The organism is Bradyrhizobium sp. MOS002 (assembly GCF_003020115.1).
GTDB lineage: Bacteria > Pseudomonadota > Alphaproteobacteria > Rhizobiales > Xanthobacteraceae > Bradyrhizobium.
Genome location: NZ_PYFX01000024.1, coordinates 1 through 55,025 on the forward strand (window position 1 = coordinate 1; position 55,025 = coordinate 55,025).

Genomic DNA, 55,025 nt, shown 5'->3' on the forward strand with positions numbered 1-55,025 from the left:
GCATTCGGGCAGCAGCGTCGACTGCCCACGATCCGCCTCTTCAATGAAGCGCCTCATTAATTCTCTCCCGAGAATCATCGAGAGAATCATAGCAGCGCAATGGCATTTTCACACAGCCAGGGTCACAAGCGGTCCTGGACCGGCTGCGCGCCCCAGGTCAGCAATGGGCCATGAGCAGATGAAGAAGAGGCTGCCCTGTTATTAAATCTGACTGCTCCTATTCGCATTGAATCATCGGCTCACCCGCCGTACTGAGCGAGACTTCTGTATTTGGCTTTGTATAGACCCGACGAAGCCGAAGGAAAGGCGCTTCCACGTAAGTGAAACTGATGACCGCGACGGGTATCATCAGGGTGAAACATGCGAATGACCACGCCAGCGCAACGTAGAAGTTCGAGATGTCCATCACGTTGCGTTGAATGAATTCCGCTATTTGAAACACGAAGAAGGTATGGAGCAGGTAGATGGAATAGCTATACTCACCGATCTTCGAAAATGCCCATGAAATGCCAGCGCCTCCCATCCTGAAGCTGGTGTCATAGTAGGCGATAAGCGACGAATAGGCCACGGCTTCGGCGGTCGGGAGGATTATCCAGAGCGGATTGCGCTCTGTTCCGTAATAGCCGCCGGCAAAGTCGAACGTCCAGAACCCAACAGTAAACGCTGCGAGTATTCCGACGATGAAAAGATGCCTTCCGGCGAAAATGCGACGATAGCTGAATGCGGTGATGCCCAAAGCGAACTGATCTATGCGGCCAATGATGGTGTAGTACGCGAAATATTCGACTTCCCCGGTCATCAGGAAGATGATGGAGCGCAGGGCAATCGCTGCCGCCACGAAGACGACTGGTGCCCACTTCTGGCGCCTGCTCAGGTAGATCAGCAGGGGCAACGCGATGTAGAAATGCATTTCGACGGTGATGGACATGCGCCATTGAGCCAAGCCGGGACGACGAATCCCGTGGCCATATTTGCGACGTATCCACCCAGGCTCTCGCCCGCCGCATGCCTGCTGATCCCGACTAGGACGAGGACGAGGACGAGGAGGGGTGCGAGCCGGATCAAACGATTCCAGAAAAATGCAGCATAGCTTATCGATTTTCCGTCAAGCAATTTTGCGAAAAGATATCCGCTGAGCACCATGAAAAGGGCCACTCCGGTGTGACCTTCATCGAACAGAGCCAGCGGAAACACAGCAGGGGCGCCCTCGAACGTCCCGGGATAACCGCCAGTGGCATGCGTGAAGTGCCAAGCGAATACCATAAGCACCGCCAATGCCCGAACGTGGTCAAGCCCGATGAAGTGCAAGCCGGATGATGACCTCAATTGTGATCCTCAGCTATCGAAAGTTTGGCGCCCGGAACCCAAACGATTCGGGTCTTAGAGATAGATGAGCAAAGCAACTAACGTTTAAGGCCGGGTTCTCACCAAAGCTGTTTCGGTTCTCGAAGTGGTCAACTGAAAGTCTAACGGTTCGTTACTCGGCTGCTAAAAATTTCCGCAATGGGGTCAAAAGCTGCCTTGGCAGCTCGAATTGCGCGCTTCAGCTTGCCTCCCAAAGGCAGACCTCGCGGCACGCTGAGCTAACGTCGGCTACGGGCCAATAAGCGACGAGATACCCGCTTCGTGTGATATGAAAGAGGCCGCCAACTGAGGCGGGTTTGCAGGCGCGTGGATAGGCCGTCATGTTTGCTTTGTTCGTAATTGTAGTTCTCGTCGCTGTGCTATGGGCACCCTCGTGGATTGTCTTGCGTCGCAATCGTGCTGCCTTTGGCGGAGGGTTGAGAGCAGTGTGGCGCATTTGGATAGCGCAAGTGGTTGCGGCAATCGCGATGATTTATCTGGCAGATAGGGCAGGCTTGCTTAATCCAGCAGGCTACACCCTCGGAATCTGTTTCCTGCTCGGGATGACAGGCGCTTTTGTCCTTCGCCGCTCCAAGCAAACCAGGCCACTGCCAAAATCAAATTAGGCCACTGAGGGTTGAAACAGGCCAGTACCCGTCCCGCATGGGAACAGTTTAGCAACTGTAGAACCTTTCCTGAAAACATGCCGACCGAATGTCTGTCAGGGTCACAAGCGGTCATCAACACGGCGAGCCGGTCGAGGAAGAACCGACGCAGCACTGAGGCCGCCGGCGTTTTCCACAGCCACGACAGGCAGTAGCAGGTTGCCCCTTCCGCCCACTAGGAATCGACAATTTGCCATCACGTTCACAAGTCGCTTTGGTGCCAGCATGGGGACCAAATCACGCGAAGTTATCTAGGGCGGCCAGATCTTGGGGGCAAACGTTCACGCCAAGCACGCCCGCGAAGAAGCCAACAAAGCAATTCGCGATGCCGATCGTGCCGAAGCTCGAGCCTGGTCGATCCGAATGGAGGGTTATGGCGGCCCCTCCCAGCCGTCTCCGACGATCGAGCAATGCTTGAACGGTGGCATGGGCTGGCTCGAGGTGGAGTGCAACAGATGCAAGACGCGCTCTAGTCTGCGTTGAGTTCGATCCGCCGGCCGCGAGATACACCGATCTGGAAGCTCGAAGCTTCCCTCAAGTGTCGATCCTGTCGGAAAGGACGCTATGCGCCTCCCGTCCACATGATCAAGCTGACCGAAACGCAAAGCATCACGCCATACAAGTGGGTCCACCCAAACGAAGAGCGTTAGAGTCCACAAGTCCAAGAGCTTCCAAATAGGCTGATATGTGCAATCTCTATTCGATCACGACTAATCAGGCGGCCATTGCCGAACTCTTTCGGGTCGTCCGCCGCTATGAAGGCAATCTGGCGCCGATGCCCGGCGTGTTTCCGGATTACCCCGCGCCAGTCATTCGCGACGCAGCTGGTGAGCGAGAGATGGTGCTGATGCGCTGGGGCATGCCGCCGCCGCCGCGCACCGGCGGCCCGCCCGTGACGAACATTCGCAACACCTCGTCGCCGCACTGGCGTGCGTGGCTCAAGCCGGATCACCGCTGCCTCGTCCCGGTCAACAGTTTTGCCGAATACGCGCCGGAGCCCAACCCGGAGACGAAGAAGAAAGACATCGTGTGGTTTGCGCTTGCGGACGCTCGTCCGCTGTTCGCGTTCGCCGGGATCTGGACGACTTTCAACGGCGATCGTGGCACGAAGTCGAAGCCGATCCCCGGACCGCATCAGGTGTACGGTTTTCTTACCACGACGCCGAATGCGGTCGTGGAGCCGATCCATCCGAAAGCAATGCCGGTGATCCTGACCACGAATGAAGAGCGGGACGTGTGGCTCCGAGCGCCTTGGGATGAAGCCAAGGCGCTACAACGGCCGCTGCCTGACGAATGCTTGAAGATCGTCGCACGCGGCATCGAGAAGGAAGACGCGTTCGCCGCTGCTACGGTTGCTCGTTAATACCCGTTGGACTGGGGAGTTCATCTTGAATCTGTACGCAGCTGTCCGCTCCAGAGCCGGATACACGCAAGTGTCAGCATTCCAACCGACGCGCCTAGCACGCCCATATCGCCGCTCATCGGTGAGTTGAAAACCGACCCGGCAATTCCGCCTATGATGGCGCTGGCGTCCAAAGAGCCAGATTCCCTTGCGAAGCTTATCTCTAAGCATTAGCTCACAAGCTCGCATCAATGGGAGAGACTTGTCTTGAAATTCGAGTGCGACTTTGTTGTGCGCCACGACAACGGCGGTTTGGAAGTCGAAGAGATCAGGGCGTTCGAAGCTCCGGACTTGCCGACTGCGATCGAGAGGGTCGAAACCATGCTCACGGATGAGCCCTCGGTTGTTCATAAGGCCAATACGGTGCAAATTCGTCAAGGCAACATTGTGAAGTGGTCGAGAGCCGTCTGATTGAGCGAGCGAGGATCTTCCTCAGTTCGGATGGTCAAACGCGATTACGCTTCATCAAGTGCGTCAAGGCCCAGGCCGAATAACTTGTAGAGCGCGCGTGAATGTCGTCGGCTTTGCCGCGCCGAGCGTCGGCAGCGCTCGGTCGGCGCAGACGTCTCACGTCACGCGCGGATCATCCGACACATCCCGGCCGCCGGCTCAGCTCGCTTCTGTCCAAAAGTGAACATTTCCTCAAGTTGAGTAACCCGCTCAAACCACTGAACCTGCTCACGCAATTTAATCCGCCGACATATCATATGATGTGTCTTCGCCGCAGACGACGGGCGTAAGCTTTATCCATCACCGCAAGGCAATTGGCATCGACCGGTGACGAGAACGCCGAACCAGCGCTCCCGCCCCGGACGAACGAGGGAGACGAGCATGCCGACGCGACGACGTTTCAAGCAGACCAGGACACTCGACGAACGGCTCGCCGAGGAGGCCGCGCGGCTTCGCGAGGAAGCGCGCGCGCTCGCGCCGGGGCGCCGCCGCGAGATGCTGCTGCGCAAGGCGCGGCAGGACGAGACCGCCATGCATATTTCCGCCTGGCTGCATTCGCCCGGGCTGAGGCCGCCGACATGAGCCAGCAATATCGCGCATATCTCGTCGGCGACAACGGCGTGTTCCGCTCCGCCGAAGCGTTCGAGGCGGCGTCGGATGCGAACGCCCTCACCTTCGCGCAGCAGTTCACGCGGCACGGCAAGGTCGAGGTCTGGCAGCTCGGCCGCAAGATCGCCGTGCTCGAGCCCGAGCAATCCCCGCCGGAATTTCTCACGCGTCAATGATCGCGTGATGTCGAGGGCGTCCTGAAGGTCTCGATCGCGAACGAGAACTTGACCTGCATCACGGGACCCCCGGCATCGCGAACGTCGATCGCCATCGACTGCCTGCCGCCCGCGGGCGGAGCGGAGAGGATGGCATCGCGCGCCATGTCCGCGACCGACTTGGCGGCCTCCGCCTGAACGGCGCGCGAGCTGGCCAGCTCCAGCCCTTCCTCGTCGAGCGCTACACCGGTGTCGTCGCGCAGGTCGAAATAATATCGGGGCATTGCAGCATCCTTTGCCGTAATAGGTCCGAAACGGGCAAAGGTTTCCCAAGCCAGCGAAAAAATCTGTTGGGGTTCAACGGGTTCCGGGAACCCCAGGCGTCGCTTGCCGCAGATCCCGCGCCCGCCCTTCGCCGGCGTGCGCCCGGTGCCAGCGTCGATCCCGTCGGCGCATGAGCGCCCGCCGCGCCGCGCTTCGTACGTCATGTCTCATTCCATCGAAGGAGGATTTCGCCCGCTGTGTGCGCGGCGTCACGGATACGCGCGCCAGGTCGGCCTATCACTCATCCCACGACGACGGCTTGGAACAAAACAAACAACCAGACAGGTGGACCATGACGAAGACCTTGATGATCACGAAGATGGCGGCAGCGATCGTGTTGGCCAGTGTTGCGGCCGGTGTTGCGAGCAGCTCGGCGCAGGCCGGCTGGGGCGAGAACGGACAGTACGGCAATGCGCCGCAGGCGCGGCCCCAATTCGGTCCCCATTTCAACGGCTATGGCGGCAACGGCGGCCAGCGCCCGGTGGTGGTGGTCCCCGGCCCCCGGCCGATGCCCCAGGTCAATGTCTATCCGCGGCCCGCGCCGCCGGTCTATATCCCGCCGCAGGTCGTGGTTCGGCCGGTCCAGTATCCGGTTGTCGTGAACAGGCCGGTGTACATTCCCACCCCGCAGGTGGTGGAGAAGACGGTCGTCGTGCAGCGGCCCGCCACCGTGGTTGCGGCACCGGCCGTGGCGGCTGCGCCCGCTCCGGTGGTCAACAACAACTGCAACTGCCTCGTGAAGGAATATCCGCAGGCCGGCGTGGTGGTGTTCAGGGATATCTGCACCAAGGAAAGTGCGACCTACACCAATTTGCCGCAGCAGACCACGCAGGCCGTGCTGCCGCCGACCCAGTAATCGTGCGGAAGCCCAGCACTGGATACGATGACAAATCGAACGCGGCAGCATCGCTTGCCGCGTTCGTGCCTTTTCACGACGCGAAAGCGCAGGGGCGAGACGAGATGCGAAACGACATTCGTCCCCCTCACTCCTCCGCAAGCTTCCCGACGATATAGGCATCCACCGTCTCGGCGAACGAGCGCTGCACGCCGACCGCGGTGCCATGCTGGTCGAGCGCATCGCGCTGGAGCACGCGCAGGCCGCGGCCGCGCATGCAGGCCGGCGCCGTGTTCAGATATTGATCGATGGCGCCTGTCGCGAGCGGGATGGCCTTCGGGTCGCCCCTTGCGATCAGAAGCCGCAAGAGGCTCTGGCATTCGGCCAAACCTGGCATGGGATCAGCGCCTCACGCCTGACGCGATTTCGCCGGCCGCTTGACCGGCTGGGTGTGACAGCCGAACAGCGCCAGCAGAAACGCGACTTCTTCCTTCGAACCGACCTGGATCATGATGATCTCCTTTTCGCTTGATTGGTCGGACGCAGCCGGCGGGGCGTTCGAGACTATCTGGTTTCAGCACTGTTTCAGGCGTGTTTCGTCGCGACGCGCCAAGCCCAAATCCAAGTCCGAATCCAAGCCCAAGTCCAAATCCAAGCCCGCCTGAACACCCTGGTTTTTAGGTCTGATCTCGCGTGGGCTTCTCCCAGGACAGCTTGCGGCACCCGGGGCAGCGGAAGATGGACATCGCCCCCTCCGGTGAACTCACCGCGTCGACGAAGGTCATGGGTTTGTTGCAAACAGCACACATCGGCCGCGGCCTGATCTCTTGATTCACCATTCGGCGCAACGCGCGCATGGCGGAATAGGTTGCTATTGCCCCGCTCTTCGCTGTTCTTTAACGCCTGCGACCTAGTTTTCTCCGGCATTTGAAAGGGGGTTGCGATGGCTGTGAAGTGTGCGGGATGTGCCGACGGGAGCGAGCTCCCGTTCCAGTTCAAGATGGCCTTTCAGCCGATCGTCAACGTCGTCGAACACCGCATCTGGGGCTATGAGGCCCTGGTGCGCGGTCCGCACGGCGAAAGCGCGCACAGCGTCCTCAGCCAGCTCACCGACGATCAGCTCTACCGCTTCGACCAGGCCGCACGCGTGATGGCGATCGAAACCGCGGGCGCGCTGTTCGACGACCCGGAGGCGCGGCTGTCGATCAACTTCATGCCGAATGCGGTGTACGAGCCGCGCGCATGCATCCAGAAATCGCTCGAGGCCGCGCGGCGCGCGCGCTTTCCGACATCGAATTTGATGTTCGAGTTCACCGAGAACGAGCGGATCACCGATCCCGCGCATATCGAAAACATCGTGCGCGCCTACAAGGCGTTCGGGTTCTGGACCGCGCTGGACGATTTCGGCGCGGGCTATGCCGGCCTCAGCCTGCTTGCGCGGTTGCAGCCGAACCTGATCAAGATCGACATGGAGCTGGTGAGAGACATCCAGCTCAGCCACCCCAAGCAGGTGATCGTCTCCGCGGTGGCCGCGATCGCGCGCGAGCTCGATATCACCGTGCTGGCCGAAGGCGTCGAGAGCGAGGCCGAGCTCACGTCCTTGCGGGCCGCAGGCATCGCGCTGTTCCAGGGCTACTATTTCGCAAAGCCGGGCTTCATGTCGCTGCCGCAGGTCCGCGGATTTCAGCCGATGGATGTCTCCATCGCCGGCTGACAATGAGGGTGGCGGAAGCCGCCCTGCGCTGGGTGCTCCGGAACAGACCCTCGTTTTTCGGCGCGCTCAATGCGGTCCCGGCGTATCGTCCTTCTTCGTCGGCGGAAGGCCGGGCGAACTGAGCCAATCATCCATATGTGCGGCGGCTTCAACCTGCCGGGCCTTTTTCAAGGCGGCGTCGCGAAGCGGCCCATAGGGCAGCAGCTTCGCCTCATCGCGCAGATTTTGCGCTTCTTCGAGAAGGCGCTGTTTCAACGGTTTGTCTTGCTTGATAACACGCCTCATGGCGCGCTCCTTTCCATGGGAGGAAGGCGGGAGCGCAAGGAGGCGTTCTCATCACCGGTCGTAGCCAGGGTCAATTCGGTGTTGCGCGGATGATGCGCCCGATCAGCACGTTGGGGTGAGTCTTTTATTTCCTTCGAAGTTAGGAACCTATCCGGTCGTCTGTGTCGCTGGCCCCGGCAAGTCTTCTTTCACCCTTCCGCCGAATTCATGAACCAGCACCTGCCAAGGCCTTCACTGCCCATTCATGACCCCGCCTCTAAAGCACGGCCAGCAAAAACGGCACGTAGGCAGGATCATGTCCTTTGACCCGATGGCCGCTGCGGTCGACTGGCTCGATGCCTACCGCGACGGCGATCTCGAAACCATTCTGGCAATGTATGCTGACGACGCGGTGGTCCATTGCGGCTGCGGCGGCATGAAGACGATCGCGGGCCGGGACGGCCTGAGGGCCTATTGGGTCGATCGTCTGAAGACCTATCCCGCGTCCGGCCTGGACAATCTGCTCCCGACCAGTGACGGCGCGGTCATCTCATATGGCGTGGGCGCGCGGGGCGTCGTGAGCGCGACGCTCGCCTTCGATGCCTCCGGGAGAATCGCGGAATTGACGTGCGGCCCTTCCGGGCCTTCAAACTAGCTGTTTTTCAGGATCCGCGCTTCTGCGTGACGAGGCGCAACGAAATGCCGTGCTGCCAGGCTCGCACCCTCACGGCCGCTTCGCTGCGACCAAGTTCGCCGGCGATCTCGTCCGGCCGCCAGCCGGCTTCGGCCAAGGCCTTCAACCGCTCGTGCTCTTCCGCTGTCCACTTCTTCAACAACGGGTAGCGTGATTGCATGGTGGGAAGCTGTCTCGCCTGCGTGGTCGATGCAGGCGATAATCAGCAAAAACAGGCGGAGTTCCTATGCGACATTCTCATGCAACCTGCAGCGCAGCCGTCCGGCAATCGACCGACGCAGTCGACAGGCCTCGCTCACATCCAGACTTCCTCGCGGCACGCATCGCAGCGGAAGATCTGGACCGAACGATCGCGCTTCACGTCCAAAATCGACGTCAGGCGGCGCGTGTCCCTCTCGCATTTGGGGCACGCCGGCGCCGGCTGATAGTGCTGACCCGGCCGCGTTGAGGGGCCCGCCTGCTGTTCACTGCTCATCGCATCGCTCACACTGGAGGACTGAGTTCCTAAGCATCAAAGTGGACATTTGTTCCAATCACGCCCGGTACTTATCCATTGTTCGTTGATGGAGAGCGCGGCCAGGAGGTCCCACGCAACCGACCCCGATCACACATCCAGATCGCGCAACCCCGCGGCCGCGGCGGCAGCGGGCCGCCCGACAGGTCGACTTTAGTTCAAATGCAGCAGGGCGGATTCGGCAGGATGCAATGGGTTCGCGCCATGCTGGAACATCTCCCTTGCGACAGACGCAATCGGGAAAACCTCGGAGAGATCGTCGATGTATGTCGTCGCCGCCGCATTGCTGGTGCTGTCGGGACTGTTCTACTCCGCGAGCCACCACGAGATCGGCTCGTTCGGCGTCACCATGTGCACCTATGGCAGTGCGTTCTGCGACAACCCGCTGATCGTCTTTTCCGGCGCGGCGCTGGCCGGCGCCTGGGGCATGTTCGTCAGCATCAAATAATTCGGACGACACTTGCTCGGGGGACCAACGCCTCGCCGGTGACCATGCGCGGGTTGCGGACTGCGCGACAGCCGTCCCTGGCCGCCCGGTTGCACTCGGGATGCGCGCCAAAGCGGGCACCGGGTATTCTCCGATGATGCCCTTATACAGGTGTTTTGCCCGACGAGTCAAAAGCGATTAGCTTTATCAGAAATGAGCCGGCTCATCCCTATCGGGAACCTTGTTCCCTCATTGGCATTTGTGAAGGACGCGCCCGACCGAGGTCCCTCCTGCCATGACCGACAGTGCCCTCACCCCCACGAAATCCGCGCCGACATTGTTGCAGCGGCTGGGGCCGGGACTCGTCACCGGGGCGGCCGACGACGATCCGTCGGGCATCGCCACCTATTCGCAGGCCGGCGCGCAATTCGGTTACGGATTGCTCTGGACGGTGTTTCTGACCACGCCGTTCATGATCGCCATCCAGCTCGTCAGCGCCCGGATCGGCCGCGTCACCGGCAAGGGGCTGGCCGCCAACGTCATGCAGGTCGCGCCGCGCTGGGCGGTGCTGTCGCTCGTCGCCATGCTCGTTGCCGCCAACACCTTCAACATCGCCGCCGACATCGCCGCGATGGCGGAGGCGCTCTCGCTCGTGATCGGCGGCCTCAACCACGAGCACGCGCTGATCTTCGCGGCGGGCTCGACCCTGCTGCAGGTGTTTCTGCCCTATCGGCGCTATTCGCCGGTGCTGAAATTTCTCACCTTGGCGCTGTTCGCCTATGTCGCGACCGCCTTCACCGTCAAGATCCCGTGGAGCACGGCGCTGCTCGCGGCGGTGTGGCCGCAGACGAATGTCAGCGCCGACTATTTCATGATGGTCGTCGCCGTGCTCGGCACCACGATCAGCCCGTATCTGTTCTTCTGGCAGGCCTCGCAGGAGGTCGAAGAGATGAACCAGGGCAAGCGCGACAAGCCGCTGCGCGAGCTGAAGCGCGGCGGCGATCCGGAGCTCGCGCGTATCAGGACCGACACCATCGCCGGCATGCTGCTCTCCAACGGCATCGCCTTCTTCATCATCCTCACCACCGCCTCGGTGCTGCACGCGAATGGCGTCACCAACATCAATTCGGCGACGGAGGCCGCCGAAGCGCTGCGGCCGCTCGCCGGCGACTTCACGTTCGCGCTGTTCGCGACCGGCATCATCGGCACCGGCCTGCTCGCAATTCCGGTGCTGGCGGGCTCGGCCGCGTACGGCGTGGCGGAGATCTTCGGCTGGCACGCGACGCTGGAAGCGAAGCCCGACGAGGCGGTGGGCTTCTACACCATCATCGCCGCGGCCACCATCATGGGCTTCGGACTCGGTTTCACCGGGATCGATTCGATCCACATGCTGGTCTGGAGCGCCGTGCTCAACGGCATCGTCGCCGTTCCGATCATGGCCATGATGATGCTGATCGTCTCGAGCAAGACGATCATGGGTCGCTTCAAGGGCCGGTCATGGCTCGTCGCGCTGGGCTGGCTCGGCACCGCGTTGATGGCGCTGGCCGTGCTCGCTTTGCTCGGCTCCTCCGCGATCGGCTGACTAGCTAGCCGTTCGAAAAGGCTGCCGATATCTGCGAGGCGATGATGAAGGCCGCGAACAGGGCGGGCACGCTCACGAAGCGCAGGAATTGATCGATCGAAAGCATCGCTGTCTCCCCCAAGACAAAGAACGTCCACGCCCGCCGCGCTATTCCACCCCGTGCGCGGCGTGCTGATCGGCCGTCAGAAACTGATCGGAAATGGCAGCCCCACCCATCGTGAGCAGCGCCAGGAGCGAAATCACAGCCAGAAATTTCATGGCCGGAGGGTCGATCCCGATTGTGGCCAAAAACGTCAAAGCATGGTCCCTTTTCAGGACGATCCCGGGAAAGATCATGGCTGTCCCCACCGGACTCTACGGAGTATTCCGCCGCAGCAAGGCGGCAAAGCGCCCCCGGCGCAGCTCGCCGGGCTTCACTGCGCAGGGCCATTAGCTTAACAGTTGCGGCTGGAGCGGGGCTTGCGAGCCGGCCAAAGAAAAAAGCCCAGCCGGGCGACAGGGAGCGACATGACTAAATCGTCGAAAGCGACAAGTCTCGAAATTCTCGCCTGCGATGCCGGCTGGAGAAACTACCACTTCGTCAAGCTGACGACCGAGGACGGCATCGTCGGCTGGAGCGAATTCGACGAGGGCTTCGGCTCGCCCGGCGTCGGCGCTGCGATCCAGCGCCTGTCGGCCCGGGTCATCGGGCAGAACGTTTTCCGGCACGAGCGCATCTACGCCGAACTGTTCGCGGCCACACGTCCTGCCGCCGGCGGCGTGGTGGCGCAGGCGCTCGGCGCGATCGAGAACGCACTGCTCGATGCCAAGGCGAAGTGTCTCGGTGTGCCCTGCTACGAACTGCTCGGCGGCAAGATCCGCGACCGTGTCAGGGTCTATTGGTCACATTGCGCGACGTGGCGGATCAATCACCCGTCCTGGTACAAGCCGCCGATCGAGAACCTCGACGGCGTCAAGGCGATGGGACGCGAGGTGCGCGAGAAGAAGTTCACCGCGCTCAAGACCAACATCTTCTCCTACGACGACGGCAAGCCAACCGGTTGGCGACCGGGCTTCGGCTCTCCCTTCGCCCCCGAGATCAACGTCGATCGCAAAATCCTGCGCGACCTACGCATGCATCTGGAAGCGATCCGCGACGGTGCGGGCCCCGACGTCGACATCCTGCTCGACTGCAACTTCAACGCCAAGACCGAGGGCTACCTGAAAATCCTGCGCACCATCGCGGACCTCGACATGTTCTGGGTCGAGATCGACAGCTTCAATCCGGAAGCGCTCGGTTACATCCGCAGGCAAAGCCCGCATCCCATCTCGTCCTGCGAGACGCTATTGGGCTTGCGGGAATTCCTGCCTTATTTCCGCGAGCAGGCCATGGACGTCGCGATCATCGACACGCCCTGGAACGGCGTCTGGCAGTCGATGAAGATCGCTGCCGCTGCGGAAGCGTGCGAAGTCAACGTTGCGCCGCATAATTTCTACGGCCATCTTTGCTCGATGATGAACGCGCATTTCTGCGCCGCCGTGCCGAACCTGCGCATCATGGAGATCGACATCGATCGCCTGGCGTGGGACCGCGAGTTGTTCACGCATGAGCCCGAAATTCAGGACGGCCATCTGGTCATTCCGGACCGGCCCGGCTGGGGCACCGATCCAAACGAGGAAGCCCTTCGGGCGCACCCGCCAAAGACCAGCGGCGGATTGCTCAACTACGGCCGCAAGGGCTAGAGCATCCTACGGCGTCACGGGATTGACGGTCGGGGATGTCTTCGGCCCCGGCCGCTCCGGCTCGACCGGCGACTTCTGTTCGGTCGGGAGCACTGCGGCGCCTGCGGCGCGGGCGGCCTCGCCCGTGGTCGCATGCATCGCAACGTGGGCGGGCTGCGTCTTGGCGCGATTCCATGGCCCATGATCGACGACGAGCATCGCAGCAATCGTCACCGCGGCCACAATCAACGCGATCACGCCGGGATGGCGAAGCGCTGAGGACATGGAATTTGCGAACCGATCCGTTGCCATCGTAGAAGCCATACGTTTTCCTCTCGCATGTTAATGCAATCGCGTCCTGCGAGTTCCGCCCTCGGCCCAGGCAAGTTCCCGGCCAATGGCGGGAACTTGACGGCCACGGGGCATTCACTGTTTCACATCCGGCCGCGTATCGCCGACGAACCGGTCGCGGTTCGGCATTTTGACAGCCGCAAGCGATTTGGCATCGAGCGTCGCATCCGCTCCCACCAGCCCGTTCAGGTTCAGGATGTACGCCGACACCGCGTAAACCTCCTCATCGCTCAGCGATTGCGGCGCGTTCTGCGGCATCGCACGGCGGATGTAGTCGAACAGCGTCGGCGCATATGGCCAATAGCTGCCGACGGTCCGGATGGGCTTTGGCGTTGCGATCGTGCCCTGCCCACCGACGAGCCGATCACCCAGCCCGCCCTCGCCCTTGTCGCCATGGCATGATGCACATTGCAGGGCGAACACCTCGCGCCCATGGCTGACCGAGCCGCTTCCCTTCGGCAGATTGCTGCCGTCGCGTCCGATGTCGATATTCCAGCCCGCAATCTCCGCAGCGGTCGCGGGGCGTCCGACGCCGTACAGGCTTTGTGCTTGCGCTCCGCTCGCGAACGCACACAGCACGATGACGACAGCAATGCCGCAAGTCTCACGCCAGCGCATTGGTCACCTCGCCGTCAGCCGCGATGCGCCAGGGCCATATTGCGTTGTTGTGGTAGAAATAGTTCTCGCCGCGTACCGCGAGCAACTCGGAGAGCGTCGGCTGCACATAGCCGGTCTCGTCGATGGCACGGCTCTGGATCACGGCAGGCTTGCCGTCCCACCGCCACGGCAAACGGAAGCGCGTGAGAGCACGCGTCAGCACCGGCTTCTGCAATTGCGCGCTTTGCCAACTCTTTCCCTCGTCCACGGACACTTCGACGCGCGCGATCTTGCCATGCCCGCTCCAGGCGATGCCGGTGATCTCGTGGAAACCGGGTGCGTTCAGGCGCTGGCCTCCCGAGGGCCGTGTGATGATCGACTTCGCCTCCATGTAGAACGAAAATTCACGCGCGGTGCCGTCCGGCAGGAGGTCGGTGTATTTCGAGGTTTCCTCGCGCGAATAAACCGGCTCCGCCGCCACATGCAGACGGCGCAGCCACTTCACGCTCATATTGCCCTCGAAGCCCGGCAGGAAGAGCCGCAGCGGATAGCCCTGCTGCGGGCGAAGCCGCTCCCCGTTCTGGCTGTAGACCAGCATGGCGTCCTCGAGGCATTTCTCGATCGGGATGCTGCGGGTCAGCGCAGCCGCATCGGCGCCCTCGGCGACGACCCATTTGGCGTCCGGCTTCAACCCGGCCTCCTGGAGCACCAGCTTGAGGCTGACGCCGGTCCATTCTGCACAACTCACCAGGCCCACGAGGTCCGACGCTGTCCTGCCGTAAGGCTTGCTGTAGCCGGGATTGCCGGAGCATTCGAGAAAGTGGACGCGCGATTCAGACGGGAAACGCCTGAGATCATCCATTGTGAAGATCAGCGGGCGCTCGACCAGCCCGTGCAGCATCAACCGGTGTTGGGCCGGATCGATGGTCGGAACGCCGCCATGATGCCGCTCGTAGAACAGGCCGTTCGGCGTGATGATGCCATCGAGCTCCTGCAACGGAGTCCGGCTGGAGGCCGAGATGTACTGCTTGAGCGTCTTCGAGATGTTCTTGACGACGCCCTTCTCGAACGGCGATGGCACGCCATAGGGCTGGCCGCCCGTCGGCTCGCCCGGCGCCTTCATCCATTCGGGAATGTTGGGTGGAAGGTTGTCGACCCCGGCGGCAACCGATGCGCCGGCGCCCAGGACGGTCCCACCTGCTACCGCAGCGCTTCCGCGTAGAAAGCGGCGGCGAGTCGTGCCCGCGGATTTGTCGTCGGCGTCGAAGGTGCGGCTCATTGGCGGATCCTCGGCTGTAGCGCGATCCGCATGAAACATTCTGCGACGAGCATTTGCAATTCGCAGCCATTTCAAAAACAGGCGATTTCCATCTGGACTGATCTAAATCCGGCGGCTACGACGGCAGTTCTCTTCTTCGCAGCGCACAAACAGCTCGTCCGTCACTCGCCCGGCGCGATCGCATTGCTCGGGGTCGGCCGGTCGGCGATCTGCTGGCCGAACAGGCTGCCGATCAGTTCGACCGCGGTGCGCGCGGTGCGGCCACGCTCGTCGAGGAACGGATTGAGCTCGACGATGTCGACCGAACCGACCACTCCGGAATCGTGCAAGAGCTCCATGATCAGATGCGCCTCGCGATAGGTCGCTCCGCCCGGCACCGTCGTACCCACTCCGGGTGCGACGCCGGGGTCGAGAAAATCGACATCGAAGCTGACATGCAGGACGCCGTTGTTGGCCTTGACGCGCTCGATGACGCGACGGATCAGCACGGCGACGCCGAATTCGTCGATCTGGCGCATGTCGACAACCCTGATCCGGCGCGTCCGCATCAACTCCTTTTCGAGCTTGTCGATCGAGCGCGCGCCGAACAGGTCGAGCCGGTCGGGATCGATCGAGGCGCGCGGATCATCGCCGAGCAATCCGTCGAGGCCGGGTTCGCCGCACAGGAATGCCGCCGACATGCCGTGCATGTTGGCAGTGATCGTCGTCTCCGGCGTGTTGTAATCGGCATGGGCATCGAGCCAGAGCACGAACAACTCCCGCCCGCGCTCCTGCCAGTGACGGGCCATGGCATTCACCGATCCCATCGACAGCGTGTGATCGCCACCGAGAAAAATCGGCAGCGCGCCGGTTTTCGCGATCTCGTAGCCTCTCCGGCTCAGCACCCGCGTCCAGCGCTGGATTTCGCGGTAGTGATTGGCTTTGTCGGGGGGCTTGTCTGCGAGGTCCCGGAGCTCGGCCACCGAGAGATCGCCGTAATCGACGACTTCGAAATCCAGGCTCTCGAGCAGTGTCGCAAGGCCGGCGGTGCGGAGCGCCGCAGGGCCCATCAGGGTACCGCGCTGCGAAGCCCCCATGTCGATGGGAGCGCCGAGCAAGGCGATGCGCCGGGCTCGATCCGTCGTGGTCCGGTCGGTCACAGCTGTCTCCTGAGATCAGCAAGATTGAGCCAGCCTAACAGAGATTCGCATCCGTCGTTTCACGGAGAAGGTCTGCGCAAGGGTGCATGGAGTCGGAACAAAACCCCTGGCGCCGAATTGCTCTTCCAAGGCCGGTACCCGCCGTAAAAACCACGGCGCCTGTCGCGGATAGCCAAAGGTCATCTGACCCGCTGTTCAGAACGAGCGCTCGCGCGGATAGCCAAAGGTACCGGCCTCGCCACACATGATCAGCCTGGAGGTTGCGCACTTGAACACGGAGATCCCGCAGTCCACCTCACATCCCGGCATGGCCGAGCGCGCCATCGATGCCGCGTCGGACGTATCTCGCACCATCGGTGAAGTCGCAGGTGGCCTGCATGCGGCTGTCGACCGCATGACCTCCGCTATCGACGAAGCGCGAAAGCCGGGCCGGCCCCTCGCGACCGTCGCTGCGATCACGCGCGAAGCGCCGCTCGCCAGCCTGTTCGTTGCTTTCCTGTTCGGCGTCGCGGTCGCGCGTCGGCGCTAGATCGTAACGGTGTTCAGGCGGCAGTGACGGCCGCGCACTCGGACGCGAGGAATTGCCGCTCGAATGCTTCCGCCGGCATCGGACGGCCGAAGAAATAGCCCTGGCCTTCCTCGCATCCCATGCTCACGAGGAAGTCAGCCGTAGCGCGGTTCTCGATGCCTTCGGCCACCACCGTAAGACCGAGCTGCTTGCTGAGACCGATGGTCGACCCGACGATCGCGGCATCGTCGGAGTTCGCGAGCAGACCGAGCACGAACGACCGGTCGATCTTGAGCCCATCGAGCGGAAATTTCTTCAAATAGCTCAAGCTCGCATAGCCCGTGCCGAAATCGTCAAACAGGACGCGGACGCCGAGCTGCTGGATGCGCTTGAACATGTCGAGCACGCGGGCCTCGTCGTGGAGCAGGATGTCCTCGGTGACTTCGAGCTCGAGCAGTGACGGCGTGAGCCGCGTCGCTTCGAGCAGTCCCGCAACCGAATGCGCGAGGTCGCCGGAGTGGATCTGCGAGGGCGACAGGTTGACCGCGACGCGCACGCCCTCGCCGGACAATTCCCAGGCGCGTGCCTGCCGGCAGGCAGTTTCCATCACCCAGTTTCCGATCCGCTCAGACAAGGCCGAGCTATTGACCACCGGCATGAACTCCCCGGGCGAAACGTAGCCGCGCACGGGGTGCCGCCAACGGATCAGCGCTTCGGCTCCGACCAGGCTGGCGTCGACCAGGCGAACCTGGGGCTGGTAGAACAGCTCGAACTCGCCTCGGTCCGCGGCAAGCGCCAATTCGCTCTCCAGCGTCAGCCGGTTTTCCAGCTCTTGCCTGATCGCGCTCTCGAAGATCACATGGCCGCCGCGCCGCGTCAGCTTTGCCTTGGTCAACGCAAGATGGCCGTTGCTCAGGAGATCGTCGGCGTTGTGTCCGCCTTCCGGATGGACCGCGACGCCGATGCTGATCCTTACGCGATGCTGCCGCGTGCCGGTCGCAAGCGGCGCTTCGAACGCGCGCGCGATGCGCTCGGCGAACTCTGCGATCGGCTCGTCGCCATCGGCGCCTTTGCGCGCAATGGCGAATTCGTCTCCGCTCAGCCGGGCAACGACAGCGCCGTCGCGCGCCTCAGCTTTCAGGCGAATAGCGACCGCCTGCAGCACGAGATCTCCGGCGGAATGACCCAGCATGTCGTTGATGCTCTGGAAGCCGTCGAGCCCGATTACGAGCAGCGCGACCTCGCAAGGACGCTGCGCTGCATCCGCGATCATGCCGACCAGTGCGGCATGCAGCGTGTTGCGGTTGACCAGACCGGTCAGCGCGTCGTACTCGGCGAGATATCTGACGCGTTCGGCCTCGCGCTTGCGAACCGAAATGTCGCGCAGAATAGCTCCGTACTGGAAGCCGTCCGTTCCCTGCCAGCCCGAGAAGCTCGCCTCGACCGGGAAAGTTTCACCGTTCTTGCGCCGCCCTTCGAACTCGATGACGACCGCTCCGCCGGGTGCGAGGAGTGCCTGGCGCGCGGCGTCGCGCGTGGACGGCCTCGCCTCACCGTCCACTGGAACGGCACATAGCGTTTCGAACGGGCGGCCGATGATCTCGGCGGGCATATAGCCGAAGATCGCACTGGAGCCGGGATTCCACACGGTGATCAGCTGATCTTCGTCGGTGCAGACGAGGCCATCGCCGAGCGACATCGCGATGCGATGAAAGCGGCTTTCGGCAATGCGCCCCAGGAGACCACGAAAATCGATTTCGTCGAGTGCGATCGCCGTCAGATAAGCCACAATCGCGATATGGAACAGCGATGTGTCGATAATGAAAGGCCATCTTGCCTGCACGAGGACGGCGACCAGCTCGAAGGCCGCCCCGGCTGAGATCAGGACTGCAACGCGAATTCCCGGTGCGAAGCGGCGCCACGAATAAATCATCAGCAGGCAGATCACACCGAGGCCCAGAATCATGCCGGTATCGGAGGTCCATCGCAGCATTCGGTTCTGGAGGATCGATTCTGCTGCCAGTGCCTGGAGGATGGGTCCGGAGATGATGCGACCATTTGGAACGCTGAAGCGGTCGCCGAGTTCAAGCGCCGTCGCTCCAATGATGATCTTCTTGTCTTTCAGCTTGTCGAGAGTGGCCGTGTTGCCGCGGAGAACGTCGACGTAGGAGACACTCGGAACGGAGGTTGTCCGAATGCTGAAATCGATCAGGAAAGGCGGCCGCCGGTTGGCGTCCTGCCCGGCCAGCACGACGGCCATCGACGGCATCAAGGCATCGCCGAGCTTCTCGCCGAACGGATAGCGGCGAACGAGCCCGTCGGATTCGATCGCGACATTGACCAGCGCCGGCCACGACTGGTTGCTGAACGGCTTCAGGGGTCGATTGATATGAGCTGCGCCGCCATTCGGCGCCGGCTGCTTGAAGGACGGTAGGATGGTCGAGCCGCCGACCTCACGCAGCGCCGTGACGAAGGCCTCGTCGGAGGCCGGGTCCGAAGGCGAGCTGAAGTCGACGTCGAAGGCGACGTCCTGCGCCCCCGCGGCCTCTAATTTGTGCAACAATTCCGCATGCAGGCGGCGCGGCCAGGGCCATACCCCGATCTGCTCGATCGAGGGCGCGTCGATGGCAACGACGACGACATTGCCGCTTGCGGCACGCGATTGCCAGGCGAACCGCAAATCGGTCAGCGTGTTGCGAAGCGCACCATGCCACCCCGTGGACAGCACGATCGCCAGCGCGGTCACGACTAGAATATGCGGACGATAGCGCTTCACTCCGGTCCTCCCGCGCACCTGCTTATGCAGGTACGCCCCCTCATCCCCAGGAAATCGCCTCAGTGCTTGTTGTGGCCAAAGGCATTGCCGTGGCCATTGCTGCCGTTGCCGCCGCCATTGCCGTTGCCGTTACCATTGTTGCCCTTGCCGTTACCGGTGGCGCCGTTGTTACCGTTGCCGTTGCCGGAATTCCCATTGCCGGAATTGCCGTTACCGGAGTTGCCCTTGCCGGTGTTGGTCTTGCCACCGGAATTTTCGCTGCCGCCGCCGGAGCCGTCGCTGGACGCACCGGCCGTGGTCGCGGCTATTGTCGTGCTCGCCGCCGACGAGCTGGTGCTGCCAGCCGTCACGCCGCTGCTCGTGGTAACCGCAGTCTGGACTGTGCTGTTGGATGCCGTTGCGCTCGCTTTCGAGTCGCTCCAGACCGTCTCGGTGCTCGCGTGCGCGTTGCGCACCTGTCCGGGGGCTCCGCCGCCGTGGGCGAGCCCGTGCGTAACCTTGTGGACGTTCAGCTTGACCTCGCCGAGCGGGCTCGAGATGCGCACGACGCCGGGCTTGGCGGCACCGCCCTTGGGAGCATGACCGCTGGCCGCCTGTTGCGATGGCTTGGGCGCGGTGGCCGCCTTGGTGCCCTTGTCGGTCGGACCGAGCGCATGGATCGCATGGCCGTTCGCCGCGTTGCGCGGGGCGGACAGGCCGGATTTCGGCACGGGGACGCGCTCGATGCTCGAGGCGCGCGGCTTACCGTGCTCGATCGGATTGAAGGTCCCGGAGCCGCTCAGGGAGAGGCCGGGCTTGCCATGCTCGAAGACGGTGGCGGCCTGCCCAGGCAGGACCTGGGCGATCTGTCCCGTCTTGAAGTCCGAGACCTCGACCTGACCGCGGAGCACGCCGACCTTGGTGCTGCCCGCGTTCACGGTGACGCTGAATTGGGTGCCCTTGACCACGGCGGCGAGATAGGGCGTCTCGACCTCGAAATGCTTGACGTTGCGCTTCTCGACCTCGAGCAGAATCGAACCTGCCTGCTGGATGATGGTGGTCGAAAGGCCCTCCTTGCTCTCGGTCGGCAAGCCGACCACCGAGTTGGGAGAGATCAGGATCGTTTCCTCGCCGCGGACGAGCAGCACGCGGCCATTTCGTCCGGTGCGAATGGTATCGCCGGGCTTGAGTGCCTCCTGCTGATTCAACGAAACCTGCTGCGCGCCACTGGTGGCGACCCAGACCTCGCCGGTGGCTTTGCCGACCGACCAGACACCATCGTCCGCGGCGGATGCAGCGGAGGCCGTTCCCAGGATCAGCGCAGCCGCGAAGGCGCACCGCATTCCAATTTTGCTCAGCATGACGATCCTCAGTCCGCGTGACAGCCAGTCCTGAGGGGTATCCGAAATCACTCAACATAGGATTAGCGGGAAGCGGCCAGCGGAGCAGTCGCGTTAACCGTTCATTGACCATAAAAAACTATGAAAAATCATGTGGCTAACGACCTCTTACCGCAGCAGGGGCACATCTCCGTCAAACTACGGGGACAGGCGCATTGCGCGCGTCGGGAAGCGGCATCTCCTTACCACAATGGCGCTGTTGGCGCCTTTTTTCGCCGAAGTTCCTCAAACTTTCGCACAACAGGCGAACCAGCCAGGTTTCGATCCGCGCCAAACTGAAAAATATTTTGAAAACCAAACCGAGCGGGAATCGCTGAGCCGCCCTCCGGTCCGACTACCAACAATCGACCGGCCCAACACCGGCGGCGATACCAAGCCTCAGTTCGTGCTGCGCGGCATCAACGTCAGCGGAGCCCGGGCCATTTCCCCCGATCGCATCGCTGCGGTCTACCAGCCCTATGTCGGCAGGAAGGTATCGCAGGCGGATCTCGCCGCGATCGCCGGCGCGATCAGCGATCTCTACCGCGCCGATGGTTTTCACTTGAGCCGTGCGATTGTGCCGCCGCAGGACATCGCCGACGGCCTGCTCCGGATCCGGGTGGTCGAAGGCGCTATCGTGCAGGCCGAGCTGAAAGGCGACGGCGCCGAGCAGTTCGGCGTGCGACCGATGCTCGGGCCGGTTCTGGCCGAGCAACCGTCGCGCCTGGAAACGCTGGAACGCCAGCTCTTTCTCATCAACGGCAGACCCGGTGTCCGGATCACCGATACCGCACTGGAGGAGATCGGCGGTGCAACCGGCCGCTTCCGCCTCATCGTCTATTTGAAGACCTGGCACGTCTTCTCCTCATTCGGCCTGGACAATCTCGGCTCATCATCAGTCGGTCCGTGGCAGACCTACGCGACCGGCGCGTTCAACTCCTATCTCACGCCCGGCGACACGCTGGCGGTCAACCTGTCGACCATCGCCAACGACCCCCGCCAGCTTGGCTTCGCACGGCTGTCCTACGATGCACCCGTCGGCGTCGACGGCGTGCGTCTCGGCGGATCCGTCCTGTACAGCGCGGTCAGGCCGGGCGATGCCCGCCGCCTCGACAGCGACATCACTACGACCGAGGCGTTCGAGCTGCGTGCCAGCATCGTCCCATTGCAGTCGCAATTGTCCTCGCTGACCCTGACTGCGGCGACGACGTTCAGCAACGTGTCCGAGCATGACCTCTACGGCGCCTGGTACAACGACCACATCAGGACCGCGAGCCTGACCGCCGACTACCGGCTCCAGGATCATTTCGGCGGCACCAATTTCGCGACGCTGACCTTCCGCCAGGGCCTCGACATCTTCGGTGCCTCGCATTTCGACGATGATCTTTTGTCGCGCGATGGCGCGTCATCGAACTTCTCGGTGCTGAACCTCTGGTTCACGCGCTACCAGACGCTCAACGACGTCTGGTCGCTCAAGCTCTCCGCTGCGAGCCAGACGGCTTCACGGCCGCTGTTCACCTCGCAGCAATTCTATCTCGGCGGCGCTGCCTTCGGGCGCGGCTATGGCGCTGCCGAAATCAGCGGGGACAACGGTCTTGCCGGTTCCCTCGAACTGCGCTTCGACCAGAAGCTCAATTTCCGCTACTGGACCGGCTATCAGCTCTACGCCTTCGGCGACGCCGGCGCCGTCTGGAACGACGGTTACCGCCTGAGCGAGGGTCTGTCGCTGACCTCGGCCGGAGCCGGCGTGCGGTTCTTCCTGCCGGACGATTTCCAGGCTGATCTCGGCGTGGCTGTCCCCCTGAGCTACCGGGCACCCGACAACGAGCGCCGCAGCCCGCGCTTCCTGTTTACTCTGTCAAGCGCGCTGCGACTCTGCTCCGAACGCGGCAAGGGCGGCCGTCTGTAAACCCCTTATCCTTCGCGCTGTGGCCCCCGGCGTGCGGCCCTTCTGGGGCGTGGCTCACAGACTTGCCTAAATTTAATCCCGTAACCTGCTCACGATCGCTCGATCCGGCAGTTCCCAATGGCCATGTTCAGTCAAAAGTGATTTGAGACGGAACCATGAAAAGGGTGTTTGCAGTCTTGGCGTTTCTCTGCGTCCTCGGCGTCGGCCAGTATTTCGTCGTCAGCCGGTTCGCGATCCGTCATGAGGTTTTGACCCTGTTCGACGCCACGCGCCAGCGGCCGATTGCGGTCGAAATCGCTGTCCGGCGCGATTACGAGACCAAGGCCAATCTCGGCCTCTGGAAGCTCCCGCTCGCCATCATCAGCAACGGCAATACCGTCAAGGCCACCGAATATTCCTTCCTCGCCAACGCGCTCGCTGCACGCGGTTATCTCGTCGCCAGCATCCAGCAGGATCTGCCGAGCGATCCGCCGCTGATGACCAAGGCCGGCCAGCAATATGTCGGCCGGCGCGAGGTCTATATCCGCTGCGAGGCCAACATCCTCTTCACCTTGGGCGAGTTGAAGCGGCGGCAGGAGAACGCCGACTACGACCACATCACGCTCGTCGGACATTCCAACGGTGGCGACGTTTCGATGTATGTCGCCCATCAGCACCCGGAGCTGGTGTCGAAAGTGATCACGCTCGACAATCTGCGGGTGCCTTTCGTGCTTAGCGACAACATGAAGATCCTGTCGTTCCGCTCGAAGGATCCGCATTTCGTAACCGATCCCGGCGTGCTGCCGACGCCGGAAGAGGCCAAGGCGCGCGGCATCGACATTATCCACACTGGCGCACAGCATACCGAGATGAGCGATCGCGGTCCCGATGCTGTCAAGGAGAAGATCCAGGCGACACTCGACCGCTTCCTGCGCGACAGCGCCAGCAGCGCGCTCGCCCCGGCCGATACACGAAGCCCGATGATCATGAACCCCGGCGACTATTAGTCCGGCCCCTTTGCGGCAGATCAAGGCTGCCGCGAGCCGGCCACGGTAGAAAGGGCCTCGCCATCCCGGAGAGGCACGTGTCGCACTCCATCGAAAGCCTTGATACGAAAAGACTCGATACGACAAGCTTTGTCCTGCCTGCGGCAAGGACGCCGAGATTCGCCCGGCATCTCTATCGTTCGGCCCGCAAGCTGCTGCGGTCGATCGTCGCCCGCATCGACCTCTCGCAGTTTCCGGGTTCGTGTTGCGGATGAGCACGGCGTTGCGAGCCAACACACAGGGTTGCCCTATGCACCGGCATTTGAGACGAATTTGCCTGCTGGTAGCAGTGGCCTCGAGCGTGGGCACGTCGTCCGCTATCGCCGCCGATGCCGATCACGGCTCCGACCTTGCGAGGCGCTGGTGCGCCAGCTGCCATGTCGTGGCGAATGGCCAGACCCAGGCGAGCGCCGACGTCCCCTCCTTCGCGTCCGTTGCGCGCAGGCCTGACTTCAGTTCGGAAAGGCTCGCCTTTTTCCTGCTAGAGCCGCACCCGAAGATGCCGAATTTCCCCTTGAGCCGGACCGAAGCCGGCGACATCGCGGCCTACATCGCATCGCTGCGTTAGCAGAGCGGCCGGCCGGGCAAGACACCTGCGACAAATGCAAATCCCTGCCTGAGAACCGACAGGGATCAGCAGAAAGGATGATGGGCGGCGAATGAGGTCCATTCAACGCCCATCATGGGTCGGTACCAGCATCGATGTGCGGATATTCACACCGCGCAAGTCCAATCTGTGGCCGCGCCGTGAACACACCGAGAATCAGGACTTGCCCTTCCCCGGTTGCATGAGACTGCCGGTCATCTGGCGCATGTGGTCTCCGGCACTGGTGAACTGACTGCGCAGGAAATCCGATTGGATTCGCATCGCCTCCTGAATGTCGGTGGCATGGACGAGCTTTCGAGCATGCTCGAACGCCGACTTCATGTTCTGCTCGGTGAAAGCGAGCGCCTGCTTCGACACGTCCGCCCCCGCGCCCGGAACGGTGGTCATCGATTTGGTGGCGGCTTCGAAAAACATTCCGAACGCCTTTTCCGCCTGGTCAATCGTCTTCTCGGCCAGGTCGCGCAGTTCGGCCGGAACTTCGAGCTTCGGTTCGATCATGGTCGCACTCCTCCCGTTTTAAGAACTGAATACCACACTTGCCAGATCGGCTGCCAGCGTCCAGCCCCGGGGAAGACATCGCCCGGCGGCCGGCTCTGGCAGGAAAACTAAGGCCGGCGCGCAGGCCGGCTCAGGACAGGGGGTGTTCGGGAAGGGTTTCTTCGGTGGCGAGGTCTTCGACGAGCTTGATGACCTCAAAACGCTGCCGGGGCGCGAGTTTCAGAAACGCGCGGAGCAGGCGCAGGCTTTCGACAGTGCCGCTTGCAGGCGCGCCGAGCTTGAGGTGCAGCTCAGCTGCGAAATTGAGGTTCTTCATCTCGCACCTATGACAAGCATCGGACTTCGTGATCCAACATCGAAGTCCCAACTGAGAACCGAACGCCATAACCGGATGCCACAACCGGCTGCTATGGCGACGGCGCGCCTTCGGCCTGCGGGAAGCCCAGTATTCGCACGCCAAGTTCCATGTGCAAGCGGGCACACCTGAATAGGTTGCAACTATGCCAAGAAACAACCCCTCCGGCAAGCCTAACAGTTGGCGCAGCGATGCTTCGTCTGCATCGCACCACGGCAATTCCGGATAACAGGAATATGGCCCGCCGTCACCCACCTGCGTCAAGAAGCGTCATCGATCAGGCATACAGCCTCGACCGCCGTCAATCGACGCTGCGTTTCGTCTTGTTTCGGATGTGAATGGACATTGGTGGACGCGAACGAGTGCTTCGTCAGCGTATGCACGTAATTGTTGAGTCCGGCGTCGGCGGTTGTAACGTCGACGGAATAAACCTTGATCTCGCGCCCATGAATCGGCAGCCACAGCGCGGCCTTTTGGACCAAGAGACAAACTATGGCGTTTAGATTTCATCTAAGCCTGTCCCTTGGGCTCTTGGACTTGGACTCCCCTCTTTCGCATCAGAATCCATCGGGCCGCATTTGTTTCCGGCCGTGAACCGTTTGTGAGGAGCAGACGACAAAGCGGTGGCGAAACAGTCACACAGATCACGGGCGCCTTGGCCGATTCATTGATCGATTCGGGGCTCCAGCACCAAAGGACGACGGCATGCTTTCTCGCTGCGATCTCATCAAGGGCGCCGCAGTCGCGCTTCTCACCTTCTCGATACAAGGCGCATGGGCGCAGGAGACCAGGATGAACCTGTTCAAGATCGTCACCATCAAGGACGAAATCGTCGTCGGATTGTCGACGGAGGAGCTTCAGGCGCTCGGCGGCAATGATGCCAGCGCCGTTGCACATGCTCTGGCGCAGAAGGGCGATCTCACCGTCTGGCAATACAACGTGCATCGCGGTCCGAGCGGCGAATTGCAGCAGGCGCCGACCGCCAGAATCGGGCTTTTGGCCAACGCCTCGCTGCGGGTCGAGCCCTATACCACGACCTACCAGATCCTACCGCATCCCTAAGCAGCAGACCGGCGCGCCCGCGACCGGGGTCGCGGGCGCGCCGTTGTCATCTGCGTTGCCCTGCACGCTGTGTCCCCGTTTCCGTCGCAAAGCCATAGATCAGTGCCAACCGGTCCAGGCATTCACGAAAACGTCGGGAAAAGTAGTCGTTCCAGCGCTGGGTACGGACGGCGCGACGCTGGCCGATCTCGTCCATGGTCAGACCCAGCACCAACACATCGTGCACCAGCGCGGCACCGTCGGTGCCGAGTTCGCGCTCGACCCGGTTCAGCCGCAGCACCGCCTGGCGCTGGCTCTCGGTAACAGGCTCGCGGGCGCGCGCGCCATCGACATATTCGCGGGTCGGATCCATCGCCTGAGGGCCTCGTTCGGCCCTTTCCCAATCGTTCTGGAAGGCGCGTCCGCCGCGATACTGCGCCTCGTCGATCTGATGGTGCGCGTGCAGCCGGCCGAGCGGATCGCTGCGGATCGACCGCACGGCCATGATCTTCTCGCCGGGGTCGAGCGCCAGCGGATTGTCCACCTCGACTTCTGCCACCTCCGCATTGAACGGTATCTCGCGTGAGCGTCGGTCGTAGACATTCGCCAATTTATAGGACCTGTTGCGTCGGACACGTGCCACTCGGATACTCCTTGCGAAATTTACGATTGAACGGGCGGTCATCAGGTCAGGCGGCAGAGACCAGCCTCAGCACGACGGGGCCGGCGACGCGGGCGGAGCCAGCTCCGGCGCGGCGCGTCAGGCGCGCATGCGGCGTGCAATAGCTCGAGCCCGGCTCACGCGGATGGCCGCAGAAGGTGATTTCCTCCCCGTCCTTGTCGCCGCCATAGGGATAGCGACAGTCCTCGCCGGCGAGTTCGACCAACGGGACCAGGCGCGGCCGGACGCCGACGCAGCGCAATTTGACCTGCGCTGCAGGCTTCATCGCAGATTTCGGCGGCAGGTTCAGTAACGCGGGACGGTGCGGGAGGAAAAGACAGGCTCCAGACGGCAGCAGCGGCACGATCGACGGGCTCGCCGTCCGCACCGGCACGATCAGCCCGAGCCGCTTGGCGCGGCCGACCACCGCGTTGCGCGTGTAAGCCGTTCCAAACCTTGCGTTAATCTGTCTTCCGATCTCCGCATAAGACATTCCCCTGCGAAAATAGTCGCGAAGTGCGTCGGAGTGCTCCGACGGCCAATGGCCCGGTTCCATGCTGCTGTCCTGTGATGCGCCTCCTCCGATCGCACGATCGCGAGGCGAGGTGCACATTCCGGTATTCCGAAGTCAGAGTCAAGCGATAATTCTGATATTCATAATTGCATCAATTCCGAATTTCGGATTACAAGAGGCGGAACGATGGACAATCGAGGGAATCACGATGTTGGACGCTGCAATGATCGAACGGGGCCTGGAAAAGACAGGCAAGAGCAAGGGCGGCCTGGCGGCTGCCATGGGCGTACGCCCCGGCGCGGTCTCGGAGATCCTCGGCGGCGAACGCCTGGTGAAGGCTTCGGAAATTATCCCGATCATGGAATATCTCGAGCTCAATCTCGCGCCGATCATGGGCCGCGTCGGCGCCGGTGCCGTGATCGAGCCGGATTATGAGCAGGTTCCCCCGGAAGGCCTTGGCGACATCGCGCTGCCCTTTCCGATCATGGAGGAGACCATCGCATTCGAGATCGTGGGCGATTCGATGCTGCCCAAATACGAGAGCGGCGACGTCATCGTGGTCTACAAGGACCAGCGCCATCCCCTGTCGAGCTTCTACGGCGAGGAGGCCGTTGTCCGGCTCAAGACCGGCGAGCGCTATCTGAAGACCATCGAGCGGGGCAAATCCCCCTCCGTCGTCAATCTCAGCAGCTTCAATGCCAAGCAGATCGTCGGGGTGAAACTGGAGTGGGTCGGCGAGATCTGCCTGTCCATGCCCAAGGGCCAGCTGGAGCGGCTGCGCGCCAAATCGGCGCGCCCTCGCAAGAGGAGCAAATAGGCAGAAGTTTCTGTTTTTTCGAAATCAGCCTTGACTTGATTCCGTTTTTCGGAAATACTCTGCCGTGCCCGACCATGGGGCACGGCAGGATCGTTTCATGCAGTATTTCGTCGTGATGATCGACTATGGGCGCCGCGGCCGCGAGGCGGTCGTCGACCCTGAAATCACCAGGCGCGAGGTCATTTCCCGCGTCGCCTCAGGTGAATATCGGAACATCTCGTTCATCCAGGAAATCGTGGAGAATTCGGTCGAAGACGTGACCGAGGCGATCCTTGCTGAGGCTGCCCTGCCCCGGATCCCGCCGGAAGAAGTCGACCTCCAGGCTCTCCGCCTCGATCACGCCCGCGATCTGCGCAAGCACGAGCGGACGTGACGCAAGGCCAGGGCCGACCTTTTCCGGTCCGATCGAAGCGGAACGGGCCCTGGATTCTTATTTTGACGCGTTTTCTTTAGCGAACCGGAATCCGCTTCGCTCGAAAACGCTCTGCCGGCTTGCGCCACGGCCCGGCCGGAGATCACACCGTGAGGACGGTCGATCCCGTGGTCTTGCGCGCGGCGAGATCGGCATGCGCCTTGGCGGCGTCCTTCAGTGGATAGGTCTGATGCACCTCGATCTTGACCGCGCCGGACTTGACGACGTCGAACAACTCGCCTGCCATCGCGACCAGGCTCTCACGCTTGGCGGCGTAGGTGAACAGCGTCGGCCGGGTGACGTAGAGCGAGCCCTTCTGCGCCAGCAATCCGAGATTGAGCGGCTCGACAGCGCCGGAGGACGCACCGAACAGCGCGGCGACGCCGAGCGGCGCGAGGCAGTCGAGCGACTTCAGGAACGTATCCTTGCCGACGGAGTCGTAGACCACCGGCACCTTCTTCCCGCCAGTGATCTCGTCCACGCGCTTCACGAAATCCTCGCGGCTGTAGATGATGACATGATCGCAGCCATGCGCCTTGGCGAGCTTGGCCTTCTCGTCGCTGCTGACGGTGCCGATCACGGTCGCGCCGAGATGCTTGGCCCACTGGCTCAGGATCAGGCCGACGCCACCGGCGGCCGCATGCAGCAGGATGGTGTCGCCGGCCTTCACGCGATAGGTCTGCCGGATCAGATATTGCGTGGTGAGCCCCTTCAGCATCATCGCCGCCGCGGTCTTGTCGTCGACACCGTCCGGCAGCTTCAGCAGTCGGTCGGCCGGGATCAGCCGCGCCTCGGAATAGGCCCCGAGCGGCGAGGCGCCATAGGCGACGCGATCGCCCGGCTTCAGATCGGTGACACCGGGCCCGACCTCCTCGACGACGCCGGCAGCCTCGCTACCAATCCCGCTCGGCAGTTGCGCCGGGTAAAGGCCCGAACGGTTGTAGATGTCGACGAAGTTGAGACCGACAGCGGTATGGCGGATTCGTGCCTCGCCCGGTCCGGGCTTGCCGACACTGACCTCCTCCCAGACCAGCACTTCCGGACCACCAGTCTTGTGAAAGCGAATGGCATGCGTCATGGGCGTTGCTCCCTTATCGTTGAGGTAAAAGTCCGAAACCCGGATCGGGCTTTTGAAATAGGTATTTGGTCCGCCCGTCACAGTACAGAGACGTAACAAGAATGTCACAGAGAACGACAAACCTCCGCCGTTCCGCCTCTGTTCGAAAGAGTTGATGTCGGCCTTGCGCCGACCGGCAGTAGCCTTTGCGCGGGTTTGGAGGTCGTCTGCGAAGGAGAGCCGAGATGCCAGCTTATGTACAGCATCATCAGGATATCGAGATCGCGCCTGTGATTTGCCCCGCTTGCATGGGGTTCCTTCCGATGTATGTGCGCGAGGTCGAACCGCATTGGAGTCTTGCCAAGATCGACTTCGTCTATGAATGCGCCGATTGCGGCGCCGAGGTCAGACAGACGATCCGCAAGCCGGAGCTGCTGCGGCACTGATCGCGCGGCCGCTGTCCGCTTGACTATTTGCGTTGAGCGGAAAAAACGCTCCTTCGCGCGGGTCTGGCCTCTCCCAAACGAGGCTTGTTCTTTGCCGTGAACGCAGGCAGAACAAGCCTCAATCAAGACCTTTGGGAGCGCCTTTTCGTGGCTGAACAGAAGCCCTCGACAGCGATCGAGGCAGTGGAGAGCGGCCTCGCCGCGCAAGGCTACATCGCGAGCCGGCAGATCGCGACCGCCGTCTATTTGTCGCAACAGATCGAGAAGCCGATCCTGGTCGAAGGCCCCGCGGGCGTCGGCAAGACCGAGCTTGCCAAGGCGATCGCGGCTTGGCGCGGTCTGAAGATGATCCGCCTGCAATGCTATGAAGGCCTCGACGAGGCCAAGGCGCTCTACGAGTGGAAGTACGCCAAGCAGCTTCTCTACACGCAGATCCTCAAGGACAAGCTCGGCGAAGTCCTCGGCGGCGCGCAGACTCTGAACGCTGCACTTGACCAGCTCCACGATTTCGGTGACGTCTTCTTCTCCAAGGAGTTCGTCGAGCCGCGGCCGCTGCTACAAGCGCTGGAGCAGCCGGGCGGCTGCGTGCTCCTGATCGACGAGATCGACAAGTCGGATGCTGAATTCGAATCGCTGCTGCTGGAAATTCTTTCCGACTTCCAGGTCACGATCCCCGAGCTCGGCACCGTCTCCGCGATCACGCCGCCAACGGTGATCCTCACCTCGAACAGCGAGCGCGATCTCGGCGACGCCCTGAAGCGGCGCTGCCTGCATCTGCACATCGGCTTCCCCGAGCAGCGGCTCGAGGAGCGCATCGTCGAGAGCCGCGTCCCCAACATCTCGCAGACGCTGCGGCGGCAGATGGTCGGCTTCATCCACGAAATCCGCTCGCTCGACCTGAAGAAGCTGCCTTCGGTCAGCGAGACCATCGACTGGGCGCGCGTGCTGGTGCTCTTGCAGGCCTCAGAACTCGACACCGAAATCGTCAAGGACACGCTCAACGTGCTCCTGAAATACGAGGCCGACATCGAGGCGGCTCAGCCTCAGATTACGACCTTCATCGCCAAGGCAGCACGATCCAACGTCTTCGGTTGACGCCGATGCGCGAGAATATTCATCGTTTCTTCCGTGCGGCACGGGGCGCCGGCGTCCATGTCTCGCCTGCCGAAAGCATCGATGCGATGCGCGCGGTTGCGCAGGTCGGCATTTCCGACCGGACCATCCTGCGCGATGCGCTCCTTCTGACGCTCGCCAAGTCGCAGGACGAAAAGCTCGCGCTTGGTGACTGCTTCGATCTGTTCTTCAGCCAGCCGGAGCCGCGGCAGGATCAGCCTGAAGCCAACAGCAACGATGCTTCAGACGACGCGGATCAATCTCCGTCGTCCGGCGCGGCCAGCGATTCGAGCGGCGGTTCGCCTCCCGCAGAATTGGGCCCCCTCGCACAGATGCTGCTGTCGCAGGATCGCAACGCGGTCGCCGCCGCGATCGCCAGCGCTTCCGGTGCGGCGTCCCTGTCCGACATCCGCTACTCCACCCAGCGCGGCATCTTCTCCAGCCGCATCCTCGACGCCATGGGGCTCCAACGCCTACGCGACGATCTCGACGAGTTGACCGCGACCAATCCGGCACTGGCCGAGCGGCTTCGCGCCGCCTTGGATGCGTTGCGCGAAGCCGTGCGTGACACCGTCGCGCAGGGGCTTGCGCTCTATGCCCGCGAGGAGGCTGAAAACCTCCGCAACGAGATTCTGCGCAACGCGCCGCTTGCCCGCATCGAGCGGCGCCATGTCGCCGAGATGCGCGCGCTCATCCGCCAGATCGCGCGGCGCCTGCGCGAGCGCTATTCGAAACCACGCAAGCGCCAACGGCGCGGGCATCTCGACGTCCGCCGCACGCTGCGCCGCAACGCCGCCTGGGGCGGCATCCCCTTTCTCACGGCCTGGAAGCGCAAGCGTCGCGACCGGCCGAAGATCGTGGCGCTCTGCGACGTCTCCGGCTCGGTCGCGCAGGTCTCGGATTTCTTCCTGCTCCTGATCCACTCGCTGCACGAAGTGGTCGACGACGTCCATTCCTTCGCCTTCTCCTCGCAACTGATCGAAGTCAGCGACATCCTCGAAAAGAAATCGCCGGAAGAGGCGATGGCCGAGATCATGTCCAAGGTCGGCTTCGGCTCCTCCGACTACGGCTCGTCGCTGGTCGATTTCGAGAAGGAGTTTATGAGCACGCTGACGCCGCAGACCACGGTGATCGTGCTGGGTGATGCCCGCAGCAACAATCTCGATCCGCGCGCCGACATCCTGCGCCGCATCTCCGAGCGCTCGAAGCGGCTGGTGTGGCTCAATCCCGAAGGACGTCTCGCCTGGGGCTTTGGCGATTCCGAGATGCCGCGCTATGCGACCTTCTGCAGCGTGGTGCGCCAGTGCGCCACCGCGCAGCAGCTCGAGCGCGCGGTGTCCGATATCGTGGCGACTTATCAGTAGGTCTTACCCACAGCCGACGTCAGTTTCGCGCCAGCTCCGCCTGAACCACATTGCACTCCCGGAAATGATAGGCGATTTCGTCGAGCGCGCGCTGCTTCCATTCCTGGGCTTGCGCAAGCCAGAAAACCCGGCGCTCGAAATCAAGCGCGGCGCGCTCCCGGCACAGGGATTCCTGACTGCGAATTTCGACCAGCCTGTTCATGCACTCCACTCCTGCCGTGTGGAAGCCATTCCCCGCCAATCAGCGTAACAGAATCCCGAACCCTTCGTCTCATGATTTCTATGCATATTGCGACGCAGAATGGGACAGCAGCGCTGCCCGTGCAGCGCGGTAGTTCGCGGAGCAACATCAAGCCCACATCATCAATACGTGATCGAGGCCCGGGACGATATTCGCCGTCCGCCGATCTTAACTCTTGTGGCGCAACGACGTGCAGCAATTTGTGAAGAGATGTTCTAAACACCTCACCGGATTCCCGACTCATTGTCGTCGCACGGTCTTCATGCAGCGCCGCTAACAGAGGCGCACCAACGGCACCACGGCTTGAGGCAACATGAGCAACGACATCGATTTCGATCTTTCGCCGGACCAATGGGAGGTTCTGAAAGCGCTCCGCAATCCGGTGTCGAACGTTCGCCTTTCGAAGGCCTATCTCATCGAAAGCCTCGTCAAGCTTGGCCTTGTCGTCGTCGGCGACGGCGTCCCGGTCATGACGCCGAATGGACGCAAGGTGCTGGTACGCGGATCGTGTCGGCTGCTGGATCTCGCGGCGTGACGCGGTCACCCGCGCGCGGAACGTGACAGACGACGCCAAATCGCGCGTCAACGTGACCGGCGGCACCTCGAACGGTCTCCCGGTGCCGATGCGGGTGTCAGGTCGCACTGGGAAAGCAGCGGAATAAATCACCTCCTCAGCGAAAACCGCGACAATCTGGCACGCTAGTTGCTCCTTTCGACGATCGAGACGTCGTCAAAACGGGGGAGTCACCATGTCGACCATTGCCGCGGCCCCGGCCGCCGAGCCAAAGCCGCTCTACACATCGCTGTTCGTCCAGGTCCTGGCCGCGCTGATCCTCGGCATCATCCTCGGCGTGGCCGTGCCGGATTTTGCAATCTCCCTCAAGATCCTCAGCGACGCCTTCCTGAAGCTGATTTCGATGATCGTGGCGCCGATCGTGTTCTGCGTCGTCGTGCACGGCATTGCCGGTGCGGGCGACCTCAAGAAGGTCGGTCGGGTCGGGGTCAAGGCGCTGATCTATTTCGAGGTGATGACCACAGTCGCGCTCGTGGTAGGTCTCATCCTGGCCTACACGTTCGGCCCCGGCCATGGCATGAACATCGACCCCTCGACGCTGGATGCCAAGGCGCTCAATACCTACGCCGACAACGCCCACAAGCTGCAGGGCGGCGGCATCGGCTCCTTCCTCCTCAACGTGATCCCGAGCACCTCGTTCGACGCCCTGTCGCGCAACGACGTGCTCCAGGTTCTGTTTTTCGCCGTGCTGTTCGGCGTAGGCCTCGCGCTGGTCGGCGGCGAGAAGGGCAAGCTCGTCACCTCGATGATCGATGCCGCCTCGACCGTGCTGTTCCGCGTCATGGGGCTTATCGTTCGCGTTGCTCCACTCGGCGTGCTCGGCGCAGTCGCCTACACCGTCGGTAAATACGGCGTCGGCTCGCTCAAGCAGCTCGTCTCACTGGTGGCGCTGTTCTACGTCTCGGTCGGCATCTTCGTGCTGGGCGTGCTCGGCGGCGTCATGGCGCTCGCCGGCATCAACATCCTCAAATTCCTCGCCTACCTGCGCGAGGAGCTGACCATCGTGCTCGCGACCGCCTCGTCCGATGCCGTGCTGCCGCAGATCATGAAGAAGCTGGAGCGGATGGGCGTGAAGGATTCCGTCGTCGGTCTCGTCATCCCGACCGGCTATTCCTTCAACCTCGACGCCTTCTCGATCTACCTCACGCTCGCCGTCGTCTTCATCGCGCAGGCGACCAACACGCCGCTGTCCTTCGGCGATCTGCTGCTGGTGCTCGGCGTGTCGCTGATCACCTCGAAAGGCGCGCATGGCGTGCCGGGCTCTGCGATCGTGATTCTGGCGGCGACGCTGAACGCGGTGCCGAGCATCCCTGCGATCGGCCTCGTGCTGGTCTTGTCGGTCGACTGGTTCATCGGCATGGCTCGCGCGGTCGGCAACCTCACCGGCAATTGCGTTGCGACCGTGGTAGTCGCCGCCTGGGAAGGCGACCTCGATCGCGCCAAGGCGGCAAAGGTCCTCGATGGTGGTGAGCTTGTTGACGTAACGGCGGGGTAGCGCCGTTCAGTCATTCCAACGGAGGAGCGGCGTTCCATACGCCCTCCTCCAGACGGAGAGGAAACGCGGAAACCAGGAGTGGGCCACGGCGCCCTTGTAGGCCCAGGTGCGATATTTCAGGCCCTGCTCCGAGATCAGTTCCTGATAGCCGCCGTGGACTTCGGTCGCGGTGCGGATGTCCTTCAATATTCCTTGCGCGCAGGCGCGGTAGGTATCGCTCCCCGAGAATTCGTCATAGTCCAGCATGCGATCCGCGAACTCGACGTTGAACGTCGGCCAGGACGACCGTCCCTGGTAGGCGGGAGCCGCGATCTTGTGGATCATCTTGTTGCGCGGATTATCCGCCGACACCAGGAAGTGGAACGTGGTGGGGATGCGAAAGCGCGGCTCCGCAATGATCAGATCCGCCGTTGCCGCGAACAGCGCGCGCTCGCTTTCCTCGTTCAGATCCCAGAAGCCGCGATGCACGCTGACGAAATCCAGCGCGACCGAGAACACCGGCGAGCCCGTTGGGCCATCGAGGGAATGCCTGATATAGCCGCCCTTGCCGAACAGGCGGAGCAGGTCCTCTTGTACTGCGCCAGGTCGCGTCCGAGCAGCCGCTTCAGCTCGTTCTCGTCGACGATTCCGAGCTGCGCGCCCCACACGAACGTCGTGTAAACGCAGGCATTGGTGACGAAACGCCTGCGCTCGGCGCGCGTGTCGGTTGCCGCAGAGCGCGGAGCACCGGCGTCGCACAGCAAATACGTGGAGCCATCATCATTGAAAGGTTCGAGCTCGCTTGCGAGCTGGAGGATCGCGCGCTTCAGATCACCGCAATATTCGGCCAGCAGCAGGCGGCCCGCATGCGCGCATTGCGACATCGCCAGGAAAGATGACGCTCTCTCCTCGGCAGAGATCATCTGCTGCAGGCCGGCCAGAATGCCAAGCAGCGTATCCGAGGGGCGCGAGAAATAGTTCACGCCGAGGTACCGGGTGCGCCCCGCCGGGACGATGGTCGTCGTGACCACGTCGGCGCGAACCGCTTCCAGCAGCAGGCGGACGCTCTTTTCGAGCAAACGTGCCCGCCGTACCGCGTCCTGCGAATCCATGATGGTGTCGGGGTCGAGGACGTCGGGATAGAACCAGGCGAAGTCGCGCGGATAGTACGCAGAGGCGTGCGGCGCGCCCGTGACGAGAAACGACTCGGACACCGAAAAGGCGCTGTCCATCGAGTGCCGATAGAGGTCCTCGATGGCCGTGAACGGATGATGTGACGGCCTCAGGAATCGATCACCGAGAAAATTCACGGCCTGAAGCGCGTTGGCGACAAAGGTCGCAGCCGCGCCTTGATAAAACCGGTTCTCGCGATGGGACGGCAAGGAAATATCGCTGTTCATGTTCGCCTGGTCTGCGGTGATCCCGGCACTGGCCGGTCACCATTCCAAGCATGGCTGATTCGCATCTCGCTCCGATGACGTGAACTCCCGACACTCAGGTCGCGCCGGTGCGGTCCTCCCGCGGCCGAAAATTCTCGATCAGCCGCAGCAACACCCGCGCGCCGGCGTCGGCATCGGCGGGCTCGACATGCTCGTCCGGATGATGGCTGATGCCGCCGCGGCAGCGGACGAAGATCATGCCGACGTCGGCAATGTCGATCATGGCCATGCCGTCATGCCCGGCCCCGCTCGACAGCTCGAACACGGAAAAACCCTCCGCTCCGATCGCCTGCGCGATCTGGTCCTTCAGCCAGGGCGCGCAAGGCGCGGTGCGGTTCTCGTGGGTGACGTCGAGCTGAAGCGACAGTTGGCGGCGCTTTGCAATGGCTTCGATCTGCCTGACGACATCGGCGACCGCGCGCTTGCGGTGCATGTCGGTCGGTGCCCGCATGTCGATGGTGAACGACACCTCGCCCGGAATGACGTTGGTCGCGCCGGGCCTTCCCTGGATGTAGCCGACGGTGCCGACCAGCCCATCCTCGTCGGTGCGGCAAAACTGTTCGATCGCGCCGATACATTCGGCCGCGCCCGCCAACGCATCGCGCCGGAGCGCCATCGGCACCGTGCCCGCGTGCCCCGCCATGCCGGTCAGCCGCGCGGCAAGCCGTGTCGCGCCCGCAATCGCGGAGACCACGCCGACGGGCAGGTTTTGTGCTTCCAGCACCGGCCCTTGCTCGATGTGCAGTTCGAGATAGGCAAGCAACTCGCGCCGGGCTCGTGCGGCCGCGCCGATATGATCGGGGTCGAGCCCGAACTGCACCAGCGCATCGCGCATGGACACGCCGTCACGGTCGCGTGTGTTGAGGACGCTCTCGTCAAAAGTGCCGGCCACCGCGCGGCTGCCCAGCAAGGTCGAGGCGAAGCGCACCCCCTCCTCATCCGCAAAACCGACGATTTCGATCGCGAACGGCAGGCGCTTGCCGCGGCGGTTGAGATCGGCGACGCAGGCGATCGCCGTGATCACGCCCAGTGGCCCGTCCCATTTGCCGGCATCGCGCACGGTGTCGTAGTGCGAGCCGAGCATCAGGCAAGGCGCGCCCGGCCGCTCGCCTTCGTAGCGCCCGCAGACATTGCCGATCGCGTCGAGACGCGCACTCATGCCGGCGTCGCGCATCCAGCTCAGGATGAGGTCCGCGGCCTTGCGCAGCTCGCTGGTCAGATAGATGCGGGTGAGCTTGTCGCCTTCTTCCGAGATCGCCGCGAGCTCGTTGATCCCTCGCACGATCTCTTCGCCGAGCGAACCATTCTGAACGGCGTTACCAGCAGCCATCTCGGCGAGCTTTCCATCTCTTGGGACCGCGGCGACGGCGATCCTGGCGATAATCGATTCAAGTTCGGTGCCAGCGAAATCACGCTGCCGACGCCGCTCCAATCAGCGCGTGGTTAGCATGGATGCGGTCGCCGGCAGACCACCCGGCCCTCGTCATGCACATGTCCAAGCCGGTCAAGATTGCTTAACTCCATTGCATACAATCACAAAATACCGCCTATAATTTCACCTGCCGCTTTCCTGATCAAGATCAGAGCACCTAAAATAAATACATAATTTCAATAACTTAATTGGAAATGCCCTCCTCGTAATCTCTGGCACGAAGCTTGCGACAATTGATCCCGGGCTCCGCCAGACCGGCGCAGCGCGAGATGAGGCGGTGCATCCGCCAAGGGGAGCAAGCAATGGAATTTGGCAGGATCTCACGACGTCATTTGTTGCAGGGCGGTGCGGCCCTCACCCTCGGCGCGGCGGCCGGCGCCCGCCCGTCCTTTGCGGCCGAGACGACCATCGGCTTCATCTATGTCGGATCGCGCGACGACTATGGCTACAACCAGGCGCATGCGCAGGGCGCGGCGGCGCTGAAGAAGATTCCCGGCCTCAAGGTCGTGGAAGAAGAGAAGGTGCCGGAGACCGACGCGGTCGAGAAGACGATCGAGTCCATGATCAATCTCGACGGCGCCACCCTGCTCTTCCCGACCTCGTTCGGTTACTACAATCCTCACATGGTCAAGATGGCCAACAAATTCCCGAAGCTGCACTTCGAGCACTGCGGCGGCCTTTGGAGCGACAAGGACCCGAAAAACGCAGGCAGCTATTTCGGCTATATCGACGAAGCCCAATATATCTCGGGCATCGTCGCCGGTTACACCTCCAAGAGCGGCAAGCTCGGCTTCGTCGCCGCGAAACCGATCCCGCAGGTGCTGCGCAACATCAACGCATTCGCGCTGGGCGCGAGGCTTGCCAATCCCAAGGCCACCACGCAGGTCATCTTCACCGGTGACTGGTCGATGCCGGTCAAGGAAGCCGAGGCCACCAACAGCCTGATCGACCAGGGCGTCGACGTCCTCACCTGTCACGTCGACGGTCCGAAGACCATGGTCGAGAACGCCGCGCGTCGGGGCGCCATGGTGTGCGGCTATCACGTCAACCAGTCGCCGCTCGCGCCGAAGGCGTATCTCACGGGAGCCGAGTGGAACTGGGAAGCGCTGTACCCCAAATTCGTCAAGATGATCGCCGCCGGCGAGAGCATCCCGAACTTCTATCGCGGCGGCCTCAAGGAAGAGATCGTCAAGACCTCGCCCTATGGCGAAGCGGTCTCCGCGGAGGCGCGCAAGCACGCCGACGACGTCAAGGCCAAGTTCTTTTCCGGTGATGGCTACGCCATCTTCAAGGGTGGGCTGGTCGACAACAAGGGCAAGACAGTGATCGCGGCCGGCACCGATCGCGGCCAGAAGGATCCCGAGCTCGAGAAGATGGACTATCTCGTGGAGGGCGTGGTCGGAGCGACTTCGTGACGACGGAAGCTGCGGATCCCGTTGAAGCGGTCGGGTCAATTGCCCCGGCCGCCGATCCGGGATTCCTCCAACGTCACGGCGGAGCGATCGAATACATCCTGATCCCGGGCGCGGCGCTGGCCGGCGCGCTCGGGGCCTTCGGCATCTTCGTCGCGATGTTCGGCAAGAACCCGCTCGACCTCTATTTCTACATGTACTACGGCGCGTTCGGCACCTGGTTCTCATGGCAGAACACGCTGACGCGCGCAGCGCCGCTGATCCTCACGGCGCTCTGCACCGCGCTGCCCGCGCAGCTCGGCATGGTCATTATCGGCGGCGAAGGCGCGCTCCTGATCGGCGCGCTGTCGGCAACCAGCGCGGCGCTGGTGCTTCAGGGCATGCCGCCGCTCATCGTGCAGATCGCCATGGTCGTTGCCGGCGTGATCGGCGGTGGCCTGTGGGTCATGCTTTCGGGCGCGCTGCGGCAATATCGCGGCGTCAACGAGACGATCTCGAGCCTGCTGCTCGTCCACATCGCGCTGGCGGTCCTCAACCATCTCGTCGAAGGCGCAATGCGCGACCCCGCCAGCCTCAACAAGCCGTCGACCCGCGAGATCGGCGCGGCCAACATGATCGGATCGATCCCCGGCACCGACGTGCATTGGGGTCTCGTATTCGGCCTGATCGCCGCGATCGCCGCCTATATCCTGATCTATCACACCGTGTTCGGCTTCGCCGCGCGTGTTGCCGGCGGCAACATCCGCGCTGCGAAGATCGTGGGCCTCAATGTCAGCAAGCTGATCCTGACCATCTGCTTCCTCGCCGGCGGCGCCGCTGGCCTTGCCGGCATGGTCGAGGTCGCCGCCGTGCAGGGGCGTACCAACGCGAACCTCGCGGCAGGCTACGGCTTCACAGGGATTCTCGTTGCCTTCCTGGCGCGGCAAAATCCGCTCGCCATTATCCCCGTCGCGATCCTGCTCGGTGGTATCAGCGCCAGCGGCGGGCTGTTGCAGCGCCGCCTCGGATTGCCGGATGCATCCGTGCTGGTGCTGCAAGGCATCATCTTCGTCTTCGTGCTGGCCAGCGATGCGCTCTATGGCCGCATCGGGTTTCTGAAGGGAAAGTCCTGAGATGGCTGACGGCTCGATCGGACTCTGGACCGTCCCGCTCGCCGTGCTCGGCGGCGCCATTCGCGTCTCGACGCCGTTCCTGTTCGTGAGCCTGGGGGAATGCATCACCGAGCGCTCCGGCCGCATCAATCTCGGCCTCGAAGGCACGCTGGTGATGGGCGCGATGAGCGCCTACGGCATTTCCTACCTCACGGGATCGCCATGGCTGGGCGTGCTCGCCGCTGGCATCACCGGCGCGCTTCTGGGCGCGCTGCATGCCGGCATCTGCTCGTTGCCGCGGGTCAACGACATTGCGGTCGGCATCGCCTTGATGCTGTTCGGCACCGGGCTTGCCTTCTATCTCGGCAAGCCGCTGATCGAGCCTACCGCGCCGCGGCTGCCCGCGATCGATTTCGGCTGGTGGAGCGACATTCCGCAGGTGCGCGCGGCACTACGGGTCAACGTGCTCTTCCTGATCGGCGTCGCGCTCGCGCCGATTCTCTACTGGGCCTTCCGGACCACGCGCTGGGGCCTCCTGATCCGCACCGCAGGCGAGAGTTCGGACGCCGCGCGTGCGATGGGCCACTCCGTGCTGCTGATCCGCCTGCGCGCGACCATGGTCGGCGGCTTCCTCGCCGGCATCGGCGGTTCGTTCCTGTCGCTGTTCTATCCCGGAAGCTGGAACGAGGGCCTGTCCTCGGGCCAGGGCATCACGGCCGTCGCGCTCGTGATCTTCGCACGCTGGGACCCCTTGCTGTGTCTGTGGGCCTCGCTCGCCTTCGGCGGCGCCGCGGCGCTCGGCCCGGCGCTGCAATCGGTCGGCGTCACCTCCGGCTATCACCTCTTCAACGCCGCGCCCTACATCCTGACGCTGGCGATCATGATCATCACCTGCTCGCCGAAACGCACGCTGACCGGAGCCCCGGCCGAATTGTCGATCACCCGCTAGAGAGCGAAATCATGCCCGAGCGCACCATCAAGTCCGAGCCCTACGCCTGGCCCTATAACGGCGATCTGCGCCCCGCGAACACCGCGCTCATCATCATCGACATGCAGACCGATTTCTGCGGCGTCGGCGGCTATGTCGACAAGATGGGCTATGACCTGTCCCTGACGCGGGCGCCGATCGAGCCGATCAAGAAACTGCTGACGGCCATGCGGAGCCAAGGCTTTCACATCATCCATACCCGCGAAGGCCACCGCCCCGATCTCTCGGATTTGCCTGCCAACAAGCGCTGGCGGTCCCGGCAGATCGGCGCCGGCATCGGCGATCCCGGCCCTTGCGGCCGCATCCTGGTGCGCGGCGAGCCCGGGTGGGACATCATCCCGGAGCTCGCGCCGCTGCCTGGCGAACCGATCATCGACAAGCCCGGCAAGGGCTCGTTCTGCGCCACCGATCTGGAGCTGATCCTGCGCGTGCGCGGCATCGAGAACATCGTGCTCACCGGCATCACCACCGACGTCTGCGTTCACACCACCATGCGTGAGGCCAACGACCGCGGCTTCGAATGCGTTCTGTTACATGACTGCTGCGGTGCGACCGACAAGAGCAATCACGAGCACGCGCTGAAGATGATCAAGATGCAGGGCGGCGTGTTCGGCGCGGTCTCGACCTCCGACGCCTTCATCGGAGCGATTTCGTGATCGTCGGCGAAACGCCACCGCCATCGGGCGCCTTCGGCGTCGACGCTATCGCCATGACCATGCGTTTCGGGGATTTCCTGGCGCTGGACAATGTCGCGCTGAAAGTGCGGCCGGGTTCGTTCCATGCGCTGCTCGGCGAGAACGGCGCCGGCAAGTCGACCCTCGTCAAATGCATCATGGGCTACTATCACGCCACCGAGGGCGACATTCTGGTCGGCGGGCGCGAGCAGGCGATCGGCAATCCAAAGGACGCTCACGCACTCGGCCTCGGCATGGTCTACCAGCATTTCACGCTGGTGCCGGCGATGACGGTCGCCGAAAATCTGGTGCTGGCGCGCGACGACGTGCCGGCCGTGGTGAACTGGCCGAAAGAGATGAAGGAACTCGAGGCCTTTCTCGCGCGCATGCCGTTCAAGGTCCCGCTCAGCTCAAAAGTCTCCGACATCTCGGCTGGCGAGCGGCAGAAATGCGAGATCCTCAAGCAGCTCTACCTGAAGCGCCGCTTCCTGATCCTGGACGAGCCGACTTCGGTGCTGACGCCTGCGGAAGCCGACGAGGTGCTCGGCATGCTCCGCGACATGGTCGTCAAGGGCGAGCTGACCATCCTGATGATCACGCACAAGTTCCGCGAGGTCATGGCCTTCGCCGACGACGTCACGATCCTGCGCCGCGGCAAGCTCGCCGGCGCCGGCAAGGTTTCCGAACTAACGCCGGACGCGATGGCGCGCACCATGATCGGCGCCGAGGAGCTGACGGTGCAGCCGCCGCGCACCGGTGAGGCCGGCAAGGCGAGGCTGGAGCTGGCGAAGATGCGCGCGCTCGACGACGCCGGCGCCATCGCCGTGCATGACGTCTCCCTCACCGTTCGTGCCGGCGAGACCGTCGGCATCGCCGGCGTCTCCGGCAACGGCCAGCGCCAGCTCGTCGAGGTGCTGGCCGGGCAGCGCGAGGCGGAGAGCGGCGAGATCCGCGTCGCCGGCGCCCCCTATCACGCCAGCCGCGAGGAGATGCGGCGGCATAATATGTCACTTCTGCCGGAGGAGCCGCTGAAGAACGCCTGTGTCGGCGGCATGAGTGTCGCCGACAACATCGCCTTCCGCGAGTTCGATCGCGCGCCCTTCGCAAGCCTCGGCTGGTGGCTCAACCGCGGCGCCTTCCGCGTCGACGCCAGGAAGAAGATCGCCCAGTACAAGATCAAGACCCGCACGCCCGACACGCCGATCTCGGCGCTGTCGGGCGGCAACGTCCAGCGCGCCGTGCTGGCCCGCGAGCTCGGCGGCGACGTCGAGGTGCTGATCGCAGCCAATCCCTGTTTCGGGCTCGATTTCGCAGCGGTGGCGCAAATCCATGCCGAGATCATGGCCGCGCGCAACCGCGGCGCCGCGGTGCTGCTGGTCAGCGAGGACCTCGACGAACTCCTTGAACTCTCCGATCGGCTGGTGGTGATGTTCCACGGCGAATTCGTGTATGAAGCACGGACCAGCGAAGCCGATCTCACCGTGGTCGGCCGGCATATGGCGGGGCATTGACCAGGGAAGAGCGATGAGCGGCGGATCCGGGCGCGACCAGCACTTCCTCCGCCTTTCCTTCACGGTCGCCCGCCGTTCCCTCACCCACGGCAACCATCCCTTCGGCTGCATCGTCGTCGACGCCGAAGGCAAGGTCCTGATCGAAGCCGAGAACGGCTACATGCCGGATCACGACGGCACCGCGCATGCCGAGCGCCTTGCCGCGACGCAGGCCTGCCGCACGCTCGGCCGCGAGGTTCTGGCGAGGGCCACGCTCTATTCGTCCGCCGAGCCCTGCGCGATGTGCGCCGGTGCGATCTACTGGGCCGGCATCGGCCGTGTCGTCTATGGCCTCAGCGAACACCGCCTGCGCGGCATCACCGGCGATCATCCGGAGAATCCGACGCTCGACCTGCCCTGTCGCGAGGTCTTTGCCAGTGGCCAGCGGCCGACAGAGGTTGCGGGGCCGCTGCTCGAAGACGAGGCCGAAGCGCTGCACGACGGCGTGTGGACGAAGTAGGCGGCGCCGAGCGGGCCTTGCCCCGCGCTCACCGAAGGGCTGCCTGCCGGTACCCAGCCCATCCCCCAAACGAAGATGACGCCGCGGAGGTTTGACGCGGCGTCATCGTCATTCACCTGAAGAGTGTCAGGTGGTTAGAACTTCACAGTGATGCCGGAGTAGAGCGAGGACTCGGTGCAGGATCCGGTGCTCACCTTCGTACCACCGACGAAGGTGGTGCAAGCAAAGGCATTGTTGTGATCAAGGCCGAACTTGTTCTGCCAGTAGCGATAGGCGACCCAGACGTCGACGAAGTGCGAGTACTTGTCGCCCCAAATCGCCTTCGAGGCATCGAGGGTCAGGCGGATCGGCTCGGAATTGAACTCGACCTTGGTCGGATAGACGTTGTTGGCAACGCTGGCGGGAAGCGGCTCGGTGTCGGTGCCCTTCTTGCCGTACCACGCCGCGCGGCCGCTGATCGAGAAATACTGCATGTTCTGCGGCAGGAAGCCGAGGTCCATATAGTAGTTGGTTTCGATCGCCCAGGTCGGCTTGAACGACGTGTTGCCGTCGGCAATACATGGAGCGGACCAACCGGCGCCGCACTGCGAGAAGGAGTTGTGGTTGGCGAACTCCCAATACACCAGCGGCGCTACGTTGAAGTAGCCCTTATAGGGAAGGTCGAAGGCGAACTGCAGACCGGCGACAACGTCGCGCTTGGCCGCGCCGAAATACCGGTTCTCCGTGTTGGCGTCCATGCCAACCTCGAACGAGATGTTATGCAGCGGGCCCTGGGTGAAGGCCTTGGTGTTGAATATCTCGTTCCAGCCGAAGGTCGAGCGGAAAAGGCCGTAGATTTCGGTCGCGCCGGCACAGCTCGTGGGCGTCGCTGCGAAGCCTGCAGCCGGCGACACAATCACGCCTGTGGCGGTACACGGGCCGGCAGGATCGTTGTGGTCCGACTTGAACATCGAGATGGTGAAAAAGTTCGTGCCGTAGGTCCAGGCATCGAAATGGGTGAAGGAGTAGACCTGCTTCGTCGTCTTGGCGTTGATCACGCCGTTGGTGTTGGTGAACGCACCAGGCTGCGAGGCATTGAAGATGTAGGAGAAGGTGACGCGGTCGTCGATCACCAGGAAGAACGGAAGGTCAGCCGCCTTCTTGGCGGCCTTGACCGGCAAGTCGGCTGCTTGAGCCAGGCCACCGGTAGCGAGCGTAGCAAGTGACAGCGCCGCCGCCGCAATTGCCTTCATACGAAACGACATCCGAATACCCCCAAGTTTGGACACGTAAAAATGAACGTCCCTTGGGTGCGACACTTGCGCCGATCTCCCGGAGTGAGAAGCCTCAACTTGTTTCAAGGCGTGCCGCTTGTTTGCACAGGGCGCCGCGTTTCACCGGCGGATTTGGAAGGCCAACCTCACCGCCACGAAGTCAGGCGGGAGCGGCCATTGCCGGATAATCCCGTTTGATTTCGCTCGCCTTTTCATGTCGAGCGGACAAGGCAGACACGATGGGCGGGAGCTACTGTCGCGCAGGTCGCAAATGCATACGCGTGATGGCGCGTCTCTGCTCAACTTCGCATCAAACCTGCATAGCGGGTTCCGATTTGGCTTGAGCCGTCACAAATTTGCAACAGGCGCCACACGCAAGCGGGAGCTTCAAAGGCTGTTCAGGAGGCAATTGAGGACCATCGCCGCCCAGCGAGAGCAGCGACTCGCCGACACCTCCTGCCTGCCGAAGCGTTGAGCAAGGGATGACGCTTTTTCACACCTTACGCAGCGGTTCAAACTAGCCCAGTATTGAGGCACTTCACCCCATGCAAGCGCATCGGCGAATGTTGGATCCCACGGCTAACAGCCTGCATTCCGGCGAGTCCCCGCTCCTCAAGACGGTCGGGCTCACCAAGCGCTATGGCGATTTCCTCGCCAACGATGCCATCGACATCGATATCTGGCCAACGGAAATCCACGCGCTGCTCGGCGAGAACGGCGCCGGCAAGTCGACGCTGGTCAAAGCGATCTACGGGCTGATCCAGCCCAGCGCCGGCCAGATTTTCTGGCGGGGCCAGCCGATCATGCTGTCCGGTCCCTCGGAAGCGCGTAGCCGCGGCATCGGCATGGTGTTCCAGCACTTCTCGTTGTTCGACAATCTCACCGTCGCCGAGAACGTCGCGCTCGGCCTCGACGGGAAAGAATCCTTCAAGGACATGTCGGCGCGGCTTGAGCAGGTGTCGAAGACTTATGGATTGCCGCTCGATCCCAAACGCGAGGTCTGGCAATTGTCGGTCGGCGAGCGCCAGCGCATCGAGATCGTCCGCGCACTGATGCAGGATCCGCAATTCCTGATCCTTGACGAACCCACCGCGGTGCTGACGCCACAGGAAGCCGACCAGCTCTTCGTCGTGCTGGAGCGGCTCAAGGCCGAAGGTCGCGCCGTCCTCTACATCAGCCACAAGCTCGAGGAGGTGAAGCGCCTGTGTGACACGGCAACGATCCTGCGCGGCGGCAAGAAGGTGGAGACGTGCAATCCCAGGCTTGAGACCGCAGCTTCGCTCGCGCGGATGATGGTCGGCGGCGAGATCAAGGAAGTGAAGGCGGCCGCCGGCCGGCAGACCACGGTGCCGCGCCTCGTCGTCAACGATCTCTCGCTCGCCCCTGGCGAGGCGCATGGCGTGCGCCTTGAGCACATCTCGTTCGAGCTGAAAGGCGGCGAGATCCTCGGCATCGCCGGGGTCGCCGGCAACGGACAGGACGAACTGTTCGCCGCGCTGTCCGGCGAACGCCTGTCGAAGGATCCCGGCACGATCGTGATCGAAGGTCTTGCCGCCGGCCATCTCTCGATCACGCAGCGCCGCAAGCTCGGCGCGGCCTTCGTTCCCGAGGAGCGGCTAGGCCACGGCACCGCGCCGCGCATGAAGCTTTCGGAGAATGCGCTGCTCACCGGGCACGCCGCCAGCGGCATGGTCCATCACGGCTTCATCGATACCGCGGCCACTCTGAAGACGGTCGACCGCGCAACCGAGACGTTCGACGTCCGCAAGGCCAAGCGCGATCCCGAAGCCGCATCCCTCTCCGGCGGCAATTTGCAGAAATTCATCGTAGGACGCGAGATCCTGCGCAATCCCGCGGTGCTGGTGGTGAGCCAGCCGACCTGGGGCGTCGACGCCGGCGCTGCCGCCGTCATCCGCCAGGCGCTGCTTGATCTCGCAACCGCAGGCGCCGCCGTGCTCGTGACCAGCCAGGACCTCGACGAACTCGCGGAAATCGCCGACCGCATCGCCGTGATGTTCCATGGCCATCTGTCTGCGCCGCTCGCCACCAGCGAGGCGACGCGCGAAAAACTCGGCCTGTTGATGGGCGGCAGCACGCTGGAGCCGAGGGAGGCCGCGCATGCAGTTGGTGCTTGAGAAGCGCGCCGAGCGCTCCAACACGATCGCGCTGATCTCTCCCCTGATCGCGATCGGCCTCACGATCGTGACCATGGTCATCCTGTTCGCGATCCTCGGCAAGAATCCGCTGCTCGCCCTGCACGCCTATTTCATCGCGCCTTTGACCGACAGCTATTCGCTCCAGGAAATCGCGGTGAAGGCGACACCGCTGGTGATGATCGCAATCGGACTGTCGCTCTGCTATCTCGCCAATGCCTGGAACATCGGCGCCGAAGGGCAGTTCTTGATCGGTGCAGTCGCCGGAAGCTGGATTGCGGTGAAGACGCAGGGCACCGACGCCGGCGTCTGGGCACTGCCGGCCATGCTCGTGCTCGCCGCCGCCGCAGGCGCGCTCTACGCGCTGATCCCGGCAATCTGCAAGGTGAAGTTCGGCGCCAGTGAGATCCTGACCAGCCTGATGCTGGTCTATGTCGCCGATCTCTTCCTCGACTATCTCGTGCGCGGCCCCTGGCGCGATCCGCACGGCTTCAACTTCCCGACCACGGCCGAGTTCGATCCGGTCGCAACGGTGCCGCTGCTGATCGAAGGCGGCCGGCTGCATCTCGGCTCGATCATCGCCCTTCTCGTCGTCGCTGGCGCGGCGATCCTGCTCGGGCGAACCATCAAGGGATTCGAGATTCGTGTGGTCGGTGCAGCGCCCCGTGCCGCGCGGTTCGGCGGCTTCAATTCCAACCAGTTGATCATCCTGACCTTCGCCGTCTCGGGCGCGCTGGCCGGCCTCGCCGGGATCATCGAGGTCGCGGGTCCGGTCGGGCATCTCCAGCCCGGCATCTCGCCGGGCTACGGTTTTACGGCGATCATCGTCGCCTTTCTCGGTCGGCTGAATCCCCTTGGAATATTAATTGCAGGCCTTTTTCTCGCATTGACCTTTATCGGCGGCGAGCAGGCGCAGATCGCGATGAAGATCCCGTTGGACGTCACCAAGGTTTTTCAAGGCATTCTGCTGTTCTACGTGCTCGCCTGCGATTCCCTCATTCTTTACCGCTTCAAGCTGGTCTTCCCGAACCGACAGGTGGCTCGTGGAACTCATTGAGGCCATCATTCTCGCGGTGCTTGCCGCCTCGACGCCGCTCCTGATCGCAGCGACCGGCGAGCTCGTGACCGAGCGATCCGGCGTGCTCAATCTCGGCGTCGAGGGCATGATGATCGTCGGTGCGGCGTGTGGCTTTGCAGGTGCGTGGCTGACCGGCTCGATCTTCATCGGCGCACTGTTCGGCATCGTCGCCGGCACGTTGATGTCGCTGGTCTTCGCACTGATGGCGCTCGGGCTTGCGGTCAACCAGGTTGCGACAGGGCTGGCGCTGACCATCCTGGGCGTCGGACTCTCCGGCCTGATCGGCGCCGGTTTCGTCGGCGAGCGCATCACGCCGGCAGCGCATCTTTACATTCCCGGCCTCACGGACATCCCACTGATCGGCCGCGTGCTGTTCGGCGAGGACGCCTTCGTCTATTTCTCGCTGGCGCTGGTCGCCGGCATCTGGTGGTTCCTGTACCGCACGCGGCCAGGATTGATCCTGCGCGCCTGCGGCGACAACCACGTGTCTGCGCATGCACTCGGCTACCCCGTACTGCGGATCCGGACCTTCGCCGTGATGTTCGGGGGCGCCTGCGCCGGGCTTGCCGGCGCTTATCTGCCGCTCGCCTATACGCCCTTCTTTATTCCCGGCATGACCGCGGGCCGCGGCTGGATCGCACTGGCGCTGGTGGTGTTCTCGTCCTGGCGGCCGGGCCGCCTCGTGGTCGGCGCGTATCTGTTCGGTGCGGTGACGATCCTGCAGCTGCACGCGCAGGGCTGGGGCGTCGGCATTCCCTCGCAGCTCATGTCGGCGCTGCCTTACCTTGCGACCGTCATCGTCCTGGTCCTGCTCTCCCGCGCGCGCACGGGCGGATCGACTGCGCCGGCTGCGCTTGGCACCGTGTTCGTGCCTGACCGCTAGCGTTTCATTTCCGCACCGTGCGCGATGGGGCGCGCACATTGCGGATCGTGGCTTTCCCCTGATGTTTGGAGATTGATGATGAGGAAATCACTTCTTGCGCTGGCTGCCGGGCTCTTGCTTGCCGGGAGCGTTAGTGCAGCCTCCGCCGCCGACAAGCTGAAAGTCGGATTTATCTACCTCGGCCCGGTTGGTGACCTCGGCTGGACCTATCAGCATGAGCTGGCACGCCAGGCGCTGGTGAAGGAGCTCGGCGACAAGATCGAGACCACCTTTCTCGAAAACGTGCCTGAAGGCCCCGACGCCGAGCGCTCCATCGAGCAGCTCGTCCGCGCCGGCAACAAGCTGATCTTCACCACCTCGTTCGGCTACATGGATCCGACGCTGAAGGTCGCAAAGAAATATCCGAACGTGCATTTCGAGCACGCGACCGGATACAAGCGCAACCCGAACATGTCGACCTATTCGGCCAAATGGTACCAGGGCCGCTACATCCAGGGCCTGATTGCGGCCAAGATGTCGAAGTCCGGAGTGCTCGGCTATATCGGCTCGTTCCCGATTCCCGAGGTCGTCTCCGGCATCAACGCGACGATCCTCGCCGCGCAGACCATCAACCCGAACATCAAGGTCAAGATCATCTGGGCCAACACCTGGTTCGACCCGGGCAAGGAGGCCGACGCCGCCAAGGCGCTGATCGACCAGGGCGCCGATGTGATCATGCAGCACACGGATTCGCCCGCTGCGATGCAGATTGCCAGCGAACGCGGCAAGCTCGCCTTTGGCCAGGATTCCGAGATGATCAAGTTCGGGCCCAAGACGCAGCTGACCTCGATCCTCGATACCTGGGGTCCCTACTACATCGCCCGCGTCAAGGCCGAGCTCGACGGAACCTGGAAATCCGAGGACAGCTGGGGCGGCCTCGACAGCCATATGTTCGCGATGGCGCCCTACACCAACATGCCCGACGACGTGAAGAAGATCGCCGAGGATGCCCAGGCCGCGATCACCGCGGGCAAGCTGCATCCGTTCAAGTGCCCGGTCGTTGGGCAGGACGGCAAGCCTGTCGAGTGCAAGGGCGGCGCCAATCTCGACGACGGCCAGATTCTCGGGATGAATTTCTACGTGAAGGGCATCGACGACAAGCTGCCGGGCAAGTAGCACGCTTCTTGCTTTGTCTAAATCACCTGCTCCTCCCGGAACAGGTTCGGAGGGGGTGGCCAGAAGCACCCGGCACTTGTGGTCGCCCCCTCTTTCTATTTTTGCCTGGATATTATCCGGCCTGCATGGCCCGCGCCGCCGAACTGTGGCGGCGGATGAGGTCTGCCACATCAAGGCCGGGGATCGCGCCGTCGATCACCACCCATTTACCTGCCACCATCACCCTGTCAGCCCGATGCGCCCCGCACAGCACCAGTGCGGCCAGGGGATCGCCATGGCCGGAAAAGCGTAGCTCGTCGAGCCGGAACAGCGCGAGATCGGCCGCCTTGCCGACAGCGATCTCGCCGAGTTCCGGCCGGCCGACGCAGGCCGCCGAGCCCTTCGTGGCCCAGCGCAGCGCATCCTTGTGACTGACCTTCGTCACGCCGTAGCGCGCCCGTTGCAGCAGGAACGCAGCCCGCACCTCCTGCATCAGGTTCGATCCGTCGTTCGAGGCCGAGCCATCGACACCGATGCCGATGCCGACACCGGCCTCCTCCATCTCGCAGACCGGGCAGCAGCCGGAGGCCAGGAGCTGATTGCTGCAGGCGCAATGACTGATCGTCGTCTTCGCCTTGCCGAGCCGCTTCATCTCGTCCGCGTTGAAGAAGATGCCATGGGCGAGCCACGTCCGCGCATTGAGCCAGCCGCATTGCTCGAGATAGTCGAGCGGACGGCAGCCATACATCTCCTGGCAGAATTTGTTCTCGTCCTCGGTCTCGGCGAGATGAGTATGCAGGCGCAGGTCGAGCTTGTCGGCGAGATCGGCTGTCGCACGCATCAGGGACGTCGTCACCGAGAAGGGCGAGCAAGGCGCGAGCGCGATCTGCACCATCGCATCCGCACCGCGCTGGTGATGCCTGGCGACCACGCGCGCGCTGTCTGCGAGGATGGTGTCCTCATCCTGCACGACGCTATCGGGCGGCAGACCGCCGTCGCGCTGCGACAGGTTCATCGAGCCGCGCGTGAGCAGCACACGCACGCCGAGCCGCTTTGCGACGTCGACCTCGATATCGACGGACTCCTCGAGCCCTGCCGGAAATACATAGTGATGATCCGTCGTGGTGGTGCAGCCCGACAGCAGCAGCTCGGACATCGCCACGGTGACGCTGAGCTCGAGCGCATCCGGCGTCAGCTTCGCCCACACCGGATAGAGCGCCTGGAGCCAGGGAAACAGCTCGCGGTCCATCGCCGCGGGTAGCGCCCGTGTCAGGGTCTGGTAGAAATGATGATGGGTGTTGATGAGGCCCGGCAGCACGACGTGGTCGCCAGCGTCGAACACCGCGATGTCAGCGGTTGTGGGCGCAGCGCCGGCCGGCACGAGCTCGACGATCCGGCCGCCTTTCACCACGATCCCGCGCTCGGCGCCATCGGCGAGGATAGCCAGGGGATCCCTGATCCAGATCGGCTTTGCGTCGCTCATGAATCTGCTCCTCCTCACATTCGCTGACGAAAGGCCTGCAAGGCGGGTGCCGGTCTGATTACGTTTTTGCTGCGACTTGTTGTTGCGACTTGGCGCCCGTCTTGCAAGACTTTCTCCTGGCTCGATTCACTCGTTGGAAGCGTTGGCGTCGCCATGGACTTGAATACCATCACAGCGGTCGCCCATCCGCAAACGCGCGCGCAGCTGCCCGTTTGGACGCCAGGTGATGCTTGGCTCGCGGGCGGCACCTGGCTGTTCTCGGAGCCGCAAGTTCACCTCACTCGGCTCATCGATCTCACCGACCTCAAATGGCCGGCGCTGACGGTCACCGAGAGCCATTTCAGCATCGCAGCCACCTGCACCGTTGCGCAGCTTGATGGATTCGTCTGCCCACCCGACTGGTTCGCGGCGCCGCTGATCAACCAGTGCTGCCGCGCCTTCCTTGCTTCGTTCAAGATCTGGAAGACGGCGACCGTCGGCGGCAATCTCTGCATGTCGCTTCCAGCGGGACCGATGATCTCGCTCACTGCCGCGCTGGAGGGCATCTGCACCATCTGGAAGGCCGGCGGCGGCGAACAGACGATGCCCGTCGTCGACTTCGTCACCGGCAACCAGAGCAACCTTCTGGCGCCGGGTGACCTGCTCCGGCAGATCGATATTCCGATCGCCGCGCTGAAGCGTCGTACGGTCTTTCGCCATATCTCGCTGGCGCCGGTCGGCCGTTCGGCGGCGCTCCTGATCGGCAGTCTGGATGCCGATGGCACGCTGACGCTCACGGTCACCGCATCGACGGTACGGCCGGTCCGGCTATCCTTCGCCCAGCCGCCCGACGCGAAAGCGCTTCGCGAGGCCATCGCGCAGCAGATCCCAGACGATCTGTACCACACCGACATCCACGGCAAGCCGCTCTGGCGCAAGCACATGACACTGCGGCTTGCCGAAGAGATTCGCGACGAACTCCTCGGAGCACCGTCGTCATGAGCTTCGAGGTCAACGGTACGACGTTTCCGCAGGAGCCACGCGCCGGCCAGTGCCTGCGCACGTTCCTGCGCGAGCTCGGCCATTTCGGCGTGAAGAAGGGCTGCGACGCCGGCGATTGCGGCGCCTGCACCGTGCTGCTGGACGGCGAGCCAGTGCATAGCTGCCTGATCCCGGCCTTCCGTGCCGAGGGGCGCGCCGTCACCACGATCGAAGGTCTGGGCGGAGACAGCGGCGCGCATCCGATGCAGCAGGCTTTCCTCGCTGCGCAGGGCTTTCAATGCGGCTTCTGCACCGCCGGCATGATCCTGACCTGCGCCTCGCTGAACCAGGCGCAGCGTACCGATCTCGGCGTGGCGCTGAAGGGCAATATCTGCCGCTGCACCGGGTATCGTTCGATCGAGGATGCGTTGCTCGGCAAGACCAATATCGAGGAGAGCGTCGAGGCCGGCGCCGCATTCGGCCGCAGCCTGCCGGCGCCGGCGGGCCCCGATGTCGTGCGCGGCAAGGCGCGCTACACGTTCGACACGCAGATCGACGGCCTGCTGCATATCAAGCTGCTCCGTTCACCCCACGCCCACGCCAGGATCGTCGCGATCGACGCGTCGGAAGCGTTCAGCGTTCCCGGCGTGCACGCGGTGCTGACGCATGAGGATGCGCCAACTACTCTGATGTCGACCGCGCGGCATGAGAAGGACTGGATGGATCCCGAGGACACCCGTGTCCTCGACGACATCGTCCGCTTCATCGGCCAGAAGGTCGCCGCCGTCGTCGCGGACAGCGAAGCCGCCGCCGAGAACGCGTGCCGCCGGCTGAAGGTCGACTACGAGGTCCTGCCTGCGCTGATCGATCCGGAGCAGGCGATGGCGCCGGGCGCACCCGTCATTCATCCCGAACGCACCACCGCGAACCGGATCGCCGACGCCCAGCGCAACCTCGCCGCGGAGACACATGGCGAATTCGGCGACGTGGCGGCTGCGCTCGCGACATCCGCCGTCACCTTCGAGGGCACTTTCCACAGTCACCGTGTGCAGCATGCCGCACTGGAGACCCATGGCGGCCTGGCCTGGCTCGATGCTTCCGGCGTGCTCAATGTGCGCACCTCGACGCAGGTGCCGTTCCTGACCCGGCGCGCGCTGTCTGATATCTTCGAGCTTCCCATGGACAAGGTCCGCGTGTTCTGCGAGCGCGTCGGCGGCGGCTTTGGCGGCAAGCAAGAGATGTTCGTCGAGGACATTCTGGCGCTCGCCGCGCTCAAGACCGGGCGGCCGGTGAAGCTGGAGCTCACCCGCGAGGAGCAGTTCATCGCAACCTCGACGCGACATCCGATGCGGGTCCACGTCAAGGCTGGAGCCGATGCGGACGGCAGGCTCACCGCGCTTCAGCTCGACGTGCTCTCCAACACCGGCGCCTACGGCAATCACGCCGGCCCCGTGATGTTCCACTCGCTGGCCGAGTCCATCGCCGTCTACAATTGCCCGAACAAGCGGGTCGACGGCTACGCCGTCTACACCAACACCGTGCCGGCAGGCGCGTTTCGCGGATATGGCTTGCCGCAAACACTGATCGCGGTCGAGGCCGCGATCGACGAGCTGGCCAAGCAGCTCGGCATCAGCCCTTACGAGATGCGCCGGCGCAACGTCGTCAAGCCCGGCGACCCCATGCTGTCGCCGCCGCCGTCGGAATTTCACGACGTGCACTACGGCTCCTACGGGCTGGACCAATGCCTCGACCTCGTCGAGCGCGCGATGCAGGCTGATGGTCCGCAGCCGGACCTGTCGCCGGAGTGGCTGATCGGCGACGGCGTCGCCCTGACCATGATCGACACGGTACCCCCGGCGGGCCATCTGGCGGATGCAATGGTCGCGCTCAACGACGACGCCAGCTTCGACCTCACCGTCGGCACCGCGGAATTCGGCAACGGCACCAGCACCGTGCACCGGCAGATCGCAGCGACGACGCTTGCGACCACCGTCGACCGGATCCGCCTGCGCCAGTCCGACACCGCCCATGGCGGCCACGACACCGGCGCCTATGGCAGCGCCGGCATGTTCGTCGCCGGCAAGGCGACCCATGCGGCAGCCGTGCAGCTTGCGACCGAGCTGAAGGCGGCCGCTGCCGGCGCATGGCTCTGCGACGTCGGGAGCTGCACGCTCGAGAGCGAGGCCGTCGTCAGCGGCGTGCGGCGGATGTCCTTTGCGGAGTTGGCCAAGCTCGCGCG

The 55,025-nt window shown here is 63.2% G+C and carries 58 protein-coding genes and 1 pseudogene (1 of these 59 running past the window's edge); 35 read left to right on the forward strand and 24 right to left on the reverse strand.

Features of this window, described 5'->3' with window-relative positions:
* Positions 1-217: 217 nt before the first annotated feature.
* The gene (locus tag C7G41_RS33405; protein ID WP_306768078.1) at positions 218-928 is read right to left on the reverse strand and encodes an acyltransferase; all 711 of its coding nucleotides are present in this window, start codon (positions 926-928) and stop codon (positions 218-220) included.
* Positions 880-1,263 carry an acyltransferase family protein gene (locus tag C7G41_RS38890; RefSeq protein ID WP_306768080.1) on the reverse strand — a complete coding sequence of 128 codons (384 nt, stop codon included), beginning with the start codon at positions 1,261-1,263 and terminating at the stop codon, positions 880-882. The genes C7G41_RS33405 and C7G41_RS38890 overlap by 49 nt, the downstream gene beginning before the upstream one ends.
* Before the next feature lie 1,431 nt (positions 1,264-2,694).
* Here C7G41_RS38890 and C7G41_RS33415 point away from each other — a divergent pair.
* The 4 genes from C7G41_RS33415 (at position 2,695) to C7G41_RS33430 (ending at position 4,646) form a co-directional block, all read left to right on the forward strand.
* Positions 2,695-3,372: an SOS response-associated peptidase gene (locus tag C7G41_RS33415; protein ID WP_106946521.1), complete on the forward strand. Its 678-nt coding sequence runs from the start codon at positions 2,695-2,697 to the stop codon at positions 3,370-3,372.
* A 246-nt stretch (positions 3,373-3,618) separates the two neighbouring features.
* On the forward strand, positions 3,619-3,822 hold the full coding sequence (locus C7G41_RS33420; RefSeq protein ID WP_106946522.1) for a hypothetical protein: 204 nt from the start codon (positions 3,619-3,621) through the stop codon (positions 3,820-3,822).
* A 420-nt stretch (positions 3,823-4,242) separates the two neighbouring features.
* A complete protein-coding gene (locus C7G41_RS33425) occupies positions 4,243-4,443 on the forward strand; it encodes a hypothetical protein (protein ID WP_106946523.1) in 201 nt (66 codons plus the stop codon).
* The gene (locus C7G41_RS33430; RefSeq protein ID WP_106946524.1) at positions 4,440-4,646 is read left to right on the forward strand and encodes a hypothetical protein; all 207 of its coding nucleotides are present in this window, start codon (positions 4,440-4,442) and stop codon (positions 4,644-4,646) included. The genes C7G41_RS33425 and C7G41_RS33430 overlap by 4 nt, the downstream gene beginning before the upstream one ends.
* Here the strand turns inward: C7G41_RS33430 and C7G41_RS33435 are convergent.
* Positions 4,640-4,909: a hypothetical protein gene (locus C7G41_RS33435; RefSeq protein WP_106946579.1), complete on the reverse strand. Its 270-nt coding sequence runs from the start codon at positions 4,907-4,909 to the stop codon at positions 4,640-4,642. The genes C7G41_RS33430 and C7G41_RS33435 overlap by 7 nt on opposite strands.
* 332 nt (positions 4,910-5,241) lie before the next feature.
* Between C7G41_RS33435 and C7G41_RS33440 the strand changes: the two genes are divergently transcribed.
* A complete protein-coding gene (locus C7G41_RS33440) occupies positions 5,242-5,805 on the forward strand; it encodes a hypothetical protein (protein ID WP_106946525.1) in 564 nt (187 codons plus the stop codon).
* Positions 5,806-5,932: 127 nt separating this feature from the next.
* Here the strand turns inward: C7G41_RS33440 and C7G41_RS33445 are convergent, their stop codons facing one another.
* Positions 5,933-6,181: a hypothetical protein gene (locus tag C7G41_RS33445; RefSeq protein ID WP_106946526.1), complete on the reverse strand. Its 249-nt coding sequence runs from the start codon at positions 6,179-6,181 to the stop codon at positions 5,933-5,935.
* Positions 6,182-6,727: 546 nt separating this feature from the next.
* Here C7G41_RS33445 and C7G41_RS33455 point away from each other — a divergent pair.
* Positions 6,728-7,498, forward strand: a complete 771-nt coding sequence (locus C7G41_RS33455; protein ID WP_106946528.1) for an EAL domain-containing protein — start codon at positions 6,728-6,730, stop codon at positions 7,496-7,498.
* Positions 7,499-7,564: 66 nt separating this feature from the next.
* On the opposite strand, the gene C7G41_RS33460 is transcribed toward C7G41_RS33455, so the two are convergent.
* Positions 7,565-7,783, reverse strand: a complete 219-nt coding sequence (locus tag C7G41_RS33460) for a hypothetical protein (RefSeq protein WP_106946529.1) — start codon at positions 7,781-7,783, stop codon at positions 7,565-7,567.
* A 295-nt stretch (positions 7,784-8,078) separates the two neighbouring features.
* On the opposite strand from C7G41_RS33460, the gene C7G41_RS33465 reads away from it, so the two are divergent.
* The gene (locus C7G41_RS33465) at positions 8,079-8,417 is read left to right on the forward strand and encodes a nuclear transport factor 2 family protein (RefSeq protein WP_106946530.1); all 339 of its coding nucleotides are present in this window, start codon (positions 8,079-8,081) and stop codon (positions 8,415-8,417) included.
* A gap of 7 nt (positions 8,418-8,424) precedes the next feature.
* Here C7G41_RS33465 and C7G41_RS33470 read toward each other — a convergent pair whose 3' ends face one another.
* Positions 8,425-8,616: a hypothetical protein gene (locus C7G41_RS33470; RefSeq protein ID WP_106946531.1), complete on the reverse strand. Its 192-nt coding sequence runs from the start codon at positions 8,614-8,616 to the stop codon at positions 8,425-8,427.
* 616 nt (positions 8,617-9,232) lie between these two features.
* Here C7G41_RS33470 and C7G41_RS33480 point away from each other — a divergent pair.
* Positions 9,233-9,418 (forward strand): hypothetical protein, encoded by a 186-nt coding sequence (locus C7G41_RS33480; RefSeq protein ID WP_007612773.1) that lies wholly within the window; start codon positions 9,233-9,235, stop codon positions 9,416-9,418.
* A 274-nt stretch (positions 9,419-9,692) separates the two neighbouring features.
* Positions 9,693-10,979 (forward strand): NRAMP family divalent metal transporter, encoded by a 1,287-nt coding sequence (locus tag C7G41_RS33485; protein ID WP_106946533.1) that lies wholly within the window; start codon positions 9,693-9,695, stop codon positions 10,977-10,979.
* Positions 10,980-11,126: 147 nt separating this feature from the next.
* On the opposite strand, the gene C7G41_RS33490 is transcribed toward C7G41_RS33485, so the two are convergent.
* Entirely contained in the window at positions 11,127-11,315 is a 189-nt protein-coding gene (locus C7G41_RS33490) for a hypothetical protein (protein WP_106946534.1), read from the reverse strand.
* A gap of 171 nt (positions 11,316-11,486) precedes the next feature.
* On the opposite strand from C7G41_RS33490, the gene C7G41_RS33495 reads away from it, so the two are divergent.
* Entirely contained in the window at positions 11,487-12,701 is a 1,215-nt protein-coding gene (locus tag C7G41_RS33495) for a mandelate racemase/muconate lactonizing enzyme family protein (RefSeq protein ID WP_106946535.1), read from the forward strand.
* A 6-nt stretch (positions 12,702-12,707) separates the two neighbouring features.
* Here the strand turns inward: C7G41_RS33495 and C7G41_RS33500 are convergent, their stop codons facing one another.
* From C7G41_RS33500 to rocF, 4 genes are all read right to left on the reverse strand, one after another.
* The gene (locus tag C7G41_RS33500; RefSeq protein WP_199198749.1) at positions 12,708-13,004 is read right to left on the reverse strand and encodes a hypothetical protein; all 297 of its coding nucleotides are present in this window, start codon (positions 13,002-13,004) and stop codon (positions 12,708-12,710) included.
* 102 nt (positions 13,005-13,106) lie between these two features.
* A complete protein-coding gene (locus tag C7G41_RS33505) occupies positions 13,107-13,649 on the reverse strand; it encodes a c-type cytochrome (RefSeq protein WP_106946537.1) in 543 nt (180 codons plus the stop codon).
* Positions 13,636-14,907 carry a sulfite dehydrogenase gene (soxC, locus tag C7G41_RS33510; RefSeq protein ID WP_106946580.1) on the reverse strand — a complete coding sequence of 424 codons (1,272 nt, stop codon included), beginning with the start codon at positions 14,905-14,907 and terminating at the stop codon, positions 13,636-13,638. The genes C7G41_RS33505 and soxC overlap by 14 nt, the downstream gene beginning before the upstream one ends.
* A gap of 161 nt (positions 14,908-15,068) precedes the next feature.
* Positions 15,069-16,046, reverse strand: a complete 978-nt coding sequence (gene rocF / locus C7G41_RS33515) for an arginase (protein ID WP_106946538.1) — start codon at positions 16,044-16,046, stop codon at positions 15,069-15,071.
* A gap of 244 nt (positions 16,047-16,290) precedes the next feature.
* Between rocF and C7G41_RS33520 the strand changes: the two genes are divergently transcribed.
* Entirely contained in the window at positions 16,291-16,575 is a 285-nt protein-coding gene (locus C7G41_RS33520; RefSeq protein ID WP_106946539.1) for a hypothetical protein, read from the forward strand.
* Between the two features lie 13 nt (positions 16,576-16,588).
* Here the strand turns inward: C7G41_RS33520 and C7G41_RS33525 are convergent, their stop codons facing one another.
* Together C7G41_RS33525 and C7G41_RS33530 are read right to left on the reverse strand one after the other, a co-directional pair.
* A complete protein-coding gene (locus C7G41_RS33525; protein ID WP_199198750.1) occupies positions 16,589-19,330 on the reverse strand; it encodes an EAL domain-containing protein in 2,742 nt (913 codons plus the stop codon).
* A gap of 59 nt (positions 19,331-19,389) precedes the next feature.
* Positions 19,390-20,670: a FecR domain-containing protein gene (locus C7G41_RS33530; protein WP_106946541.1), complete on the reverse strand. Its 1,281-nt coding sequence runs from the start codon at positions 20,668-20,670 to the stop codon at positions 19,390-19,392.
* Between the two features lie 130 nt (positions 20,671-20,800).
* Here C7G41_RS33530 and C7G41_RS33535 point away from each other — a divergent pair, with 130 nt between their 5' ends.
* The 4 genes from C7G41_RS33535 (at position 20,801) to C7G41_RS33545 (ending at position 24,190) form a co-directional block, all read left to right on the forward strand.
* Positions 20,801-22,597, forward strand: coding sequence for a ShlB/FhaC/HecB family hemolysin secretion/activation protein (locus C7G41_RS33535; protein ID WP_106946542.1), 1,797 nt, complete (start codon positions 20,801-20,803; stop codon positions 22,595-22,597).
* Between the two features lie 155 nt (positions 22,598-22,752).
* Positions 22,753-23,583 (forward strand): alpha/beta hydrolase, encoded by an 831-nt coding sequence (locus tag C7G41_RS33540; RefSeq protein ID WP_106946543.1) that lies wholly within the window; start codon positions 22,753-22,755, stop codon positions 23,581-23,583.
* A gap of 77 nt (positions 23,584-23,660) precedes the next feature.
* Positions 23,661-23,837 (forward strand): hypothetical protein, encoded by a 177-nt coding sequence (locus tag C7G41_RS37505; RefSeq protein WP_158268069.1) that lies wholly within the window; start codon positions 23,661-23,663, stop codon positions 23,835-23,837.
* Between the two features lie 35 nt (positions 23,838-23,872).
* A complete protein-coding gene (locus tag C7G41_RS33545) occupies positions 23,873-24,190 on the forward strand; it encodes a c-type cytochrome (RefSeq protein ID WP_106946544.1) in 318 nt (105 codons plus the stop codon).
* Between the two features lie 195 nt (positions 24,191-24,385).
* Here the strand turns inward: C7G41_RS33545 and C7G41_RS33550 are convergent, their stop codons facing one another.
* The 3 genes from C7G41_RS33550 to C7G41_RS33560 form a co-directional block, all read right to left on the reverse strand.
* The gene (locus tag C7G41_RS33550) at positions 24,386-24,727 is read right to left on the reverse strand and encodes a phasin (RefSeq protein ID WP_106946545.1); all 342 of its coding nucleotides are present in this window, start codon (positions 24,725-24,727) and stop codon (positions 24,386-24,388) included.
* Between the two features lie 130 nt (positions 24,728-24,857).
* A complete protein-coding gene (locus C7G41_RS38040; RefSeq protein WP_007612798.1) occupies positions 24,858-25,043 on the reverse strand; it encodes a hypothetical protein in 186 nt (61 codons plus the stop codon).
* 299 nt (positions 25,044-25,342) lie between these two features.
* Positions 25,343-25,564: a hypothetical protein gene (locus tag C7G41_RS33560; protein ID WP_106946546.1), complete on the reverse strand. Its 222-nt coding sequence runs from the start codon at positions 25,562-25,564 to the stop codon at positions 25,343-25,345.
* Positions 25,565-25,787: 223 nt separating this feature from the next.
* Between C7G41_RS33560 and C7G41_RS33565 the strand changes: the two genes are divergently transcribed.
* Positions 25,788-26,144, forward strand: a complete 357-nt coding sequence (locus C7G41_RS33565; protein ID WP_106946547.1) for a hypothetical protein — start codon at positions 25,788-25,790, stop codon at positions 26,142-26,144.
* A gap of 46 nt (positions 26,145-26,190) precedes the next feature.
* Here the strand turns inward: C7G41_RS33565 and C7G41_RS33570 are convergent, their stop codons facing one another.
* Both C7G41_RS33570 and C7G41_RS33575 read right to left on the reverse strand, forming a co-directional pair.
* A complete protein-coding gene (locus C7G41_RS33570; protein ID WP_106946548.1) occupies positions 26,191-26,766 on the reverse strand; it encodes a hypothetical protein in 576 nt (191 codons plus the stop codon).
* A 46-nt stretch (positions 26,767-26,812) separates the two neighbouring features.
* Positions 26,813-27,340, reverse strand: a complete 528-nt coding sequence (locus C7G41_RS33575) for a GcrA family cell cycle regulator (protein ID WP_106946549.1) — start codon at positions 27,338-27,340, stop codon at positions 26,813-26,815.
* A gap of 166 nt (positions 27,341-27,506) precedes the next feature.
* On the opposite strand from C7G41_RS33575, the gene C7G41_RS33580 reads away from it, so the two are divergent.
* Together C7G41_RS33580 and C7G41_RS33585 are read left to right on the forward strand one after the other, a co-directional pair.
* The gene (locus C7G41_RS33580) at positions 27,507-28,115 is read left to right on the forward strand and encodes a S24 family peptidase (RefSeq protein ID WP_007612810.1); all 609 of its coding nucleotides are present in this window, start codon (positions 27,507-27,509) and stop codon (positions 28,113-28,115) included.
* Between the two features lie 97 nt (positions 28,116-28,212).
* On the forward strand, positions 28,213-28,488 hold the full coding sequence (locus C7G41_RS33585; RefSeq protein WP_085395314.1) for a hypothetical protein: 276 nt from the start codon (positions 28,213-28,215) through the stop codon (positions 28,486-28,488).
* Between the two features lie 142 nt (positions 28,489-28,630).
* Here the strand turns inward: C7G41_RS33585 and C7G41_RS33590 are convergent, their stop codons facing one another.
* On the reverse strand, positions 28,631-29,605 hold the full coding sequence (locus C7G41_RS33590) for a quinone oxidoreductase (protein ID WP_106946550.1): 975 nt from the start codon (positions 29,603-29,605) through the stop codon (positions 28,631-28,633).
* Between the two features lie 224 nt (positions 29,606-29,829).
* Here C7G41_RS33590 and C7G41_RS33595 point away from each other — a divergent pair, with 224 nt between their 5' ends.
* The 3 genes from C7G41_RS33595 (at position 29,830) to C7G41_RS33605 (ending at position 32,507) form a co-directional block, all read left to right on the forward strand.
* Positions 29,830-30,030 carry a hypothetical protein gene (locus C7G41_RS33595; RefSeq protein ID WP_007612817.1) on the forward strand — a complete coding sequence of 67 codons (201 nt, stop codon included), beginning with the start codon at positions 29,830-29,832 and terminating at the stop codon, positions 30,028-30,030.
* 147 nt (positions 30,031-30,177) lie between these two features.
* A complete protein-coding gene (locus C7G41_RS33600; RefSeq protein WP_106946581.1) occupies positions 30,178-31,125 on the forward strand; it encodes a MoxR family ATPase in 948 nt (315 codons plus the stop codon).
* 5 nt (positions 31,126-31,130) lie between these two features.
* Entirely contained in the window at positions 31,131-32,507 is a 1,377-nt protein-coding gene (locus C7G41_RS33605; protein ID WP_106946551.1) for a VWA domain-containing protein, read from the forward strand.
* A gap of 19 nt (positions 32,508-32,526) precedes the next feature.
* Here C7G41_RS33605 and C7G41_RS33610 read toward each other — a convergent pair whose 3' ends face one another.
* On the reverse strand, positions 32,527-32,709 hold the full coding sequence (locus tag C7G41_RS33610; protein ID WP_106946552.1) for a hypothetical protein: 183 nt from the start codon (positions 32,707-32,709) through the stop codon (positions 32,527-32,529).
* Between the two features lie 352 nt (positions 32,710-33,061).
* Between C7G41_RS33610 and C7G41_RS33615 the strand changes: the two genes are divergently transcribed.
* Together C7G41_RS33615 and C7G41_RS33620 are read left to right on the forward strand one after the other, a co-directional pair.
* Positions 33,062-33,283: a hypothetical protein gene (locus C7G41_RS33615; RefSeq protein ID WP_106946553.1), complete on the forward strand. Its 222-nt coding sequence runs from the start codon at positions 33,062-33,064 to the stop codon at positions 33,281-33,283.
* Positions 33,284-33,497: 214 nt separating this feature from the next.
* Positions 33,498-34,817 carry a dicarboxylate/amino acid:cation symporter gene (locus tag C7G41_RS33620; protein ID WP_106946554.1) on the forward strand — a complete coding sequence of 440 codons (1,320 nt, stop codon included), beginning with the start codon at positions 33,498-33,500 and terminating at the stop codon, positions 34,815-34,817.
* A gap of 6 nt (positions 34,818-34,823) precedes the next feature.
* Here the strand turns inward: C7G41_RS33620 and C7G41_RS33625 are convergent.
* Positions 34,824-36,196, reverse strand: a pseudogene (locus tag C7G41_RS33625) (hypothetical protein).
* A 94-nt stretch (positions 36,197-36,290) separates the two neighbouring features.
* On the reverse strand, positions 36,291-37,565 hold the full coding sequence (locus C7G41_RS33630; protein ID WP_106946582.1) for an allantoate amidohydrolase: 1,275 nt from the start codon (positions 37,563-37,565) through the stop codon (positions 36,291-36,293).
* Positions 37,566-37,969: 404 nt separating this feature from the next.
* On the opposite strand from C7G41_RS33630, the gene C7G41_RS33635 reads away from it, so the two are divergent.
* Genes C7G41_RS33635 through C7G41_RS33660 form a run of 6 tightly spaced genes read left to right on the forward strand, consistent with a single transcriptional unit; the run spans position 37,970 to position 43,842 of the window.
* Entirely contained in the window at positions 37,970-39,082 is a 1,113-nt protein-coding gene (locus C7G41_RS33635; RefSeq protein ID WP_106946555.1) for a BMP family ABC transporter substrate-binding protein, read from the forward strand.
* Complete coding sequence (locus C7G41_RS33640; RefSeq protein ID WP_106946556.1) at positions 39,079-40,191, forward strand: ABC transporter permease; 1,113 nt, start codon at positions 39,079-39,081, stop codon at positions 40,189-40,191. The genes C7G41_RS33635 and C7G41_RS33640 overlap by 4 nt, the downstream gene beginning before the upstream one ends.
* Before the next feature lies 1 nt (position 40,192).
* The gene (locus tag C7G41_RS33645) at positions 40,193-41,119 is read left to right on the forward strand and encodes an ABC transporter permease (protein WP_007601468.1); all 927 of its coding nucleotides are present in this window, start codon (positions 40,193-40,195) and stop codon (positions 41,117-41,119) included.
* Between the two features lie 11 nt (positions 41,120-41,130).
* Positions 41,131-41,814: a cysteine hydrolase family protein gene (locus tag C7G41_RS33650; protein ID WP_106946557.1), complete on the forward strand. Its 684-nt coding sequence runs from the start codon at positions 41,131-41,133 to the stop codon at positions 41,812-41,814.
* Positions 41,811-43,343 (forward strand): ABC transporter ATP-binding protein, encoded by a 1,533-nt coding sequence (locus C7G41_RS33655; RefSeq protein WP_106946558.1) that lies wholly within the window; start codon positions 41,811-41,813, stop codon positions 43,341-43,343. The genes C7G41_RS33650 and C7G41_RS33655 overlap by 4 nt, the downstream gene beginning before the upstream one ends.
* Before the next feature lie 13 nt (positions 43,344-43,356).
* Complete coding sequence (locus C7G41_RS33660) at positions 43,357-43,842, forward strand: nucleoside deaminase (protein ID WP_106946559.1); 486 nt, start codon at positions 43,357-43,359, stop codon at positions 43,840-43,842.
* 134 nt (positions 43,843-43,976) lie between these two features.
* Here C7G41_RS33660 and C7G41_RS33665 read toward each other — a convergent pair whose 3' ends face one another.
* Positions 43,977-45,086: a hypothetical protein gene (locus C7G41_RS33665; protein WP_106946560.1), complete on the reverse strand. Its 1,110-nt coding sequence runs from the start codon at positions 45,084-45,086 to the stop codon at positions 43,977-43,979.
* A 572-nt stretch (positions 45,087-45,658) separates the two neighbouring features.
* Here C7G41_RS33665 and C7G41_RS33670 point away from each other — a divergent pair.
* The 4 genes from C7G41_RS33670 to C7G41_RS33685 all read left to right on the forward strand — a co-directional run bounded on the left by C7G41_RS33670 (position 45,659) and on the right by C7G41_RS33685 (position 50,364).
* Positions 45,659-47,230, forward strand: a complete 1,572-nt coding sequence (locus C7G41_RS33670) for an ABC transporter ATP-binding protein (protein ID WP_106946561.1) — start codon at positions 45,659-45,661, stop codon at positions 47,228-47,230.
* Positions 47,214-48,305, forward strand: a complete 1,092-nt coding sequence (locus tag C7G41_RS33675; RefSeq protein ID WP_106946562.1) for an ABC transporter permease — start codon at positions 47,214-47,216, stop codon at positions 48,303-48,305. Before C7G41_RS33670 ends, C7G41_RS33675 begins: the two co-directional genes overlap by 17 nt.
* Positions 48,292-49,209 (forward strand): ABC transporter permease, encoded by a 918-nt coding sequence (locus C7G41_RS33680; protein ID WP_106946563.1) that lies wholly within the window; start codon positions 48,292-48,294, stop codon positions 49,207-49,209. Before C7G41_RS33675 ends, C7G41_RS33680 begins: the two co-directional genes overlap by 14 nt.
* 78 nt (positions 49,210-49,287) lie before the next feature.
* Complete coding sequence (locus C7G41_RS33685; protein ID WP_199198753.1) at positions 49,288-50,364, forward strand: BMP family ABC transporter substrate-binding protein; 1,077 nt, start codon at positions 49,288-49,290, stop codon at positions 50,362-50,364.
* A gap of 112 nt (positions 50,365-50,476) precedes the next feature.
* On the opposite strand, the gene C7G41_RS33690 is transcribed toward C7G41_RS33685, so the two are convergent.
* Positions 50,477-51,826, reverse strand: a complete 1,350-nt coding sequence (locus tag C7G41_RS33690) for an 8-oxoguanine deaminase (protein WP_199198751.1) — start codon at positions 51,824-51,826, stop codon at positions 50,477-50,479.
* A 153-nt stretch (positions 51,827-51,979) separates the two neighbouring features.
* Here C7G41_RS33690 and C7G41_RS33695 point away from each other — a divergent pair, with 153 nt between their 5' ends.
* Together C7G41_RS33695 and C7G41_RS33700 are read left to right on the forward strand one after the other, a co-directional pair.
* A complete protein-coding gene (locus C7G41_RS33695) occupies positions 51,980-52,807 on the forward strand; it encodes an FAD binding domain-containing protein (RefSeq protein ID WP_106946566.1) in 828 nt (275 codons plus the stop codon).
* Positions 52,804-55,025 carry the 5' portion of a molybdopterin-dependent oxidoreductase gene (locus C7G41_RS33700; protein ID WP_106946567.1) on the forward strand. Its footprint extends 502 nt past the window's final position, so 2,222 of the gene's 2,724 nt are visible here — the first part of the coding sequence; its start codon is at positions 52,804-52,806; the stop codon falls past the right edge of the window. The genes C7G41_RS33695 and C7G41_RS33700 overlap by 4 nt, the downstream gene beginning before the upstream one ends.

Bases quoted from the DNA above. Each gene is read 5' to 3' on its own strand.
- C7G41_RS33405 (WP_306768078.1), bottom strand. From the start codon at position 928: ATGTCCATCACCGTCGAAATGCATTTCTACATCGCGTTGCCCCTGCTG.
- C7G41_RS38890 (WP_306768080.1), bottom strand. From the start codon at position 1,263: ATGGTATTCGCTTGGCACTTCACGCATGCCACTGGCGGTTATCCCGGG.
- C7G41_RS33415 (WP_106946521.1), top strand. From the start codon at position 2,695: ATGTGCAATCTCTATTCGATCACGACTAATCAGGCGGCCATTGCCGAA.
- C7G41_RS33425 (WP_106946523.1), top strand. From the start codon at position 4,243: ATGCCGACGCGACGACGTTTCAAGCAGACCAGGACACTCGACGAACGG.
- C7G41_RS33430 (WP_106946524.1), top strand. From the start codon at position 4,440: ATGAGCCAGCAATATCGCGCATATCTCGTCGGCGACAACGGCGTGTTC.
- C7G41_RS33435 (WP_106946579.1), bottom strand. From the start codon at position 4,909: ATGCCCCGATATTATTTCGACCTGCGCGACGACACCGGTGTAGCGCTC.
- C7G41_RS33440 (WP_106946525.1), top strand. From the start codon at position 5,242: ATGACGAAGACCTTGATGATCACGAAGATGGCGGCAGCGATCGTGTTG.
- C7G41_RS33445 (WP_106946526.1), bottom strand. From the start codon at position 6,181: ATGCCAGGTTTGGCCGAATGCCAGAGCCTCTTGCGGCTTCTGATCGCA.
- C7G41_RS33455 (WP_106946528.1), top strand. From the start codon at position 6,728: ATGGCTGTGAAGTGTGCGGGATGTGCCGACGGGAGCGAGCTCCCGTTC.
- C7G41_RS33460 (WP_106946529.1), bottom strand. From the start codon at position 7,783: ATGAGGCGTGTTATCAAGCAAGACAAACCGTTGAAACAGCGCCTTCTC.
- C7G41_RS33465 (WP_106946530.1), top strand. From the start codon at position 8,079: ATGTCCTTTGACCCGATGGCCGCTGCGGTCGACTGGCTCGATGCCTAC.
- C7G41_RS33470 (WP_106946531.1), bottom strand. From the start codon at position 8,616: ATGCAATCACGCTACCCGTTGTTGAAGAAGTGGACAGCGGAAGAGCAC.
- C7G41_RS33480 (WP_007612773.1), top strand. From the start codon at position 9,233: ATGTATGTCGTCGCCGCCGCATTGCTGGTGCTGTCGGGACTGTTCTAC.
- C7G41_RS33485 (WP_106946533.1), top strand. From the start codon at position 9,693: ATGACCGACAGTGCCCTCACCCCCACGAAATCCGCGCCGACATTGTTG.
- C7G41_RS33490 (WP_106946534.1), bottom strand. From the start codon at position 11,315: ATGATCTTTCCCGGGATCGTCCTGAAAAGGGACCATGCTTTGACGTTT.
- C7G41_RS33495 (WP_106946535.1), top strand. From the start codon at position 11,487: ATGACTAAATCGTCGAAAGCGACAAGTCTCGAAATTCTCGCCTGCGAT.
- C7G41_RS33500 (WP_199198749.1), bottom strand. From the start codon at position 13,004: ATGGCTTCTACGATGGCAACGGATCGGTTCGCAAATTCCATGTCCTCA.
- C7G41_RS33505 (WP_106946537.1), bottom strand. From the start codon at position 13,649: ATGCGCTGGCGTGAGACTTGCGGCATTGCTGTCGTCATCGTGCTGTGT.
- soxC (WP_106946580.1), bottom strand. From the start codon at position 14,907: ATGAGCCGCACCTTCGACGCCGACGACAAATCCGCGGGCACGACTCGC.
- C7G41_RS33520 (WP_106946539.1), top strand. From the start codon at position 16,291: ATGATCAGCCTGGAGGTTGCGCACTTGAACACGGAGATCCCGCAGTCC.
- C7G41_RS33530 (WP_106946541.1), bottom strand. From the start codon at position 20,670: ATGCTGAGCAAAATTGGAATGCGGTGCGCCTTCGCGGCTGCGCTGATC.
- C7G41_RS33535 (WP_106946542.1), top strand. From the start codon at position 20,801: ATGTGGCTAACGACCTCTTACCGCAGCAGGGGCACATCTCCGTCAAAC.
- C7G41_RS33540 (WP_106946543.1), top strand. From the start codon at position 22,753: ATGAAAAGGGTGTTTGCAGTCTTGGCGTTTCTCTGCGTCCTCGGCGTC.
- C7G41_RS33545 (WP_106946544.1), top strand. From the start codon at position 23,873: ATGCACCGGCATTTGAGACGAATTTGCCTGCTGGTAGCAGTGGCCTCG.
- C7G41_RS33550 (WP_106946545.1), bottom strand. From the start codon at position 24,727: ATGATCGAACCGAAGCTCGAAGTTCCGGCCGAACTGCGCGACCTGGCC.
- C7G41_RS38040 (WP_007612798.1), bottom strand. From the start codon at position 25,043: ATGAAGAACCTCAATTTCGCAGCTGAGCTGCACCTCAAGCTCGGCGCG.
- C7G41_RS33565 (WP_106946547.1), top strand. From the start codon at position 25,788: ATGCTTTCTCGCTGCGATCTCATCAAGGGCGCCGCAGTCGCGCTTCTC.
- C7G41_RS33575 (WP_106946549.1), bottom strand. From the start codon at position 27,340: ATGGAACCGGGCCATTGGCCGTCGGAGCACTCCGACGCACTTCGCGAC.
- C7G41_RS33580 (WP_007612810.1), top strand. From the start codon at position 27,507: ATGTTGGACGCTGCAATGATCGAACGGGGCCTGGAAAAGACAGGCAAG.
- C7G41_RS33585 (WP_085395314.1), top strand. From the start codon at position 28,213: ATGCAGTATTTCGTCGTGATGATCGACTATGGGCGCCGCGGCCGCGAG.
- C7G41_RS33590 (WP_106946550.1), bottom strand. From the start codon at position 29,605: ATGACGCATGCCATTCGCTTTCACAAGACTGGTGGTCCGGAAGTGCTG.
- C7G41_RS33595 (WP_007612817.1), top strand. From the start codon at position 29,830: ATGCCAGCTTATGTACAGCATCATCAGGATATCGAGATCGCGCCTGTG.
- C7G41_RS33605 (WP_106946551.1), top strand. From the start codon at position 31,131: ATGCGCGAGAATATTCATCGTTTCTTCCGTGCGGCACGGGGCGCCGGC.
- C7G41_RS33610 (WP_106946552.1), bottom strand. From the start codon at position 32,709: ATGAACAGGCTGGTCGAAATTCGCAGTCAGGAATCCCTGTGCCGGGAG.
- C7G41_RS33615 (WP_106946553.1), top strand. From the start codon at position 33,062: ATGAGCAACGACATCGATTTCGATCTTTCGCCGGACCAATGGGAGGTT.
- C7G41_RS33620 (WP_106946554.1), top strand. From the start codon at position 33,498: ATGTCGACCATTGCCGCGGCCCCGGCCGCCGAGCCAAAGCCGCTCTAC.
- C7G41_RS33630 (WP_106946582.1), bottom strand. From the start codon at position 37,565: ATGGCTGCTGGTAACGCCGTTCAGAATGGTTCGCTCGGCGAAGAGATC.
- C7G41_RS33635 (WP_106946555.1), top strand. From the start codon at position 37,970: ATGGAATTTGGCAGGATCTCACGACGTCATTTGTTGCAGGGCGGTGCG.
- C7G41_RS33645 (WP_007601468.1), top strand. From the start codon at position 40,193: ATGGCTGACGGCTCGATCGGACTCTGGACCGTCCCGCTCGCCGTGCTC.
- C7G41_RS33650 (WP_106946557.1), top strand. From the start codon at position 41,131: ATGCCCGAGCGCACCATCAAGTCCGAGCCCTACGCCTGGCCCTATAAC.
- C7G41_RS33660 (WP_106946559.1), top strand. From the start codon at position 43,357: ATGAGCGGCGGATCCGGGCGCGACCAGCACTTCCTCCGCCTTTCCTTC.
- C7G41_RS33665 (WP_106946560.1), bottom strand. From the start codon at position 45,086: ATGTCGTTTCGTATGAAGGCAATTGCGGCGGCGGCGCTGTCACTTGCT.
- C7G41_RS33670 (WP_106946561.1), top strand. From the start codon at position 45,659: ATGTTGGATCCCACGGCTAACAGCCTGCATTCCGGCGAGTCCCCGCTC.
- C7G41_RS33675 (WP_106946562.1), top strand. From the start codon at position 47,214: ATGCAGTTGGTGCTTGAGAAGCGCGCCGAGCGCTCCAACACGATCGCG.
- C7G41_RS33685 (WP_199198753.1), top strand. From the start codon at position 49,288: ATGAGGAAATCACTTCTTGCGCTGGCTGCCGGGCTCTTGCTTGCCGGG.
- C7G41_RS33690 (WP_199198751.1), bottom strand. From the start codon at position 51,826: ATGAGCGACGCAAAGCCGATCTGGATCAGGGATCCCCTGGCTATCCTC.
- C7G41_RS33695 (WP_106946566.1), top strand. From the start codon at position 51,980: ATGGACTTGAATACCATCACAGCGGTCGCCCATCCGCAAACGCGCGCG.